The organism is Streptomyces sp. 351MFTsu5.1, from assembly GCF_000383655.1.
Classification (GTDB): domain Bacteria; phylum Actinomycetota; class Actinomycetes; order Streptomycetales; family Streptomycetaceae; genus Streptomyces; species Streptomyces griseorubiginosus.
In genome coordinates this window covers 690,865-746,331 of the sequence record NZ_KB911775.1, presented here as the reverse complement: position 1 = coordinate 746,331, position 55,467 = coordinate 690,865, and the positions used below count along the sequence as shown (strand labels likewise).

Here is a 55,467-nt window from a genome sequence, read left to right as displayed (position 1 = left end):
GCGCACTCCTGTGGCGATCGCGTCGACGGGGAGGTGGTCACCGGCCCGAACGGTCTCGAGCAGTGCGACGCGCGCGGCCGTCACCCGCAGGCCGGCACCGCGCAGCTCGTCGGCGGTGTTCGGAAGCTGGGGGGCGGTCATGGGGACCAACCTACCCTCATAAACCTGAATGGTTCAAGAAATGGAACCGTTCCAGATCTGTGTCGTGTCGGATCCGGGCTCCGCGGCGCCCCGCAGACGCTCACAAGGCTTCCCCGTCGGCTGTGCGGGCGGTGTAACTCCTGGTGAACGGCTCGGGAGACATCTGCGTAATGGCCGTTTCGTACGGTCGACGGAGATCGAGTCGTCGAGCTCAGGAGGCGTGCCCGTGGTGCGGACGGTCTGCTCGTACTGCGGTGTGGGCTGTGGCCTGGTCCTCGACATCGGCATGGGCCCGGACGGCCGCCGTACGGTCCTGAAGGCCTCCGGCGACAAGGAGCATCCCGCCAACTTCGGCAAGCTCTGCACCAAGGGCGCGACCACCGCCGACCTGCTCGCCGCGCCCGGTCGGCTGACCACGGCCCTGGTACGGCCCGAGCGGGGCGAGGAGCCGGTGCCCGCGGCCGTCGGCACGGCGATCACCGAGACGGCCCGGCGACTGCGGGAGATCGTCGACGAGCACGGCCCCGACGCGGTCGCCCTCTATGTGTCCGGGCAGCTGAGCCTGGAGGCGCAGTACCTGGCCAACAAACTGGCCAAGGGCTTCCTGCGCACCAACCAGATCGAGTCGAACTCCCGGCTGTGCATGGCCAGCGCCGGCACCGGCTACAAGCTCTCCCTCGGCGCGGACGGCCCGCCCGGCTCGTACCAGGACTTCGAGAACGCCGACCTCTTCTTCGTCATCGGCTCCAACACGGCCGACTGCCACCCCATCCTCTTCCTGCGCATGATGGAGCGGGTCAAGGCCTCGGGCGCCAAGGTGATCGTCGTCGACCCGCGACGCACCGCCACCGCGGCCAAGGCCGACCTGTTCCTCCAGATCAGGCCGGGCACCGACCTCGCCCTCCTCAACGGCCTGCTGCACCTCCTGCACGCGAACGGCGACACCGACCCCGGCTTCATCGCCGCCCACACCGAGGGCTGGGAGGCGATGCCGGAGTTCCTCGCCGACTACCCGCCCGCCGCGGTGGCCGAGACGACCGGCCTCGCCGAGGAGGACATCCGGGAGGCCGCGCGGCTCATCGGGGCGGCCGGCGAGTGGATGAGCCTGTGGACCATGGGCCTCAACCAGTCCACGCACGGCACCTGGAACACCAACGCCCTGGTCAACCTCCACCTCGCGACCGGCGCGATCTGCCGCCCCGGCAGCGGCCCCTTCTCCCTCACCGGACAGCCCAACGCCATGGGCGGCCGCGAGATGGGCTACATGGGCCCCGGACTGCCCGGCCAGCGCTCCGTCCTCGTCGACGAGGAGCGGGCCTTCGTCGAGGACCTCTGGGAGCTGCCCCCGGACACCCTGCGCGCCGACGGCGTCGGCAAGGGCACCGTCGAGATGTTCCGGAAGATGGCCGACGGCGAGATCAAGGCCTGCTGGATCATCTGCACCAACCCGGTCGCCTCCGTCGCCGGCCGCCGCACCGTCATCGAGGGCCTGGAGGCCGCCGAGTTCGTCGTCACCCAGGACGTCTTCGCCGACACCGAGACCAACGCGTACGCCGACGTCGTGCTGCCCGGCGCGATGTGGACCGAGGGCGACGGCGTCTTCGTCAACAGCGAGCGCAACCTCACCCTGACCCCGGCCGTCGTGGACCCGCCCGGCGAGGCCATGGCGGACTGGCGGATCATCGCCGCCGTCGCCCGCGGGATGGGCTACGAAAAGGGCTTCTCCTACGACAGCGCCGAGCAGGTCTTCGAGGAGATCAAGCGGGCCTGGAACCCGAAGACCGGCTGGGATCTGCGCGGGGTCTCCTACGACCGGCTGCGCGAGACCCCGGTGCAGTGGCCCTCGGCGAGCGAGGACGGGCCCGACCGGAACCCGATCCGGTACGTGGGGGAGGACGGCACCCTCCGCTTCCCCACAGCGAGCGGGCGGGGTGTCTTCTTCGCCCGGCCGCACCTCCCGCCGGCCGAGATGCCGGACGACGACTACCCCTTCGTCCTGAACACCGGGCGGCTCCAGCACCAGTGGCACACGCTGACCAAGACGGCCAGGGTGGCGAAGCTGAACAAGCTCAACCCCGGGCCCTTCGTGGAACTGCATCCCGAGGACGCCGCGGCGCTGGGCGTGGCCGACGGCGACTCCGTCGAGGTGGCCTCCCGGCGCGGGCGGGCCGTGCTGCCCGCCGTCGTGACGGACCGGGTACGGCCCGGGTGCTGCTTCGCGCCCTTCCACTGGAACGACCTCTTCGGGGAGTACCTCAGCGTCAACGCGGTGACCAGCGACGCGGTCGATCCGCTGTCGTTCCAGCCGGAGTTCAAGGTGTGCGCGGTGTCGCTGACGAAGGTGGCGGTGCCGGTTGCTCTGCGGTCTCCGAGGGCCGGGGGCGCTTCTGCCGAGGTGACCGCGGTGGCTGGGGTGGCGGCGGTGGCTGCGGTGGCTGGGGATGCTTCCGTCGAGTCTGCGGCCGCATCCGTCTTCGGTCTCGCCCCCGCCCCGCCGCCCGTTCTCAGCGCGCAGGAACGCCTGTACCTGGTCGGATTCCTCGCCGGGATCCCGGCGGGATCGCCCGGGGTGCCGGTGCTGCCCCCCGACGCGCCCTTCAGCCCCGAGCACGCCTTGTGGGTCAACGGCACACTCGCCGGGATGTACTCCCGGGCGGCCGCCACACAGACAGCCACCACACAGCCCTCGACCGCACCCTCGTCCACCACGGACCTGCGCCGTGAGGTCGTCATCCTGTGGGCCTCGCAGACGGGGAACGCCGAGGAGTTCGCGGCCGCCACCGCCGAACGCCTCAGCACCGTCGGGCACAGCACCTCCCTGGTCGGCATGGACCAGGCCGACCTCGGCCGACTGCCGCCCTCCGCCGACCTGTTGCTGATCACCAGCACCTTCGGCGACGGCGACGCCCCCGACAACGGCAGCGGCTTCTGGGAGACCCTTGCCGACCCCGGCACCCCCCGCCTGGAGGGGCGCCGGTACGCGGTCCTGGCCTTCGGCGACTCGTCGTACGACGACTTCTGCGGCCACGGCCGCCGGCTCGACCAGCGCCTCGACGAACTGGGCGCACTGCGGCTCGCGCCCCGCACGGACTGCGAACCGGACTTCGAGGACGCGGCCCACGGCTGGCTGGACGAGGTCCTGACGGCACTTGCGGGACAGGACGGCGCTCCTCCGGAGGCAAGCGGTCTTCTCGCCGTGCCCGCCGCCGTGCCCTCCGCCCCGCCCGCCCCGGCCCCCGTCGCCCCGCGACCCCGCAAGCCCGCCCCCGTCCTCGCCCGTCTCACCGGCAACCGCCTCCTGAGCCTGCCCGGCGCCGGCAAGGAGGTCCGGCGGTTCACCTTCGACACCCGGGACAGCGAGACCCCGTTCCTGTACGACGCCGGCGACGCCCTCGGCATCCGGCCGCTCAACTCGGCGGACCTGGTCGAGGAGTGGCTCACGGTGACCGGCCTCGACGCGACGGCCGCCGTGGAGGTGAACGGCGTGGGCGAGGTCCCGCTCGGCGAGGCCCTCCTGCGGCACCTGGACATCACCAGGATCACCCCCGCCCTGCTCCGCTTCGTCGCCGAACGCACCCGTGACCCGCGGGAGTTGAAGAAGCTCCTGCGCCCCGACAACAACGACGAACTGGCCAAGTGGAACTGGGGGAGGCAGGCCGTCGACGTGATCACCGAGTACGGCGTGCAGGCCGCCCCGCAGGACTGGGCGCGCATCCTCGGACGCCTCCAGCCGCGGCTGTACTCCATCTCGTCCAGCCCCCTCACCGATCCGCACCTCGTCTCGCTCACCGTCTCCGTCGTGCGCTACGAGAACCTGCGCGGCAAGCCCCGCCAGGGCGTCTGCTCACCCTTCCTTGCCGACGCCGCCGCGGGCACCCCGGTGCCGGTGCACGTCCAGCGCGCCCCGCACTTCCGCCCGCCCGCCGATCCCGCCACGCCGATGGTCATGATCGGCCCCGGCACCGGCGTCGCCCCCTTCGTCGGCTTCCTGGAACAGCGCCGCGCCCTCGGCGGACGGGGCCCCACCTGGCTGTTCTTCGGCGAACAGCACCGGGCGACCGACTTCTACTACGAGGACGAGCTGGCCGCGTTCCTCGCCGACGGCACCCTCACCCGCCTGGACACCGCCTTCTCCCGTGACCAGCGCGCCAAGGTCTACGTCCAGGACCGGATGCGCGAGCACGGCCCGCTGCTGTGGTCCTGGCTCCAGGACGGCGCCCACTTCTACGTGTGCGGCGACGCCTCCCGCATGGCCAAGGACGTCGACCGGGCGCTGCGGGACATCGCGGCCCTGCACGGCGGCCTGGACGAGGCGGGCGCGGCGGCCTACGTGAAACAGCTCGCCGCCGACAAGCGGTATGTGCGGGACGTCTACTGACCGGACCGCCGGACGGGCCGTGGCACACACGTGGGAGTATCGGTCGCCATGAGGGCATCCCCTGCGGTCCGCAGCCTGCGCGCGGCGGTGTTCGCCGCGCTGTGCGTGCTGCTAGCCGCCGGGGGACACACCCTGGCCACCGGCATGACACCGCCGGTGTGGGCCCAGGCGATCGGGTTCCTGCCGGTGTTCGGGGCCGGCTGGCTGCTCGGCGGCCGGGAACGCCCGCTCGGAGCCATCGGCGCGGCAACCCTCACCTCCCAGGCCGGACTGCACCTGGCCTTCGGCGCGGCCGGCTCCCACGCCACGGCGACCCGGCAGGGCATGACCCCCCTGGCCATGCGGGGCATGCGGATGATCCACACCACCACCCCGCCGCCGCACGCCGTCACCCCGCACGCCACCGCCGCCCACCTCTGCGCCGCCGTCCTGCTGACCTGGTGGCTGCGGCGCGGCGAGGCCGCCCTGTGGTCGCTGCTGCGCCGCTCCGTCGCGCTGGTGCCGGGTCTCGCCGCCTGGTGGCAGGGCTACGGCGAGCCGGCCGCCCCGGACCCCGCGTGCCCGGCCCCCGACCACGGCACCCGCACGCCCCGCCGCCTCCTGCTCCGCCACACGGTCCACCGGCGCGGACCGCCCACGACGATCCCGTACGCGATCTGACACCTCTCTTCTCTCTTCCTCTGGTACGGAGATCCCTCACCCATGTCCCGAGCACACACCGCCCTGCGCCGCGCCGGCCTCGGCACCGCCCTCGCCGCCGCCGCGCTCCTGACCGCCGCCGGAGTCGCCTCCGCGCACGTCACCGTCCACCCCGACAGCTACGCCAAGGGCGCCACGGACGGCGTCATCGCCTTCCGCGTCCCCGACGAGAGCGACACCGCGAGCACCACGAAGGTCCAGCTGTTCCTGCCCACCGACCACCCGCTGCTCGGCGTGCTGGTCTCCCCGCACGACGGCTGGACCGCCACGGTCACGAACACCAAGCTCAAGACGCCGGTCAAGACCGACGACGGCACGATCACCGACGCGGTCTCCGAGATCACCTGGACCGGCGGCAAGGTCGTGCCGGGCCACTACGAGGACTTCGACGTCGCCTTCGGCCAGCTCCCCGACGACACCGCCGAGCTGACCTTCAAGACCCTCCAGACGTACTCCGACGGCAAAGTCGTCCGCTGGATCGAGGAGGCCGCCAAGGGCGACGAGGAACCGGAGAACCCGGCGCCCGTCCTCAAGCTCACGTCGGCCACCGCCTCCGGCACGGCGACCAGGAGCCCGGCCGCCACCCCGGCCACCACGAAGGCCTCGGCGAGCGACTCCACGGCACGCGGTCTCGGTGCCGCCGGACTCGTCGTGGGCGTGCTCGGCCTCGCGGCCGGGGCGTTCGCCGTCGTACGGAGCCGCGCCGTCAAGTGAGCAGTCACCTGTGGATTTCCGTACCCACAGGTGGTTCCCGGTGCCCGGATGGGAGGATGAGGCGCCATGACAGCAGGGTGGTGCTCCCGCACGCTACGGGCCGCGGTGTTCGCGGCCGTCTGCGTGCTGCTCGCCGCCCTGGGCCACGTCCTCATGTCCGGCGCCCACGTGCCCGGCTGGACGCTGGCCGCGGGCCTGGTCGTGACCGGGTGCGCGGGCTGGTCTCTGGCCGGCCGTGAACGCGGACTGCCCCTGATCGTCGCCGTCGCCGTCCTGGCCCAGACGGCCCTCCACACGGCCTTCTCCCTCGCGCAGCCCACTTCGGCGGCGCCGGACATGGGCGCGATGCACATGGAGTCCATGCACACGAGCGGCATGGACTCCATGGACACGGCTCAGTTGGGGGCCTCTTCCGGCGTCGGTGCCCTCGCGTACTGGCTGCCGTTCGGCATGTACGCCGCACACCTGCTCGCCGCGCTGGTCACCGGCCTCTGGCTGGCGTACGGCGAACGGGCCGTGTTCCGCATCCTGCGGGCCGTGGCCGGGCGGCTTGTCGCCCCGCTGCGGCTGCTGCTCGCCCTGCCCGCGACCCCGCACCGGCCGCGCGTGCGGATGCGCCGGGCCCGGTCTGAGCGGGCGCCGCGGCTTGTCCTTCTCGTCCACGCGATCACGCATCGCGGTCCGCCTCCGGGGACGGCTGTCGCCTGACGACAGCTGGTGACCCGGGGCCGCCCTGTGCGCCCTGGGCCTCGGTCGTCGGCCCCTGCCGGGCGCCGTACGGCCGCCTCCCTCACCGGAGAGCCGCGCACCCCTGTGCGCCCGAGCGCTCCGGATCACGGCTGACCCGAGAAGGACACCTGGTGATCACTTCCACGCTGCCTGCGCGTGCGCCTGCCTCCGCGCCTGCCTCTGCCTCTGCTTTTGTGCCTGCTCCCGCCCCCGACGACCTCCGCGCCCGGCGCGAGTCCGCCGACGCCTCCGCCACGGCCTGGGCGCTCGCCGCCCGCGCGGGCGACGCCGACGCCGTCGACCACTTCGTGCGCGCCCTGCACCGGGACGTGCTGCGCTATGTCTCCCACCTGTGCGGCGACCCCCAGGCCGTGGACGACCTGGCCCAGGACACGTTCCTGCGGGCGCTCGGCAGTCTGCACCGGTTCGAGGGGCGGTCCTCGGCGCGGGCCTGGGTGCTGTCCATCGCCCGCCGCGCGGTGGTCGACGGCTTCCGGCACGCGGCGGTGCGGCCCCGCCGGTACGACGGTGCCGACTGGCAGGCGGCGGCGGAGCGTGCGCAGCCTCGCGGTGTGCCGGGCTTCGAGGACGGGATAGCGCTGGTCGATCTGCTGGGGGCCTTGTCCGACGAGCGGCGGGAGGCGTTCGTGCTCACGCAGATGCTGGGGTTGTCGTACGAGGAGGCCGCTGCGGTGAGCGGGTGCCCGGTGGGGACGGTGCGGTCTCGCGTGGCGCGGGCCAGGGGGGTGCTGATGGAGCTGGTGGTCTGAGGCCCGTGGGCGGCTGCGGGTATACCGTGGCTGGTCGCGCCCACGCGGCGGTAGCCGCAAATTCAGCACAGCCCCGCGCCCCCGACCAACTCCGCTCACCGTTGCTTGCGCAGCAACCTGGCTGCCGTGCCCGCCGCCGCCAGGCCTGCCAAGCCTGCTCCGGCCAAAGTCAGTGCCCTCGTCCTCCCGCTCGGCGGTGCCGGCCTCGCCCCCGGGGCCACGCCGTACGCGCTGCCCGGGGCTCCCGGGATCGCGCTCGCCAGGAGTTCCGCCAGGTGGACCGCCTCGTGGCCGCCGCTGTCGAACTGGTGGATCTGGGTGCGGCAGCTGAAGCCGTCCGCCAGGACCACCGTCTCCGGGGGCTCCTCCCGCAGGCGCGGGAGGAGTACCCGCTCCGCACAGGCCTCGCTGACCTCCAGGTGGCCCGGCTCGAAGCCGAAGTTGCCGGCGAGGCCGCAGCAGCCGGAGTCCAGCTGCTCGGCGTCGACGCCGGCGCGCCGCAGGAGTTCCCGGTCGGCCTGCCAGTCCAGGACCGCGTGCTGGTGGCAGTGGACCTGGGCGAGGGCCTTCGCGGAGCGGTCCGGGACGTGCGGGGGCTCGTAGCCGGGGGAGTGCTCGGTGAGCAGTTCGGCGAGCGTCACCGTCCGGTCGCGCAGCCGCCGTACGTCCTGGTCGCCGGGGAACATCTCGGGAGCGTCCGAGCGGAACACCGCCGTGCAGCTGGGCTCCAGGCCCACCACCAGGCCGCCCGCCCGCACGTGCTCGGCGAGCGTGCGCACGGTCCGGCCCAACACCTTCTCCGCGGTCGCCAGTTGGCCGGTCGAGATCCAGGTCAGGCCGCAGCACAGCGGCTCCTCGGGGAGGATCACCCGCCAGCCCGCGTGCTCCATGAGGGTCACGGCCGCCCGGCCGATGTGCGGGTGGAAGTGGTTGGTGAAGGTGTCCGGCCACAGCAGGACGCTGCCGCGCGCCCCGTCGCCGCAGGGCTCGTGCCGGGCGAACCACTGCTGGAGGGTCTCCCCGGCGAACAGCGGTACCTCGCGGTTCTCCACCCCGGCGAGTGCCACGGCGGCCCTCGACAGCGGCGGGGTGTGCGTCAACGCGTTGACGAGCGGCCCGAGTCGGGCGCGTCCGACCAGGTGCGCGACGGCGGGCAGCCAGCCCATCGACAGGTGCGCGCGGGGCCTGCGCCACCACCGGCCCTCGTAGTGGTGGGAGAGGAACTCCGCCTTGTAGGTGGCCATGTCGACGTCCGCCGGGCAGTCCTTCTTGCAGCCCTTGCAGGCGAGACACAGGTCGAGGGCGTCCCGGACGGCCTCGGAGCGCCAGCCGTCCCGGACCGGGCTGTCACCGTGTCCGTCGAGCATCTCGAACAGCAGCCGGGCCCGTCCGCGCGTGGAGTGCTCCTCCTCGTGGGTGACCTGGTAGGACGGGCACATCACCGCGCCGCCGTCGGTGGTGTGCTGGCGGCATTTCCCCACCCCGACACAGCGGTTGGCCGCCTGGGCGAAGGACCCGCCGTCGTGCGGGAAGCGGAAGTGCAGCTCGCGGGGGTCGTACGGGGCCCACTCGCCGCCCAGCCGCAGGTTCTCGTCGAGCCGGTACGGCGCCACCACCTTGCCGGGGTTCATCCGGTCCAGCGGGTCGAAGACGGCCTTCAACTCACCGAAGGCGGTGACGAGTCGGTCCCCGAACATGCGGGGCAGCAGCTCGCCCCGGCTCTGTCCGTCGCCGTGCTCCCCGGACAGGGAGCCGCCGAACTCGACGACCAGGTCGGCGGCCCGCTCCATGAAGCGCCGGTAGGTGGCGACTCCCTCGGCGGAGTACAGGTCGAAGGGGATCCGGGTGTGCACGCAGCCGTGCCCGAAGTGGCCGTAGAGACTGGGCCCGGTGTCACTGAGGTAGCCGAACTCGTCGTACAGGCCCCGCAGTCGGCGCAGGTAGTCGCCGAGCCGTGCGGGCGGGACCGCGGAGTCCTCCCAGCCCTCGAAGGTGTCCGGGCGGCCCGGGATGTGCGCGGTGGCGCCGAGTCCGGCCTCGCGGACCTGCCACAACTCCTGCTCGTGGGCCGGGTCGTCGAGGAAGGCGACGTCCGGGTCGTGCTCGGAGTGGTGCAGGCCGTCGAGCATGCGGTGGGCGTTCCGGTCGGCCTCCTCGTGACTCTCCCCGCCGAACTGTGCCAGCAAGTAGGCGTTTCCGTGGGGGAGTTCGGCGCGTGCCTTGGGGTTGAGGCGCTTGATCCGCTCGTCCTCGATCAGCCGGGCGTCCAGGCCCTCCAGCGCGATCGGCTCGTACGGCAGGATGGCCGGGACGGCGTCGGCGGCCGACTCGATGTCGGGGAACCCGAGGACCACCAGGGTGCGTTCCCTGACGACCGGTACCAGTTCCAGCTCCGCGCGCAGCACCGTGACGAGGGTGGACTCGCTGCCCACCAGCAACCCGGCGACGTCGAAGCCGTGTTCCGGGAGCAGGGAGTCGAGGTTGTAGCCGGAGACCCGGCGCGGGATGTCCGGGAAGCGGGCGCGGACCTCGTCGCCGTAGGTGTCGCGCAGGGCCCGCAACCGCCGGTACACGGTGGCCCGCAGATCTCCCTGCCGTTCGATCTCGGCGTACTCCTCGTCGCTGGTCTCCCCGCACCAGAACCGGGTGCCGTCGTACAACTGCACTTCCAGGCGGGCGATGTTGTCGACGACCTTGCCGTACGCCTGCGCGGTGGCCCCGCAGGAGTTGTTGCCGATCATGCCGCCGACGGTGCAGTTGGCGTGGGTGGCCGGCTCGGGGCCGAACCGCAGCCCGGTCGGGGCGAGTTGCCGGTTGAGTTCGTCGAGGACGATGCCCGGCTGGACGACACAGGTGCGGGCGTCCTCGTCCACGGACTCCAGGCGGTCGCAGTACTTCGACCAGTCGATCACCACGGCGGTGTTGGTGCACTGGCCGGCCAGGCTGGTCCCGCCGCCCCGGGACAGTACCGGCGCGTCGTGCTCGCGGGCCACCGCCATCGCCTCCGCCGCCGCCTCCGGGGTACGGGGCACGACCACGCCGATCGGGGTCTGGCGGAAGTTCGAGGCGTCGGTCGAATAGGCGGCCCGGCTCCCGGCGTCGAAGCGGACCTCGCCGTCGACCCGCTCGCGCAGCGCGCTCTCCAGGGCGGTGGTGTCCGGAGGGGGCGCGTCGGGTCGCCGTACGACAGGAACGGGCAGGTCGGAGGTCGCCATGAACCCCTCCTTCGGTCGGGCGCGGGCACCGGCCGGGTACCCACGACCGCACCGGTGACTACTCCGGCTTCGCCTCCCCGGCGAGATCCGGCATCAGGGCGCACAGCGCCCCGCGCTGGTCGGGGCCCATGAACCGGTCCAGGGCCGCCCTGACCGTCTCGGCGAGGGTGCCGGACGCCTCCCCGAGGAGGATCCGGGCCTTCTCGGTGAGAGCCACCTTGACGCCCCGCTTGTCGCCGCAGACCGACTTGCGGGTGACGAGACCGACGTGCTGGAGGCAGGCGATCTGGTAGGTGAGGCGGGTCTTGGGGCGGCCCAGCAGCTCGGCGATCCGGGTCATGCGCTGACCCTCCCGGGGGCCCGTGGCCAGCAGGCACAGGACCAGGAACTCGTCGTGCGAGACGTCCAGCCGCTCCTTGACCACGCCCCGCAGTTCCTGCTCCACGGCTCCGGTCGCGGCCAGCATCAGCATCCAGGCGTGCAGCTCGGCGGGCAGGAGTCCGTCACCTGCGGCGGAGGGGCAGTCGGATTGGTCGGCCATGGATTCGAGTCTACCCGTTGTCCAAATTTGAATAATCGGCTAGCGTGCTGTCATCCAAATTTGGACTACCTGAGTGAGGAACGGACCATGACCGTCGCCGTCGAAACCGGAACCTGGCAGCTCGACCGGACCGCCACCACGGTCGCCCTGAAGCACAGGACGATGTGGGGTCTGGTCACGGTCAAGGGCGCTTTCGCCACCGTGGACGGTCAGGGCGAGGTACGGGCCGACGGGTCCGCCGTCGGCACCGTGACCCTCGACGCGGCCTCCCTCGACACCAAGAACGCCAAGCGCGACACGCACCTGCGCGGCACCGACTTCTTCGACGTCGACAACCACCCCGAGATCACCTTCGCGGTGCGCAGCGCCGAACTGCGCGACGGCGACCAGGTCCACGTGGTGGGCCAGCTGACCGTGCGCGGCATCAGCCGCCCCCAGTCGTTCACCGCCACGATCAGCGAGGCGAGCGCCGACGCGGTCACCCTGCGCGCCGAGTTCTCCGTCGACCGCGACCAGTTCGGCCTGGGCTGGAACCAGATGGGCATGATCCGCGGCCTGACCGCGGTCGACGCCACGCTCCGCTTCAAGCGGTCGGCAGCGTGAGGTAGGCGCTCGACAGCGTCTGCGGCGCCGAGGTGAAGACGCGCAGCCGGACCTGCTGGTGCCTGTGCGGCAGCGCGTACGTCCCGTCCGGCGGCCGCAGTTCGTAGACGGCCGTGGCGTGCGCGGGCAGCGTGGCCGGCCCCCGCAGCACCGTGAAGTACGGGTACATGCCCTGGCCCCGGGTCAGGGTGAAGTGGGGCGTGAGCGCCTCGCCCTCCGTGTTGGTCACCCGCAGCGTCAGCCGGGAGAGCGCCCGGGTGTCGTGCCGGACCCCGGCGAGCTCCAGGCGCAGGGGCGGCGAGCCGGTGACCGCCAGCGCCGCGCTCGCCAGCGCCGGGGTCAGCAGCAGCACGGCCGCGGCGATCCGCACGGGACGCCGGTTCGCCCCGCCGAGCCGCCGTGCGAACGGCTGCCAGGCCCCCGCGAACTCCGTCGCGGGCGCGGTCACCGCCGCCGCAAGCCACAGCGGGGTCATCATCAGGTAGTAGCCGTCCTGCGAACGCGTCGCCAGCCAGAACGCCAGCCACGGCAGCACGGTCGCCGCCGGACCGAGCCGGCGCACGAACAGCACCGACAGCGCCAGCAGACCGGCGAGCAGCAGCACGCTGGCGTACCCGTACCAGTCCAGCCGGTCGCTGCCGTTCGTGAGATACAGCGAGACGCCCACCAGGCCCTGGCCGTGCAGCACCGCTCCCTGGATCAGCGGCAGCGCGATCCCCTTCAGCCATGCGACCGGCTGGGTCACCACGAAGTACGCGTCGATCAGCAGCCATACGGCGCCGGCGACCCCGGCCAGCCGCAGCACCACCAGGCCCGCCGCCCGCGCCCCGAGCTCCCCGCGCCGCACGGCGTAGATCCCGGCCAGCAGGAACGGCGCGAGGAACCACGGCAACTGCTGCGCCGCGCACGCCGCCCCCAGACAGGCCGCCTGCGCCACCCCGGCGGGGCCCAGCCGCCCGCCCCGCCCGATCCGGGGCCAGCGCACCACCACCGGGATCATCAGAGCCAGCGCCAGGATCGCGGGATAGCCGAGCCGGCCGTACATCTCGATCATCGAGAACCCCAGGCACGCCATGGTCGCCGCCGAGCGCCAGGGCGTCGGCAGCAGCCACCACAGCACGACCGTGCCGACGAGCAGCGCGCCCGTGCTCATCGCGATGGCCGGCAGACTGCCGTGCCCGAGCCAGAGCAGGGGAGCGGTGAGCAGCGGAGCGAGCGGGGGATAGCCGTACGTGTAGTCGTAGCCGCCCGTGACGGTCGGGGTGAGCGCGATGCCCTTGCCGCCGAAGAGCCAGGGCCACGGACGGCCGTAGATCCCGTGCCCGGCCGCCAGGTCGCGCGCGGCCTGGGTGGTGAGGACGGACTCGTCGGAGCCCCGGTGGAACAGCGCGAACGTGCACAGGGCGAGCGTCAGGCCCGTCACCAGGACGCACAGGTCCACGCGGGCCAGGGACCGCCGGCCGCGCACCACCAGGGCCAGCGCGCCGCACACGAGGATCGAGGCGTAGCAGAGCGAGATGACCGCGGCCAGGGCGATCCGGTGGGTGGCCGCCTGGGTCCACACCTCGCGGGTGCCGATGAGGAGGCTGACGTCCGCGAGCAGGGTCAGGACGCGATGCCATTGCGCGGGGGGCTCAGGCTCGGCGGGCACCGCTGGCCGGGTGGCCCGGTCGGGTGCCGGCATCTGAGTATCTGCCAGGAACACGGCATCGGACGCTAATCGGGGCCGGTGAGGGGGGTGGGGCAGGAGGCCAAGAGTCCGGTGTGAGGCGGGTAAGACCCCTTTCGTCACGAAGAGTGAGGGCCTGCGGGGCCGCCGGGGCGGTCGCGGACCGTGTCGTTGTTGGGCCGGACGGGTGACTTGGCGTAAGAATTGGCTGGTGCAGGCAATGAAGGCGAGTCGGAGCGGGGGCAGCCGGTGAACAGGTACGACGTCACCGATGAACAGTGGGAGGGGCTCGCCCAGGTCGTTCCGCTGCGAGGGCGGGACGCCTGGCCGTCCGCGATCGACCACCGGGCCGTGCCGGAGGCCCCGACCGAGGCCCGCCGCCGTTTCGTCGTCCTGCGGATCAACGTCTTCGCGGACGCCCGCGAGGTCGCCGAGACGCTCATGGCCGGCATCCCGGTCCTCCTCGACCTCACCGGCGCGGAGACCGAGGTCGCCAAACGGGTCCTCGACTTCAGCACCGGTGTCGTCTTCGGCCTGGCCAGCGGAATGCACCGGGTGGACCGCAACGTGTTCCTGCTGACACCGGCCGGGACCGAGGTGACGGGGTTGATGGAGCAGGCAGGGGTGCCGGGGGTCTGACGGCCGGGTGGCTCCCGGTGGGGCTCACCGGTGCCCGCGGTGTGAAGCCGGCGGGGCCGTTCGCTCGATCGTAGGAAGGCCGTCGGGGAGGAACGGTTCCCCCCGTGGGCGGAGTCCTACGGTCCGGATATGCGTGTGTCCCCCACCTCCTCCGTCGTCCCGGCCCAGGCGGCCTCCCCGCTCGCGGAGTCGTCGCGCAGCGGTGAGCACCGCCCCGACCGGCCGTGTCTCACCGAACTCCGGCTCTCCGCGTACGCCGTGCACCGCCGCGCCGTCCTGCCGATCGGGCCGCTGACCCTGTTCGCCGGCCCCAGCGGAAGCGGCAAGACCCATGCGCTCCGGGCCTACGAGTCACTCGCGCGGCTCGGCGGCGGCGCGAGCCTCGTCGAGGCCTTCCCCGACCCCGGCGCCTGCGTCCCCGACCGGGCCCGCCCCGACACCCAGCACCGCCGCGGCTTCCGGATCGGCTGCACCGCGGACGGCCCCGAGGGACCCGTCCGCCTCGACGTCGCCGTCCAGGCCGAGCCCCAACTGCGCATCGTGGGCGAACGGTTGACCTCCGGCAGCCTCGTCCTCCTGGAGACCGCCCTGCGCGACCCGGCCCGCCGTGCCGTCCAGGCCGCCTGGCACACCGCCGGGACCGCCCCGGTCACCCGCGCCCCGCTCCCGGACGACCGGCTCGGCACCGCCCTGCTGCCGTTGCGGGTGGCCGGCAAGACGGACGGACAGCGACACGTCCTCGCGGCCGCCGAGCAGATGGTCGTCGCCCTGCGCTCCGTCTTCGGCTGCGACCCCCGCCCCGGACGCATGCGCCTGCCCGTCCCGACCGGCTCCGGACGGCTGCTCGGCGGCTGCGACAACCTCGCCGACGTCCTGTGGCGAACCCGCGCGGAATGCTCCCGGCGGCACGCCCAACTCGTCGCCGCGGTGCGCGCCGGATGCGCGGGACCCGTCGCCGACGTCCTCGCCGAGCCCCTGCTCACCGGGGCGGTGCGGGCGCTGCTCGACCGCGGGGACGGCGGCCGTACGGAGCTCGGGCGGCTGGGCGACGGCGAGTTGAGGTACCTCGCCCTCGCCCTCGTCCTGCTCACCGGGCCCGGTGTGCTGGAGGTCGACCCGGCCGGCGAGGTGCCGGCGGCCCTGCAGACGCTCACCGTGCTCGCCGACAACCTCGACCGCGGACTGGACGTACGGCAGCGGGCCGAACTGCTGCGGCTGGCCCTGCGGATGTGCGAGCGCGGACACATCCGGCTCGTCGGCGCGGTGAGCGACGCCTCGTGGGCCGTCGGGACGGACGGCGTCACAGTGGTACACCTGGAGCCGTGACCGAACCCCTCGACGTGGCGAAGCTCCAGCGCAGACTGGCCGAGTTCGCGGCCGCCCGCGACTGGCAGCCCTACCACACGCCCAAGAACCTCGTCGCCGCGCTCAGCGTGGAGGCCTCCGAACTGGTCGAGATCTTCCAGTGGTTGACGCCCGAGCAGTCGGCGCGGGTCATGGACGACCCCGACACCGCGCACCGCGTCACGGACGAGATCGCCGACGTGCTCGCGTATCTGCTCCAGCTGTGCGAGGTGCTCGGCGTCGACCCGCTGACCGCGCTCTCCGCGAAGATCGACCGGAACGAACGGCGCTTTCCCGCGCCCTGAGGGGCGGCCTGAGGAGCGACCTGAGGAGCGGCCCGCTCCTCTTTCACTCTCCGTGATGGAAAGTTGTACCGAAATCGATTCGTTGTCCGCAGATTTCCGCCTACCTCTGGCTTTTCGTTCCGAGCGACCTCACTCTGGGTAGTGAACAAGGGAGTTCGGGCGGACGTGCCGGGGGTACGTCGCGACAGACGGGGGCAGCCGATGGACGCGGTGCGGCTCATCGTGACGAGCAGGCGCGCCCTGGCCGGTGGCGGTGAGCCGCCCCAGGTCATGGCCGAGGTGTGGCAGGCGCAGGCCCTGGCCCAGGCCATAGGGAGTCGGCTCGCGGTCGCCGGACCGCCCGAACTCCGCGGTGAGGCACTCGGGTTGACCGAACTCGCGGGGCGCGGCTGCGGGGTCCTGGACCGCCCCGACATCGCCCTCGCGGAGCTGCGGGCCGCCCAGCTCACCGACCTCGGCGACGCCCGCCAGGCCCTGCACTACCTCGGGGGCCTCCTCGGCGAGGTCGGCATCGCCCTGGTCGGCCTCGCATGCGCGGCGGACGACGAGACGACGTACTGGCAGTGCATGGAGGCGATCGACGCGGCGGACGAGTCCCGGGACCGGGTGCTCCAGATGCTGCGAAGACTGGCGGACCGGGGGGAGGGGTTGCCTGAACGGGAGGCGGGGTGAGTCTTCGGCTGCGGGCCGGTGGGGGCTGGTCGCGCAGTTCCCCGCGCCCCTAAAAGCTCGTGGGTACAGCTTGGCGGGGTGGCCTGTACCCACTCAGGGGCGCGGAGCGCGACCAGCCATGACACACCCGCAGCCGAGAGACATAGGACCTCGGCCAGCCTCCTCCTCACCCGCATCTCCCACGACCCGACCGGCCAGGCCGAAGGGGTTACCCGGCAGGAGGATGCCTGCCGAAAGCTCGCCGCCGACCTGGGTTGGTCCGTGGTAGCGGTCAAGGTCGACGACGACCGCACCGCCGTAGGCAAGAGCGGCCAACGTGCCCGGCGTCCTGCCTACGCGGAACTGCTCGACATGCTCGCCGCCGGTGAGGCCGACGCGGTGCTCGTCTGGCACACGGACCGTCTGTACCGGCAGGCCCGGGACCTTGAACCGCTCATCGAGATCGTGGAGCGCACGCACGTCTTGATCCGCCCGGTCAAGCAGGGCGAGCTGGACTTGGCCACGGCGTCCGGCCGGATGGTCGCCCGTATCCTCGCCAGCGTGAGCACCCACGAGGTCGAGCACTCCATCGAGCGCTTGAAGCCCAAGAAGGAGGCCAACCGCCGGGCAGGTGTCCACCACGGTGGCCCCCGCACCTTCGGATTCAAGGCCGTTGAACCAACGGTCAAGGGGCAGGCGCCGCAGGTGCCGAAGGTCGACCCGCGTGAGGCGAAACTGATCCGCGAGGCGGCCGACGCGGTGTTGGCGCGTGCAGCCGACCCGGAGACCGGCCGTACCCTGACGGGCATCTGCCGCGACTGGAACGCTCGGGGAATCACCAGCCCGCGGGGTAAGCCGTGGGTCATCCAGACGCTTCGCTCCGTCCTGCTCTCGCCCCGGATCGCCGGTCGCGTCGCGCACAAGGGCGAGGACGTGGGCCCGGCGCAGTGGGATGCGATCATCGATCACGACACGTGGCTCGCCCTGCGTACGGTGCTGACCGACCCGGCCCGCAGCGCGCACCTCGCCAGTGCCGACGCTCGGGCGCCCAAGTACCTCGGCGCCGGGCTGTACCGGTGCGGCCGTCCCGGTTGTGGCGCAGTGGTCCGCCCCGGCGGGGCCAGGGCCGGACAGCGGCAGCAGTACCGGTGCACCGCCAGTGCGCACCTGATCCGAACCGCCGCCCCGGTGGATGACTTCGTGGAACGCGTGATCATCGCGCGGCTGTGTCACCCCGGGCTCGCCCGGGAGGTCTTCATGACACCTGAGCCATCCCTGACCGACGGCCCGGACATGGAGGCCCTGATCGCCCGTCACGCGACCCTGAACGCCCGGCTGAACGCCCTGGCTGCCGTGTTCGCGGACAGTGAGGAGGCCGACCCTGTGGAGTACCGCGAGGCGGCCCGGCGCATCAGGGAGAAGATCGCAGCCGTCGAGACACAGATTGCGGACGCGGTGTCGGCTGCTGCGGCAGCCATCGAGCCAGGCCCGCTGGACGGCGTTGACCTGCCGGAACTAGTCCGGCGGCACGAGGCTGACCCGGATGACGCTCTTGAGTGGTGGCGTGCCACGTATCCGCTGGAGCGGCGGCGGAAGATCCTCGCCGGGCTAGCAGTGGTCACCCTGCGGCCTGGGCGGCGAGGTCGTCCGCTTGGGGTTTTGCCAGGGGGTGTCGACCCGAACAGCGTGGGCATCGACTGGACACACTGATCCACCCATACACCCCATACACGACGACGCCCGGCCGGGCAGCATCACCGGCCGGGCGTCGTGCTGTTGGGGCTACGCCTCGGGGGCCGAGCGGTGACAGGTGCACCCGCACCGGCGCGCGAGCAGCAGGCCGCCACCGTGGGGCAGGAGCAGGAGCAGGAGCAGGAGCAGGAGCAGGAGCAGGAGCAGGAGCAGGAGCAGGGGCACGGCAGGCAGACCGCCACGCCCGACGACCTCCACACGTGGGTCGAGGGCACGGCCGGCCGGACGCCTACGACGAACTACTCGCCCGGCTGCGGGGGTTCGAGTCGCACATCCGGTCGTGGCGGCGGCAGCTCGTCTCGGGGCACAAGCCCGTCCAGGACACCCACCTGAGCGCACCCACCGACGCCTCGGTGTTCCGGGGCTGGGAGTCCTCCATGGTCTTCGGCATCCTCCAGACTCCCGACTACGCCCGGTCGATCTTCACCCGGTACGCCGAACTCCATCAGTCGCTCCGGGACACCGAGGACGTCGTCCGCTCCCGCATGAAGCGCCAGGAAGCCCTGTGCGACCCCACCAAGCGCTTCCACCTGATCCTGTGGGAGGGCGCGCTGCGCGCCCTGGTGTGTCTGCCGTCGGTCCTGGCCGCGCAGCTCGACCAGCTGTCCGGCGCCGTCGGCCTCGACACGGCCTTCTGGACCTACGACGACAGCCGCGTGATCGTCGAGACCTGGCACAGCGAGCTGTGGGTCGAGGACGACGCCAGTGTGAACACGTACCTCCGGACGTGGAACACCCTTCGGGAGTCCGCCGTCTACGGCTCCGGCGCTCAGCTGGTCATCGCTGCCGCACGCCAGGACCTCAACATCTGAGCACCCCTGAGGCGTCAGGCGTGCGAGGCCAGAGAATATACCCAGGCCAGAACGGTCGTCAGGTATCTGGTCAACGTGTTCAGCACCTGACGGCCATCCCGATCAGACCCTGACGATGATCGCCGTCAGCGGTCTGACGGCTCGGCCCGTGGCCGTCCTGCTCCCTTGCAGCCGGAGCGCCGGAGGCGGCTCGCTGTCCCTGCTCTGTCCCGGCGGACTGTGATCACGACACTTTAAGGTTCTTTCGCTCCAGCCTGTTCAGGCGCCCAAGAGCCGCCTCGACCTCGTTGCGCCCCTCCTCCGATATGCGGCGCTGCTCGTCCCACAGCCGTTCCCTCTCGGCTTCCCACTCGGCCCGCTGCGACGTGCCGGGCTGCATGTAGGGGCTCCCCGGCATCAGGTAGGCCGAGAACTGCGCCCAGTGCTCGCCCACCCGTTCGAGGTGCTTGATCAGTTCCTTGTCCGAACGGCGCCCGATGAGGTCATTGAGACGTTGATGGGCGCTTGCGGTCCCGTCCGTGTTTTGTAGCTGCGTCTGCGTCACAGGCTCGTCCAGGGTCATGGCGAACCACGTCCGAAAGTCCGCCAGCAGCGTGCGCAGGGCGTCGCTGTCGGGCCCGAGGGCGCGCACATGGCGGCCCCGCCACCATTTGTGGACCAAGGTCCCGACGGAGATGACGAAGGCGAGCCATCCAGGTGTGAACTTGATCCAGTCAGCAGCAGTCATGTCGAGGATTCTGCGGCGGGGAACCCGTCCGCGGAGCTGATTTAGTCGATTCGGTTGATCGGCCGGCAAGTGGTCAGCCCAGCTCAGGAGGGCCAGTACTGCCCGTCGTCGTCCCGGCGGACCAGCGACCGGTGCACCACGTCGGTCAGGCTGTCGGTGATGAGCATGCGGTCCGCAATGGCCAGCAGCTCGGGGCGCGTCAGGCCCCGGTGCGCGGCGAAGTCACGCAGGATCAGCCGCTGCCCGGGGTTGATCCGTGGCTGATGGGTGTTCAACTGAGTTCCGCTGCAACAAAGTTGACCACTATCTGCTCCCGCACGTCCTCGGGCAGCTCGAGAGTCCGGGCGCTGCGGCGGTTCCACCGGCGGATCAGCTCGACCGCAGCAAGGGCGTGCCGGGCGCGGCGCCCGTCCTCCGCGAACTGCTCCGGGTCAGGTCCATGACCGAGGGCCGGGCCGGAGGCTGATACAGGTCTTCAGCTCGACCACGCGAACTACGGTGGCCGACCAGCCGTGTGAGTACCTGGTTCCGCTCGGGCGGGGCAGCTCGCTGAAGTGGTACAGGCAGGGGCACAGGGCGCGGCCCTGGCCGGTGCACTTGCACGAGTCCGGCGGGCCCGCCCTCGGTCGTAGGTGCCGAACACGGCGGCGTGGGCCTGGCAGTAGACGGTGGAGCTGCACCCGCACGACATGTCACCCGAGGCGGCGGTCCTGGCCTGCCGACGGGCCCGGACGCCCGCCTGACGGGCGACGGCGGGTCTGCAGCCGCCACCCCCGCTGGGCAGTGCTCCGGACGCGGGAGGCGGTAGCCTCCGCATCCCTGCGGGCCGCCTGGAACTCTGCCTGAGCGGCGCTCCGTTAGCCGTGACATCGTGACCCGGTTCGCTTCGGCTTCGGTCCGCCAGCGCTGCTGGTCGGCCGCACACGGCTGACTGAGAAGGATCTTGTGCGCGGCCTCGTCGCGCGGCGGGCGGGTCTCGTGCACACGGGCGGACCGGTGGGCCCAGCACGTCGGGCACCCGCCCTCCTTGCGAATCTTGTCCCGGCTGGCCGCCGCCTCCAGCACGTCCTGCCGAAGATGGCGAACGTGTCGGAGGACAGCGCCCGGAGCGTGCCCGGCTGCCGGCCGGGGGGCAGGTACGTGCTCCCCGGTGGGCGTGGAGGAGGGAGTCGGCCTGCCGGGCCAGCGCGCACAGATCGCTGTGCCAACGAACAGCTCGCGCTCTTCTCCGAGTCGTGGCGCAAGCTGTTCGGCCTGGACGCTCCGGAGCAGCTCAACATCGCCCTCGAACGCCGGGTGGACGAGGGTCGGCCGACATCGCCGAGGTGCTGCTGAAGGTGATCCCCGAGGTACTGGAGGCCATCGACCTGGACGGCGCCTTCAGGGCCCGGCTGACCAGCTTCGCCCTGGAGCCGGCCGGGTGGCACCTGCGCTCCCTGGACGGGGAGGAACCCCGGCGCACCGCGCCCCGAGGTGCCCCGGCCGCAACTCGCCCTGGCGCCGGGCCCGTCGGCCCCCGAGCCGTCCACGCCCCCGAGCTGGCGCACTCGGGACAGCGCGGACCATGCCCTGGATCAACTGGCGTATTTCAAAGACGAGTTCGGGCCCCTGGAGGACGACGATGAAGGCTGATCGGCGCCGAGAGATAAAGCGGCGACTGCGGGAGATCAAGCGCGACCCGGCGTCGGCCGCGCCGGGCGAGGCCCAGCACCTGACGGCCGAGTACCGGCGGCTCCAGTCGGCCGAACGCGCCCCGGCGGCCGACCAGCCCGAACGCCCTCTGTCCGACACCCTTCTGCCCGAGGGCCTGACCGGGGCCGACCGGGCCGCAGTGGGGACCTGGCCGCCCGAGCTGCGCTCCCGGCTGCACGATCGCGCCCTGACCCGGCAGATCCTGCCCTGGCGAGCTGAACCCGATGGAGCCCCGGCACCGCCGGGGCTCCATGCTCACTACCAGTTGCCGTGACCGAGGGCCTTCTTGAACTCCTCAGGGTCCTCCACCCCGAGACTGAGCCCAAGTGTCTGGAGCACCTGAAGGGCCAGACCACGGTGCGGCTGTCGGGGCTCCTGACCAGGGCGGAGTTCCTGCGAGGCCCCCATGCTGACCACCTAACTCGGGAGCGAGTTGACGCCGCAACTCCTTGCTTCATTGGGCGGTTACGCTCCGCTATGGGCCGCCGGACCTCTCGGCACCCGCCCCGACCTAGCCGTCTGTGGATCGATGGCGCCTTGCACGGTCGCCATCGAGTCATAGCCTCGATCATGATCACCGAGTTGGCTGGATTAGCGACCGTAAATTGACATCGCCCCAGGTCAGACGTCCTGTGATTCCTCGGGTGGAAAACCCGCTTCCATCTTCAGGTCGGACAGATCCGCGTTCAGTGCCGCCATCAACTCCTCCATCTGCTGCAACAACCCCTTCGGCTGCCCAGCCCCCGCAGTCAGCGGCACGGTTCCTTCGGACATGACGGCCTCCTCGGCCCAAAAACCCACGCGGGTAACGGATGGCGCACCGGCGACGACAAGCCGGTTCCGCCCGAGCCAACGATCACCGAAGGGCCCGGTCACTGGCACGGTCACCCCTCACACGCCCCGTGGACGGATTTTCACCCGACCGGGGACGACGGCACGGCGGAGGTCACAGGGACCGGTGAGGCCGCAGCGCACCTCTGCGTGCAGGATGGAGACATGGATCTGCGCATCTTCACCGAGCCCCAGCAGGGCGCGAGCTACGACACCCTCCTCACCGTCGCGAAGGCCACCGAGGATCTGGGCTTCGACGCCTTTTTCCGTTCGGACCACTACCTCAGGATGGGCGACGGGGACGGCCTCCCCGGCCCCACCGACGCCTGGATCACCCTCGCCGGCCTCGCCCGCGAGACCAAGCGCATCCGCCTCGGCACCCTGATGACCGCCGCCACCTTCCGGCTGCCCGGCGTACTCGCCATCCAGGTCGCCCAGGTCGACCAGATGTCCGGCGGCCGTGTCGAACTGGGCCTGGGCGCGGGCTGGTTCGAGGAAGAGCACCGGGCGTACGGCATCCCGTTCCCGAAGGAGAAGTTCGCCCGCCTGGAGGAGCAGCTGGAGATCGTCACCGGACTGTGGGCCACCGCGCCCGGCGACACCTTCGACTTCCACGGCGAGCACTACGACCTCGCGAAGTCGCCCGCGCTGCCCAAGCCCGCCCAGGACAGGATCCCCGTGCTGATCGGCGGCCACGGCGCCAAGCGGACCCCACGACTCGCCGCCCGCTACGCCGACGAGTTCAACCTGCCGTTCGGCTCGGTCGAGGACAGCGAGAAGCAGTTCGGCCGGGTCCGCGCCGCCGCCCAGGAGGCCGGCCGCGCGGCCGACGCGATCACCTTCTCCAACGCCCTCGTCGTGTGCGTCGGCAAGGACGACCAGGAGGTCGCCCGCCGTGCCGCGGCGATCGGCCGCGAGGTCGACGAGCTCAAGGAGAACGGCCTGGCCGGCACCCCCGCCGAGGTCGTCGACAAGATCGGCCGCTACGCCGCCGTCGGCTCCCGCCGCGTCTACCTCCAGGTCCTCGATCTCGACGACCTGGACCACCTGGAGCTGATCTCCGCCCAGGTCCAGTCGCAGCTGTCGTAAGCGGGGCATCGGTCACACCCCCTGTGCCGCTGTCGTAATTTGAAGGCGCTGGTCACAGCCCTTGTGCGAAGCTGAGGACGTCGTCCTGCCGAGCCCCCGGGATCACCTTTCCTGGGGGCTCTCGCGCGCACGGCACCCCGTACCGTCCACCGGCCGGAAAGGCCCTCACCATGTTCCTGACCATCACCACCACCGGCACTCCCGAGCGCCCCGCCACCGACCTCGGCTACCTGCTGCACAAGCATCCCGAGAAGGCGCAGGCGTTCTCCACCTCCTACGGCAGGGCGCACGTCCTCTACCCCGAGGCGGACGATCAGCGCTGCACGGCCGCGCTGCTCCTGGAGGTCGACACGGTGGCGCTGGTCAGGCGCGGCAAGGGCAAGGGACGCGGCGGCGCCCCCGACGCGGCCCTCGCGCAGTACGTCAACGACCGCCCCTACGCGGCCTCCTCGCTGCTCGCGGTGGCCCTGAGCGCGGTGTTCTCCAGCGCGATGCGCGGGGTGTGCGCCGCAAGGCCGGAACTGCCCGCGCAGGCAAGGCCGTTGCGCATCGAGGTACCCGCGCTCCCGGCGCGCGGCGGATCCGGGCTCGTACGGCGGCTGTTCGAGCCGCTCGGCTGGACCGTGACCGTCGAACCGGTCGCGCTGGACGCCGAGTTCCCGGAGTGGGGCGACTCGCGCTACGTCCGCCTCGAACTGGAGTCCAGTGAGCTCACCGTCGCCGAGGCGCTGCGCCACCTGTACGTCCTGCTCCCGGTCCTCGACGACGCCAAGCACTACTGGGTGGCCCCCGACGAGGTCGACAAGCTGCTCCGGGCCGGTGAGGGCTGGCTGCCCGCGCACCCGGAGCAGAAGCTGATCACCAGCCGCTACCTGTCCCGCCGCTGGTCGCTGACGCGTGAGGCGATGGAGCGGCTGGAGCTGGTCCGGCTCGCCGAGACCGACGACAGCGAGGTCGAGGACATCGACAACGCCGTCGAGGCGGACACCGAGACCGAGGAGAAGCCGACCCCGCTCGCCGTGCAGCGCCGCGAGGCCATCCTGGACGCGCTGCGCGCCGCAGGTGCGGCCCGGGTGCTCGATCTCGGCTGCGGACAGGGCCAGTTGGTGCAGGCGCTGCTCAAGGACCCGAGGTTCACCGAGATCGTCGGCGTCGACGTGTCCGTGCGGGCGCTCACCATCGCCTCCCGGCGGCTCAAGCTGGACCGCATGGGCGAGCGGATGGCCTCCCGCGTCCAGCTCCTCCAGGGCTCGCTCGCCTACACCGACAAGCGGCTCAAGGGGTACGACGCCGCTGTGCTCAGCGAGGTCGTCGAGCATCTCGACCTGCCGAGGCTGCCCGCCCTGGAGTACGCAGTGTTCGGCGCGGCCCGCCCCCGGACCGTCCTGGTGACGACCCCGAACGTCGAGTACAACGTCCGCTGGGAGTCGCTCCCGGCCGGCCATGTCCGCCACAGCGACCACCGCTTCGAGTGGACCCGCGAGGAGTTCCGCGCCTGGGCGACCTCGGTGGCCGAACGGCACGGCTACGAGGTGGAGTTCCGGCCTGTGGGCCCGGACGACCCGGAGGTCGGACCGCCCACGCAGATGGCCGTCTTCGAACTGAGCGCAGCCACCACGAGCACCACTGTCAGGAACGAGAGCAGGAACGAGAAGGAGGCGAAGGCGGCATGACCGAGAACCAGCGCACGGGGCGCACCCTGCCCGTCACCGACCTCTCCCTGGTGGTCCTCGTCGGCGCCTCCGGCTCCGGCAAGTCCACCTTCGCCCGCCGGCACTTCAAGCCGACCGAGGTGATCTCCTCCGACTTCTGCCGGGGCCTGGTCTCCGACGACGAGAACGACCAGGGCGCCACCAAGGACGCCTTCGACGTCCTGCACTACATCGCCGGCAAGCGCCTGGCCGCCGGCCGCCGCACGGTCGTCGACGCGACCAGCGTGCAGTCGGACTCCCGACGCCAGCTGATCGACCTGGCCAAGCGGTACGACGTGCTGCCCATCGCCATCGTCCTGGACGTCCCCGAGGAGGTGTGCGCCGAGCGCAACGCGGGCCGCACCGACCGGGTCGACATGCCGGTCCGGGTCATCAAGCGGCACATCCGTGAACTGCGGCGCTCCATCCGCCACTTGGAGCGCGAGGGCTTCCGCAAGGTGCACGTCCTGCGCGGGGTGGCCGACATCGAGAACGCCACCGTCGTCACCGAGAAGCGCTTCAACGACCTGACCCACCTCACCGGCCCCTTCGACATCGTCGGCGACATCCACGGCTGCGCCGCCGAACTGGAGACCCTGCTGGGCAAGTTGGGCTACACCGACGGCGTCCACCCCGAGGGCCGTACCGCGGTCTTCGTCGGCGACCTCGTCGACCGCGGCCCGGACAGCCCCGGTGTGCTGCGCCGCGTGATGTCGATGGTCAAGTCGGGCAACGCGCTGTGCGTGCCGGGCAACCATGAGAACAAGTACGGCCGTTACCTCAAGGGCCGCAAGGTCCAGCACACCCACGGCCTCGCGGAGACCATCGAGCAGATGGAGACCGTCTCCGACGAGTTCCGGGCCGAGGTACGGGAGTTCATCGACGGACTGGTCAGCCACTACGTCCTCGACGGCGGCCGGCTGGTGGTCTGCCACGCCGGTCTGCCGGAGAAGTACCACGGCCGCACCTCCGGCCGGGTGCGCTCGCACGCGCTGTACGGCGAGACCACCGGTGAGACCGACGAGTTCGGGCTGCCGGTGCGCTACCCGTGGGCGGAGGACTACCGCGGCCGGGCGGCCGTGGTCTACGGCCACACCCCGGTCCCGGAGGCGACCTGGCTCAACAACACCATCTGCCTGGACACCGGTGCCGTCTTCGGCGGCAAGCTCACCGCGCTGCGCTGGCCGGAGCGCGAGCTGGTCGACGTACCGGCGGAGCAGGTCTGGTACGAGCCGGTCAAGCCGCTGAAGTCGGAGGCTCCGGGCGGTCAGGACGGCCGGCCGCTCGACCTGGCGGACGTGTACGGCCGCAGGGCCGTCGAGACCCGGCACCAGGGCCGGGTCGCCGTCCGGGAGGAGAACGCGGCGGCCGCCCTGGAGGTCATGAGCCGCTTCGCGGTGGACCCGCGGCTGCTGCCGTACCTCCCGCCGACCATGGCCCCGACGGCGACCAGTCGTGAGGAGGGCTACCTGGAGCACCCGGCGGAGGCGTTCGCGCAGTACGCCGAGGACGGGGTCGGGCGGGTCGTGTGCGAGGAGAAGCACATGGGCTCGCGGGCGGTGGCCCTGGTCTGCCGGGACGCGGACGCGGCCCGCAGGCGCTTCGGCGTGGACGGTCCGACCGGCTCCCTCTACACCCGGACCGGACGGCCCTTCTTCGACGACGGGTCGGTGACGGAGGAGATCCTGGACCGGCTGCGGACGGCGATCGGCGAGGCCGACCTGTGGTCCGGACTCGACACGGACTGGCTGCTGCTGGACGCCGAGCTGATGCCGTGGTCGCTGAAGGCCGCGGGGCTGCTGCGCTCGCAGTACGCGGCCGTCGGTGCCGCGTCCGGTGCGGTGTTCCCGGGGGCGCTGGCCGCGCTGAAGGGGGCGGCGGACCGGGGCGTGGACGTGTCCGACCTGCTCGCCCGCCAGCGTGAACGCGCAGACGCGGCAGGGGCGTTCACCGACGCCTACCGCCGCTACTGCTGGACCACCGACGGCCTGGACGGCGTCCGCCTGGCACCGTTCCAGATCCTCGCGGTCCAGGGCCGCAGCCTCGCCGGGCTCCCGCACGACGAGCAACTGGCCCTGCTGGACCGGTTGGTGGAGCACGACAGCACCGGTCTGCTCCAGACCACCCGACGCCTCTACGTCGACACCGGTGACCTGGAGTCGGTGCGGGCGGGCGTCGACTGGTGGCTGGAGATGACCGGCCGGGGCGGCGAGGGCATGGTCGTCAAGCCGCTCGGCGCGGTGGTCCGCAGCACGGAGGGCCGGCTGGTCCAGCCCGGCATCAAGTGCCGGGGCCGGGAGTACCTGCGGATCATCTACGGCCCCGAGTACACCCGCCCGGAGAACCTGGACCGGCTGCGCAAGAGGTTCCTGAACCACAAGCGCTCTCTCGCGATCCGCGAGTACGCCCTGGGCCTGGAGGCCCTGGACCGGCTGGCGGAGGGCGAGCCGCTGTGGCGGGTGCACGAGGCGGTGTTCGGGGTGCTGGCGCTGGAGTCGGAGCCGGTCGACCCGCGACTGTGAGCCACGGACCGGACAGGCCGGGGGTGCGGGGTGACCTGAGGGTCGCCCCGCACCCCCCTCACCCCACCAACCGCAGCCGCTCGGCGCAGACCCCCACCTCCACCGTCTGCCCCCACGTCAGCTCCAGCGCGTCCCCCTCCATCCCGTCCCCGAAGGCGATCAGGCGTTCGGACTCTACGGTGAGGCGGAGGCGGGCGCGGGCGGGGAGCTCGCCCGCGGTCAGCGAGGTGCCGGTGGCCGGGGACGGCCAGGCCTCGCGCACGAACCACACCAGGCGGTCCTCCGTCGGCGCCGGCAGTCGCAGACGGGCGCCCCGCTCCTGCCACACCGACCGGAGCCAACCCGTGGCCCCCGTCCCCGTCCCCACCAGCACCCCGGAGGAAGCCTGGGCCTCGACGACACCCCCGTCGCCCTCCAGACCCAGGCGGTATCGGGCGGTCTGATGACCGCCGGCGCCCAGATAGATCTCGTTCAGCGCGACGAGCCGCTGGGTGTCGTCGGCGACGGCCTCGACCATCGTCAGCTCGTCGACGCTCCGGCCGGCCACCGCCAGCAGTCCGGCCGTGTCCCCGGGGCGGTGCCGTACCAGGACCCCGGGGTTGCGGCCGGGCTCGGTGTCGATGCCGAGCACCGGTTGCCCGGAGAGGTACTTGGCCACGTTCGCCACCAGCCCGTCCTGCCCGACCACCACCACGACGTCCTCGGGCGCGAAGAGAAAGCGGTCCAGGTCGGCACGCTCGACCCGTGCCTGACGCCACGTCAGTGGAATCGCGGACGTCACGTCGGCGAGCGCCTGCCGGACCCGCTCGTGGCGCTCGGCGACCTCGCGGATGTCCCGGCCCCGGGAGGCCAGGAAGAACGCCGCCTGCCCGTGGGTGCCGTGGTGTGCCACCAACTCCTCGTACTCCGTGGTGCGATGGACCAGGACGGCCCGCGGGGCGAGACTCACTCCGGCTCCCGTGCGCCCAGCCTCGCGAGCAGCCCGGTCAGCACGTCCGGCGAGATCGTGACGCTGTCGATGTGCGGCAGGTTCTCCGCGAGCCGGGTCCCGGTGAGGGCGTGCAGGGTGGCGACGTCGACGTCCCCGTGCACCTGCAACCAGGCGGCCTGCGCCTGTGCCTTGGCGTCACCGACCGTGCGCACCCCTTCGGCCTCCGCGCGGGCGAGCCGTACCGAACGCGCCGCCTCCGCCTCCGCCCGTACCGCGTCCGCGGCCGCGTGCTCCTCCGCCTCGCGGCGTGCGTTGGTGCCCCGCTGCTCCACCAACTGCTCTTCCCTGCGCGCCAGTTCGATCTGGCTGGCGAGTTCGTTCTCGGCGATGGCGCGCTCCCGCTCGACGGCCACGGCACGCCGTTCGTACGTCGCCCGGTCCGCCTCCTGCTGGATCTGCTCTCGGGCAGGGGTGCGCAGCGCCCGCTCCACCTCCGGCTCGGGCCGTACCGCCATCACGCGGACGGCGACCACCTCGATGCCGGTGGCCGGCAGCCGGGGTTCGGCGTCCAGGCCCGCCCGGATCCGCTCGCGCACCGCGGAGACGCCGTCGACGAGCGCGGCGGACAGGGAGGTCCTCGTCAGGACGTCCAGCGCGTGCTGCTGGGCCGTCTCGGTGAGCAGGGTGCCCAGCTGCTCCAGGGGCGCGCCCCGCCACACCCCCGTGTCGGGGTCGATCGAGAAGTCCAGACGGGCGGCGGCGAGGGCCGGGTCGCCGATCCGGTAGGTCACCGTCGCCTGCACGGCCACGTCCTGGAAGTCGGACGTACGGGCGTGGAAGGTCATGGCCAACTCGCGGTCGTCGACCGGCACTTCGGAGAGCGCGGCGGTCAGTGCGCGGAACCAGAAGCTGAGTCCGGGGCCGTCGTGCAGCAGCTTGCCGCCGCGGTGGTGCCGGATGTGCGCCGTGGGTGCGCCGCGCAGGTGGCGCCAGCCGAAGCGCCGGGTGATGTCGGCCATCAGATCTCTCCCTCTTTTCGTCTGTACGACGATAAGCGGGGCGACCGTTTATCGTCAAGAGGACGACAAGAGGAAATCCGTGCGAACGGAGGGGTCAACGGGCTCTCCGTTGGTCAGGATGGAGGCATGGGATTCCATGTCGACTCCGAAGCCGGGCGGCTCAGCCGCGTCATCCTGCACCGGCCGGATCTCGAGCTCAAAAGGCTCACCCCCAGCAACAAGGACCAGCTGCTCTTCGACGACGTGCTGTGGGTGCGCCGGGCGCGCGCCGAGCACGACGGGTTCGCCGACGTGCTGCGCGACCGCGGGGTCGCCGTCCACCTCTTCGGCGACCTGCTCACCGAGGCCCTGGAGGCCCCGGCGGCCCGCTCCCTCGTCCTCGACCGCGTCTTCGACGAGAAGGAGTACGGGCCGCTGGCCACCGACCACCTCCGCGCCGCCTTCGAGACCCTGCCCGCCACCGAGCTGGCGGAGGCGCTGGTCGGCGGCATGACCAAGCGGGAGTTCCTGGAGACCCATGCGGAGCCGACCTCCGTGCGCTTCCACGTCATGGACCTGGACGACTTCCTCCTCGCCCCGCTGCCCAACCACCTGTTCACCCGCGACACCTCGGCCTGGATCTACGACGGCGTCTCCGTCAACGCCATGAAGTGGCCCGCCCGACAGCGCGAGACGGTCCACTTCGAGGCGATCTACCGCCACCACCCGCTCTTCCGCGACGAGACGTTCCATCTCTGGTCCGAGGGGCAGGCCGACTACCCGTCCACCATCGAGGGCGGGGACGTCCTGGTCATCGGCAACGGCGCCGTCCTCATCGGGATGAGCGAGCGGACCACGCCCCAGGCCGTCGAGATGCTCGCGCACAAGCTCTTCGCGGAGGGCTCCGCGCAGACCATCGTGGCCCTGGACATGCCGAAGCGGCGGGCCTTCATGCATCTCGACACCGTCATGACGATGGTCGACGGCGACACCTTCACCCAGTACGCGGGGCTCGGCATGCTGCGCTCGTACACCATCGAGCCGGGCGCCGGCGACAAGGAGCTCAAGGTCACCGACCACCCGCCGGAGCACATGCACCGCGCGATCGCCGCCGCGCTCGGCCTGGACGCGATCAGGGTCCTGACCGCCACCCAGGACGTGCACGCCGCCGAGCGTGAGCAGTGGGACGACGGCTGCAACGTCCTCGCCGTCGAGCCGGGCGTCGTCATCGCCTATGAGCGCAACGCCACCACCAACACCCACCTGCGCAAACAGGGCATCGAGGTGATCGAGATCCCGGGCAGCGAGCTGGGCCGGGGGAGGGGCGGACCGCGCTGCATGAGCTGTCCGGTGGAGAGGGCGGCTGTGTAGGGGGCCGGCAGTAAGGAGGCTGCAAGGAAGGGTCACTGTATAGAAATGCTGAATATCGTATAGACTTCCAGAGTCCTGTTCTCGTCCCTCCGGAGCGTCCCCATGGCGACCGTCCCCACCGCCCTCGCCGGGCGCCACTTCCTCAAGGAGCTCGACTTCACGGCCGAGGAGTTCCTCGGCCTGGTCGCGCTGGCCGCCGAGCTGAAGGCCGCCAAGAAGGCCGGGACCGAGACGCGCCGACTGGCCGGGAAGAACATCGCGCTCATCTTCGAGAAGACCTCCACGCGCACGCGGTGCGCGTTCGAGGTCGCCGCCGCGGACCAGGGTGCGTCCACGACGTACCTGGACCCGTCCGGCTCGCAGATCGGGCACAAGGAGTCCGTGCGGGACACCGCGCGCGTGCTCGGTCGTATGTACGACGGTATCGAGTACCGCGGGGACAGCCAGCGGAAGGTCGAGGAGCTCGCCGCGTACGCCGGGGTCCCGGTGTACAACGGCCTCACCGACGACTGGCACCCCACCCAGATGCTGGCCGACGTGCTGACCATGACCGAGCACACCGCCAAGCCGGTGCGGGAGATCGCCTTCGCCTACCTCGGTGACGCGCGGTTCAACATGGGGAACTCCTACCTGGTCACCGGCGCGCTGCTCGGCATGGACGTACGGATCGTCGCTCCCAAGACCTACTGGCCCGCGCAGGACGTCGTCGACCGGGCCCGCGCGCTCGCCGTGGACAGCGGGGCGCGGATCACCCTCACCGAGTCGCTGGAGGAGGGCGTCCTCGGGGCGGACTTCGTGGCCACCGACGTCTGGGTGTCCATGGGCGAGCCCAAGGAGGTCTGGGACGAGCGGATCTCCGCGCTCGCGCCCTACGCGGTGACCATGGACGTGCTGCGGGCCACGGGGACCGCGGACGTGAAGTTCCTGCACTGCCTCCCGGCCTTCCACGACCTCGGCACGAAGGTGGGCCAGGAGATCTTCGAGACCCACGGCCTGGAGTCCCTGGAGGTCACGGACGAGGTCTTCGAGTCGGCGCACTCGGTGGTCTTCGACGAGGCGGAGAACCGGCTGCACACGATCAAGGCGGTCCTGGTCGCGACGCTGGCCTGAGATGCCGGCCTAGAGCGTCACGCCGGGTTCCACTGGTGCGGCACCACCGCCAGCCGGAACCACACCGCCTTGCCGGTCTCGGTCGGGCGGTGGCCGCAGGACGAGCTGAGCGCCCTGATCAGCAGCAGGCCACGGCCGTGTTCCTGCCAGGGGTCCGGGTCCCTGACATCGGGCTGGGTCAGATGGCCCGGCGGGGCCGGGTCCGGGTCGTGCACCTCCACCTGGCAGCCCGTGGGGAGCAGCTCGACCACGAGCTCTATGGGCGTGTCGCCCGCCGTGTGCTCCACGGCGTTCGCCACCAGCTCCGCCGTCAGCAGCTCCGCGGTGTCGCAGTCCGCCCCGTGCTCCAGCTCGGTCAGCGCGGTGCGGACCAGGGCGCGCGCCACGGGCACGGCCGCGGCGGAATGCGGCAGCGCGATGCGCCAGGAGGCGGAAGCGGAGGGGCGATCTTGCAAGGCGGGTCCGTTCATGAGCAGGCTGTCCTGCTTTCAACCGTATGAATGGTACGGCGCCGTCGGCAGGGTCGTCCGGCGGGCGCCGTACGGGACCTTCGGCCCCGTTGGCAGGCGGCTTACCCGTAGCAACGGCTTGCCTCGCGCGGACGATCCCACTGTTACCGGTCTATGCACGAGCGGTGACATCTCTATATTGCTCTCGTGACGGCAGTCACGAATGAGTGATAACTTCGACACGTGTCCGCGCCACCGTCCGAGGAGGCCGCACGTCATGAGTCCCTTCACCGGCTCCGCCGCCCGCACCCCCGACTGGCGGCACCTTCGCGTCGACCTTGAGGACGGGGTCGCCACCGTCACCCTCGCCCGCCCCGCGAAACTCAACGCGCTCACCTTCGGCGCCTACGCCGACCTGCGCGATTTCCTCGCCGAACTGTCCCGCGAGCGTTCCGTCCGGGCGCTGGTCCTGGCCGGTGAGGGCCGCGGCTTCTGCTCCGGCGGCGACGTCGACGAGATCATCGGCGCCACCCTGGCCATGGACACCGCCCAGCTCCTCGACTTCAACCGGATGACCGGCCAGGTCGTACGGGCCGTACGGGAATGCCCGTTCCCGGTGATCGCCGCGGTGCACGGGGTGGCGGCGGGCGCGGGGGCCGTACTGGCGCTGGCCGCCGACTTCCGGGTGGCCGACCCGACCGCCCGCTTCGCCTTCCTGTTCACCCGGGTCGGCCTGTCCGGCGGCGACATGGGCGCGGCCTATCTGCTGCCCAGGGTGGTCGGGCTGGGCCACGCGACCCGGCTCCTCATGCTCGGCGAACCGGTCCGCGCTCCCGAGGCCGAGCGCATCGGCCTGATCAGCGAACTGACCGAGGAGGGCCGGGCCGACGAGGCCGCGCAGGCGCTGGCCCGCCGCCTCGCCGGGGGTCCGGCACTGGCGTACGCCCAGACGAAGGCCCTCCTCACGGCCGAGCTGGACATGCCCCTGGCGGCTTCGGTGGAACTGGACGCCTCGACCCAGGCCCTCCTGATGAACGGCCAGGACTACGCAGAGTTCCATACAGCCTTCAAGGAGAAGCGCCCTCCCAAATGGAACGGACGGTGAGCTCCACACCCCCAGGGGCGCGGGGAACGGCGCGACCAGCCACAGGACACCCGCAGCCGCCAGACAAGCGAGGCCACCCCCTACGAGTAGCGATCATCGGCGGCGGCCCCGGAGGGCTGTACGCGGCGGCCCTGCTGAAGCGCCTGGACCCCCGCCGCGAGGTCACCGTCTGGGAACGCAACGCCCCCGACGACACCTTCGGCTTCGGCGTGGTCCTCTCCGACGAGACCCTCGGCGGCATCGAACACGCGGACCCACAGGTCTACGAGTCCCTCCAGCACCACTTCACCCGCTGGGACGACATAGACATCGTCCACAGAGGGACCCGCCACACCTCCGGCGGCCACGGCTTCGCCGCTCTCGGCAGGAAACGCCTCCTGGAGATCCTCCACGACCGCTGCCGGACCCTCGGCGTCGACCTCCGCTTCCGTACCCCCGCCCCGCCCGGCCTCGCGGAGACGCATGACCTCGTCATCGCCGCCGACGGAGTCAACAGCGCCACACGAGAGGCCCACACCCATGTGTTCCGCCCCCATGTGACCCCGCACCACTGCCGCTATATCTGGCTCGCCGCCGACTTCCCCTTCGACGCCTTCCGTTTCGAGATCGCCGAGACCGAGCACGGCGTGGTGCAACTGCACGGCTACCCCTACGCGCCCGACGCCTCCACCGTGATCATCGAGATGCGCGAGGAGGTCTGGAGGGCCGCCGGCTTCGACGAGGCCACACCGCAGGAGTCCACGGAGACCTGCGCCAAGATCTTCGAGGAAGCCCTCCGCGGCCGTCCCCTGCGCTCCAACAAGTCCACCTGGACCACCTTCCGCACGGTGGTCAACGAGCACTGGTCCCACGGCAACGTCGTCCTCCTCGGCGACGCGGCCCACACCGCCCACTTCTCCATCGGCTCCGGCACCAAACTCGCCGTCGAGGACGCCCTCGCCCTGGCCGCCTGCCTGGAGGAACAGCCGTCGGTGCAAAGGGCGTTGGCGGCCTACGAGGCCGAGCGCAAACCCGTCGTCGCCTCCACCCAGCGGGCCGCCCTCGCCAGCCTGGAGTGGTTCGAGAACCTCGCCCTGTACATCGACCAGCCGCCGCGCCAGTTCGCCTTCAACCTGCTCACCCGCAGCCGCCGCGTCACCCACGACAACCTGCGGCTGCGCGACGCCCGCTTCACCGCCGCCGTGGAGCGCGAGTTCGGCTGCGAGCCCGGTACACCCCCGATGTTCACCCCGTTCCGGCTGCGCGGACTGACCCTGCGCAACCGGGTCGTCGTGTCCCCGATGGACATGTACTCCGCCACCGACGGTCTCCCCGGCGACTTCCACCTGGTCCACCTCGGCGCCCGCGCGCTCGGCGGCGCCGCACTGGTGATGACCGAGATGGTGTGCGTCTCGCCCGAGGGCCGGATCACCCCCGGCTGCACCGGCCTCTACGACGGCGCTCAGACCGAGGCCTGGAAACGGATCACCGACTTCGTGCACGCGCGGTCGCCCGGCACCGCGATCGGCGTGCAGCTCGGCCACAGCGGCCGCAAGGGCTCGACCAAACTGATGTGGGAGGGCATCGACGAACCGCTGCCGGACGGCAACTGGCCCGTCGTGGCCCCGTCCCCGATCCCGTACAAGGCCGCCAACCAGACCCCGCGCGAACTCACCCGCAGCCAAATCGCCGAGATCCGCGAGCAGTTCACCGCGGCCGCCCGCCGCGCCGACCGCGCCGGCTTCGACCTGCTCGAACTGCACTGCGCGCACGGCTACTTGCTCTCCAGCTTCCTGTCCCCGCTGACCAACCGCCGCACCGACGGTTACGGCGGCCCGCTCGCCGGGCGCCTCCGCTTCCCGCTGGAGGTCTTCGACGCCGTCCGGGAGGTGTGGCCGCGGGAACGGCCCATGACCGTGCGTATCTCCGCCACGGACTGGGCCGAGGGCGGCAACACGGCCGAGGACGCCGTGGAGATCGCCCGCGCCTTCGCCGCGCACGGCGCCGACGCGATCGACGTGTCCACCGGGCAGGTCGTGGCCGAGGAGCGACCGGAGTACGGGCGTTCCTACCAGACGCCGTACGCCGACCGGATCCGGCACGAGATCGGTGTGCCGGTGATCGCGGTCGGCGCGATCTCCTCGTGGGACGACGTCAACTCGCTGATCCTCGCCGGACGTACGGACTTGTGCGCTCTGGCCCGACCGCACCTCTACGACCCGCACTGGACGCTGCACGCGGCCGCCGAACAGGGCTACGACGGCCCGGGTGCCGTCTGGCCCGACCCGTACCGCGCGGGCAGCCGGCGCCCGCAGACCGGACGCACGGACGCCCCCAAGCCCCGGCTCACCTTGGGGACTTGAGAGACACCCCCGGGACCCGTGGTGCGGCAGGGATCACAGGCCCACGAAGGCCGCCCCCGCGTCCCGCAGCCGCTCGTGCAGCCCGCGGAAGACCGCCGCCGCCCGCTCGCCCGGCCAGTCCGCCGGGAGCAGCGGGGCGGGCAGGCCCGGGTCGGCGTAGGGGAGGTGGCGCCAGGAGTCGAGGGCCAGGAGGTAGTCGCGGTAGGCCTCCTCGGGCGGGGTGTCGGCCCGCTCCTCCCAGGCGTGCAGCACCCGCGCGTGGCGGTCCAGGAACGCCTCGTGCTCCTTGGCGATCTCGGCCAGGTCCCACCAGCGGGCGACGGCCTCGACGGTTGCCGCGAAACCGAGGTGCTCGCCGCGGAAGAAGTCGACGTACGGGTCCAGGCGCAGGCGCTGGAGGGTGTGCCGGGCCTCCTCGTACAGCCGGGCCGGGGCGATCCACACTCCGGGGGCCGCCGTGCCGAAGCCGAGTCCGGCCAGGCGGGAGCGCAGCACGTGCCGCTTCTGCCGCTCCGACTCCGGCACCGAGAACACGGCGAGGACCCAGCCCTCGTCCTCGGGGGGCCGTACGGCGTAGATGCGCCGGTCGCCGTCGTCGAGCAGCTGGCGGGCGTCCGGGGAGAGCTCGTAGCCGGCCGCGCCCTGTGCGGTACGGGCCGGAAGCAGCAGCCCGCGCCGCTTGAGCCGGGACACCGAGGACCGTACGGAAGGTGCGTCCACGCCGACCGCGGCGAGCAGCCGGATCAGTTCGGCGACGGGCACAGGGCCTGGGACGAAGCGGCCGTAGGCGCCGTAGAGCGTGACGATGAGAGACCGTGGTGCATGCTGGTCGGACACGTTGATCATCTTAGGTCGTGTGGATCACTGCTGGTCACCATCGGTGCGCAGCCGGAACCGCTGGAGTTTCCCGGTCGCCGTGCGCGGCAGCGCGTCCATGAAGACGATCTCGCGCGGACATTTGTAGGGCGCCAGTTCGGCCTTGACGAACGTGCGCAGCGCGTCGGCGTCCCGCTCCGCGCCCTCCTTGAGGACGACGTATGCCACGACCACCTGACCGCGGGCCTCGTCGGGCCGCCCCACCACGGCCGCCTCCACCACGTCCACATGCCGCAGGAGCGCGTCCTCGACCTCCGGTCCCGCGATGTTGTACCCGGCCGAGATGATCATGTCGTCCGCGCGGGCCACATAGCGGAAGTACCCATCGTTCTCCCGGATGTATGTGTCCCCGGTGATGTTCCAGCCGTCCCGCACGTACTCGCGCTGCCGTGGATCGGCGAGGTAGCGACAGCCCACGGGACCGCGCACGGCGAGCAGCCCGGGCTCCCCGTCCGGCCGCTCCCGGCCCGTCTCGTCGACCACGCGCGCCTGCCAGCCGGGCACGGGCACCCCGGTCGTCCCGGGCCGGATGTGCTCGTCGGCCGCGGAGATGAAGATGTGCAGCAGTTCGGTGGCGCCGATGCCGTTGACGATCTCCAGCCCGGTCCGTTCCCGCCAGGCCCGCCAGGTGGCCGCCGGCAGGTTCTCGCCCGCGGAGACACAGCGACGCAGGGACGAGACGTCGTACGCGTCCAGCTCGTCCAGCATCGCGCGGTAGGCGGTCGGGGCGGTGAAGAGCACGGAGACCCGGTGCTCGGCGACGGCCGGCAACAGCTGCTTGGGGCCCGCCTGTTCCAGCAGGAGGGAGCTGGCGCCGGCGCGCATCGGGAAGATCACCAGGCCGCCGAGCCCGAAGGTGAAACCGAGCGGAGGACTGCCGGCGAAGACATCGTCCACATGGGGGCGCAGCACATGCTTGGAGAAGGTGTCGGCTATCGCGAGCACATCCCGGTGGAAGTGCATACAGCCCTTGGGTCGTCCGGTGGTCCCCGAGGTGAAGGCGATCAGCGCCACGTCGTCGGCCGCGGTCTCCACGGGGCTGAACGGTGTCCCGGGCGCCTCGCGGTTCAGGAGGTCGTCGGGGGCGTCGCCGCCGTACGTCGTGATCCTGAGGCCCGGTATCTCGGCCTTGGCGAGGTCGTCAACGGCGCGTATGTCGCACAGGGCGTGCCCTATGCGGGCGATCTCGCACATCGTGGCCAGCTCGTGCGGCCGCTGCTGGGCCAGCACGGTCACGGCGATCGCACCCGCCTTCAGGACCGCCAGCCAGCAGGCCGCGAGCCAGGGCGTGGTCGGGCCGCGCAGCAGGACGCGGTTGCCGGGGACGACCCCGAGGTCCCCGGTGAGCAGGTGTGCGAGCCGGTCCACACGGGCGCGCAGTGTGCCGTACGTCCAGGTGGGGCCGGAGGGGGTGTGGAAGACGGGGCGGTCGTCGGGCTGGCCCGTCAGCAGTTCGGCGGCGCAGTTCAGCCGAACGGGGTAACGCAGCTCCGGCAGGTCGAAGCGGAGCTCCGGCCACTGGTCGGGGGGCGGCAGATGGTCGCGCGCGAAGGTGTCGACGTGGGCCGAGACGTTCATGGCGGGTCGCCCCCTGCCTTGTGGGCTGCGTGGCCGAGTGGGCCGCGGTGGGCTCTGCTGTGTGGGCGTCGGTGATGGCGCGCACAAGGAGCGTATCGTGTTGGTGACGACAGTCAACGGCGCGCGATACTGTCGTAGGGCCCTGTCGAGAGAGGGGACCGGCAATGCCCGCATTCTCGCTCGAACCGTCACAGACCGCCCGCTGCGCGGAGCTGCGCGCCCTCGCCGAGGAGCGGCTGCGCCCGCTCGCGGAGAAGGGCGAGCCCGGCCGGGTGAACCGGCCGCTGGTCGCGGAACTGGGCCGGCTGGGCCTGCTGGAGCGCCTGTTCACCTCCGGCGCCCTCGATCTGTGCCTCATGCGCGAGTCCCTCGCGTACGCCTGCACCGAGGCGGAGACGGCTCTCGCCCTTCAGGGCTTGGGCGCCCACCCCGTCCACGCCCACGGCACCCCGGCCCAGCGCGAACGCTGGTTGCCGGCGGTGAGCGAGGGCAGCGCGGTGGCGGCGTTCGCCTTGAGCGAGCCGGGCGCGGGGTCGGACGCGGCGGCGTTGGGGTTGCGGGCTGAGGGGCAGCCGGCCTGGCAGGGTGCGCCGGGGTCTGGGTCCAGGCCGGGGCCGGGGGCAGGGCGGGAGCCGGACTCGGCGGTCGGGGCGCCGGCTCGGCCGGTCGCCGTTCCCGACGGGGGCTCCCGGTGGCGGCTCACCGGTGAGAAGTGCTGGATATCCAACGCCCCCGAGGCCGACTTCTACACCGTCTTCGCCCGGACCACGCCCGGTGCCGGTGCCCGGGGCGTGACCGCCTTCCTGGTGCCCGCCGACCGGCAGGGGCTCACCGGTACGGCCCTCGACATGCTCTCCCCGCACCCCATCGGCGCCCTCGCCTTCGACGCCGTACCGGTGAGCGCCGACGACGTGCTGGGCGAGGTCGACCGGGGTTTCCGGGTCGCGATGGGCACGCTCAACCTCTTCCGGCCCAGCGTCGGCGCCTTCGCGGTCGGCATGGCACAGGCGGCACTGGACGCGACCCTCGCACACACCGCCCGACGGGACGCTTTCGGCGGCAAGTTGAGGGACCTGCAGAGCGTCGCCCACACGGTCGCCGAGATGGCCCTGCGTACGGACGCGGCCCGTCTGATGGTGTACGCGGCGGCGACGGCGTACGACGAAGGCGCCCCGGACGTGCCGAAGCGGGCGGCGATGGCGAAGCTGCTGGCGACCGAGACCGCGCAGTACGTCGTGGACACCGCGGTCCAACTGCACGGCGCCCGCGCCCTCCAGCGCGGTCATCTGCTGGAGCACCTGTACCGGGAGGTACGCGCCCCGCGCATCTACGAGGGGGCGAGCGAGGTCCAACGGGGCATCATCGCGAAGGAGTTGTACGCGTCGTACCCGAACCTGGAGGCCGTGTGAGCGCCGAGCGCATCAACCCGCCCGAGCTGTCCCCGCCCACCGGCTTCTCGCACGCGGTCGTGGCCACCGGGTCGAGGGTGGTCTTCCTCGCGGGGCAGACGGCCCTGAACGCCGACGGCAAGGTGGTGGGGGAGACCCTGCCCGAGCAGTTCGAGCGGGCGCTCGCGAATCTGCTGACCGCGCTGAGGGCGGCGGGCGGAACCCCGGCGGACCTCGCCCGTGTCACCGTGTACGCCACCGACATCGCCGACTACCGGGCGCACGTCCGTGAACTGGGCCGCATCTGGCGTGAGTCGGCGGGCCGGGACTACCCGGCCATGGCGGTCGTGGAGGTCGTACGGCTCTGGGACGACCAGGCGGCCGTGGAGCTCGACGGGTTCGCGGTACTGCCGTAGCGTCGCGGGGCCGTCCGGAGATCCGCGCGGCTGGGGCCGTCCGGAGATCCGCGCGGCTCGGGGAACCGGATCAGGCGGCGACGGTCAGGAGGTCGACCTGTACCCGGTGCGGGGCGACGACGCGGCCGTCGGGCAGCAGCTCGCCGGTGTCGTCGAAGACGATCGCCCCGTTGCACAGCAGGTTCCAGCCCTGCTCGGGGTGGGCGGCGACGACGTGCGGGACGGTGCTGTCGGACGCAGGGCACGAGGACCGGTGAGAGCACATGGCGTACCTCCGCATTGGTGGGACCGCCCCTATGGGGTCCGTATCCGTATGTGTAGACCATGCTCCCGCCGCGAACTCACCGGAACGGCCCGACGTGAAGCGTGACAACATGCGGACAACTCTCGGACCGTTCCACGACGCTCGATGCGGACTCGCCACCGAAGGAGTGACGATCACGATGGTCGGGGTGTGTTCCCGGTAGCAGTGGAGGACCGTTCCACTCGACCGGGAGGTATCCCCATGTCCGTCCGTCCCGCCCTCGCCGCCGCCGGTGCCGCGCTGTTCCTGCTCGCGGCCCCCGCCCTGCCCGCGCACGCCGACCCGTACGAGACCGTCACCGTCGACCCCGTGGGCCGTATCGCCGCGGACGGCACCGTCACGCTCTCCGGCACCTACCGCTGCACCGGCGGCACGGGCCCCGTGTTCGTCAGCTCCTCCGTGGGGCAGCGCTCCCCGTCGGTCCGGCAGGGCATCGGCGGCACCCGCGCGGTGTGCGACGGTGTCGAGCACGTCTGGGAGAACACGGGCAAGCCCACGCCGGGTTCCCTCGAACCGGGCGAGGCCCACGTGGAGGCCACCGTCATGGAGCTGAGCCCCCAGGGCGGCCTGCCGATGCCGCGCTTCCACGCGACCGGGCAGCAGGACATCACCCTGACGAAGAGCTGAGCGCGGCCGGGCTCGGCGATGGGGGGGCGGCCCGGCCTCGACAGTCTGAGCCGGCCGGCCGCACTCACCGCACGAGTGCGATCTCCGGAGGCCACAGCACACCGTCGGCCAACAGCAGTGCGGGGCCCAGGTGTTGAGGACACACGACCAGCGGGGGCCGGGCATGGCAGGAGATCTCGAAACGGGCCCGGGCCCCGCATTCCTCCCCGTCCCGCGGCCCGGAGTGCCGACTGGCGCACCGCAGCACGGGCGTGGCGTCCGCGGCGGTCACGAGGCACCCGCCGGTATGTCCGAGGCACGTCCGGGGTCAGCCGTGGTCATGGTCTCCTCCTCCGGACAGACGGCCGGACAGACGGCCGGACAGACGGCCGTTCTCGGGCCGGCCCGTACCGGTCCTGCCCACCCGGCCCGCCTTCACGTTAGGAACGCGCGGCCGGGACTGCCTCACCGGGGCGGCCGTCCGGGTGATTATGGTCGTCCCATGGCGGACCCCACGGCGGATGACGAACCCACACGCGCGGCCAGGCTGCTGGACGCCCAGGCGAAGGCCGAGCGGCTCTTCGCGGAGATCGAGGCGCGCGGGCTGATCGCGCCGGGTGCGGGGGAGCGGGAGGTCAGCGACCGGGTCCGGGACCTGGCGAACGAGCTGTTCGGCACCACCCGGCACTGGCACAAGCGGGTCGTGCGATCGGGACCGAACACGCTCGAGCCGTACCGGGAGAACCCGCCGGACCGGGTGATCGGCGCGGACGACATCGTCTTCGCCGACTTCGGCCCCATCTTCGAGGAGTACGAGGCCGACTTCGGCCGCACCTTCGTGCTCGGCGACGACCCGGACAAGCACCGCCTCCGCGCCGACCTCCCGCGGATCTTCGCCGCGGGCCGGAGCTTCTTCGAGGCCGACCCGGACATCACCGGCGCGCGGCTGTACGCCGAGGTGCAGCGGCTGGCCGCCAAGTCCGGCTGGGAGCTGGGCGGTTGGCACGCCGGGCACCTGGTCGGTGAGTTCCCGCACGAGTGGATCGACGGCGCCGACGTGGAGTCGTACATCGCCCCCGCCAACGACACCCCGTTGCGCCGCACGGACAAGGCGGGACGCCGTTGCCACTGGATCCTGGAGATCCATCTCATCGACGCCGAGCGGGAGTTCGGCGGCTTCCACGAGGAACTGCTCACGCTCTGAGCTCGCTGCGACCCCGCTGCGACCCCGCTCCGGCCCAGCTCAGGCGCGGTCGATGTGCACGTTCGTGGACTTCACGCGGGCGGTCGCCTCCACGCCGACCTCCAGGCCGAGTTCCTCCACGGCCTCCCGCGTCAGCAGGGACACCAACCGGTGCGGGCCGGCCTGGATCTCGACCTGCGCCGCGACGTCGCCGAGCTTCACCGCGGTGACGATGCCGGGGAAGGCGTTGCGGACGGAGGTGTGGGAGATCTCCTCGTCGCCGCCGTCGCCCTTGGCGAGCTCCACGGAGAAGGCGGCCAGGTCCTTCCCGTCGATGAGACGGCGCCCGCCCTCGTCCCGGTGCGTGGGAACCCGCCCGGCGTCCGCCCACCGCCGCGCGGTGTCGGGACTCACGCCGAGCAGCCGTGCGGCCTGGCCGATCGTGTAGGACTGCATAGCCGCCAAGATAGGCGATTCACGGCGACGAGCCGCGCGTGAGCCGGATCCCGGGGGCACCGGGAAGGTTTTGCCGGAACCGCAACACCGCTGGCCCGACCGGGACCTCAGGGCTGACGGTGGACCCATGACTCGCGACAACGCAGGAACGACGACCGCCGACGGATACGCCGGAGACCCCGCGGTGCGGGCGGAGTGGGACGACCGCTACGCCGACCGGGCACAGCTGTGGAGCGGCCGGCCCAACGGCGCCCTCGTGGCCGAGGTCGCCGGGCTCACGCCGGGGCGGGTGCTCGACGTCGGCTGCGGCGAGGGCGCCGATGCCGTCTGGCTCGCGCGCGGCGGCTGGGACGTGACCGCGCTGGAGGTCTCGGGCGTGGCGCTGGACCGGGCGGCGGAGCACGCGCGCGACGCCGGCGTCACCGTGCGCTGGGTGCACGCCGAACTGACGGAGGCGGCACTCCCGCCCGGCTCCTTCGACCTGGTCTCCGCGCAGTACCCGGCCCTGCCACGCACCCCCGACGCCGCGAACGAGCGGGCGCTGCTCGCGGCGGTCGCCCCTGGTGGCGTGCTGCTGCTCGTCCATCACGCGGGGATGGACACCCGGCACCCCCACGACAGCGAGTTCGACCCGGCCGCGTACGTCTGGCCGGCCATGGTCGCCGCCCTGCTCGACGACGACTGGGAGCTGGAGGTGGACGAGCAGCGCCCCCGGCCGGCCCCTGAGGGCGGAGCCGGCGCACACCACACCGACGACGTGGTACTGCGGGCCCGCCGACTGCGCTGACGACCCCCTGACATTCGAGAGGAATGTCCGAAACTGGGCCCTTGCCGCCTCCAACCGTTGCGCCACCCCCTTTGTCTGACATGGCACAGATCTGCGGTAGATCCGCAGTGCACACAAACACAAGTGCACACAAACACAAAGGGGATGCTCACCGATGAAAGCTTGGGCAACCGTGCTGGCAGCACTGACGCTGGTTCTGACGGGGGCGGGCACCACGTCGGCCGTCGCTGCCGCGCCACAGGCCGAGACCTGCCAGACGGGATGGGGAAGCCTCACGAAGGCCGCCCCCGGGTCGTTGGCGACGGCCGGTTCCCTGACGGATGTCAGGACCGGCGAGCACGCCTGCTACGACCGGATGGTGTTCGACATCCCGGGCATGACGACGGCCGACCCGGCCGGGTACTGGGTCCAGTACGTCCCCGGCTTCAACCACCCCCCGTCCCAGACCGGCATCCCGGTCGCGGGAGGGGCGATCATCGAGATCGAGTTCACCGCGCCGGTCGACGACTCGCGCTATCACGTCAGGCTCGCCGATCCGCTGCCGGGCCTCGACTTCCGCGGCTACCGGACCTTCCGGGACGCGAAGTTCGGAGGCCGCTACGACGGAGGAAACCACATCGGACTCGGCGTCCGCGCCAAGCTGCCGTTCCGGGTGACGGTGCTGCCCGACCGCCTGGTGGTGGACGTGGCACACACCTGGTAGCCGGGCGCCCGTCAACCTCCGCTCAAGTGCGGTCGGATGTCCCGGAAGAGACCAGCCAGCGCCGTGACCTGCGGTGTCTGGCCGCCGCAGGTCGTTGACCTGCATGAATGTCCTTTCGGTTGTTTCACGCTCGTGCTGTCTGATGCGGCCGGAAGTCCCAGGAAAGTCCCAGAGGATTCCCACGGGCAGGAGCCACTCTTTTGCCGGTGAGGAGCATCCTGCAGCATGGGTGCCGGGGGATCGGCGGTCGGCTTATGCATTGCGTGATCGAGGGTCGTTAAGGATCAATCGGGGCGGCGGGGAAGCGCTCGTGGAGGTCACCGAGGATGGCCGCTACTTCCTCGACACGGTGATCGTCGTGAGGAGCCGACGTCGGCTGAAGGAGGCAACCATGAGACATCCGCCGGGCCTGCTGGGCGCGAGCGTAGTTCCGTGTCCTATGCCGATCGGCCCGTCGCTCGCGCGCGACGAGCCAAGGCGACCGAGTTGGTTGAGCGGCTGCTTGCCGAGGGGCGTGTCCGTGTCGCCGTTGAGGACGAGGTCGATGAGTGGCGGAAGGCCGTTGATTATGCGAAGCGGCACGGAGTGGAACCTCCCGGCAGACGTATCCAGAAGGTTGGCCTTGGGGCAGGTGGGTGGGAGCTGTACCTCGAAGAGGGACCACATCCCAACTCGCGGAGCCGGAAGCCGCCGGGCGGCGCCTCGGTGGTTCCGGTTCCCACGCGGCTGACTTCTCTTCATCCGGTCGTGGCCGAGCTCAGAGACGCGGGGGAACGGCTCGTGATGCCTCCTGCGCTTCGGCGCCGGGCACTTCTGCTCCTGCAGGCGCTGGCAGCCGAGGCGGTGCGGCGAGAGTACGGCGTACAGGAAGGCCGGACGTACTACTCGCCGAGAGAGGGCGGTGTGAGCTTGGTCGTCGACGGCTTCGCCGGCAGCGTCACCGTCAAGCAGGAGTTCCCGCAGTCCACCAACCCAGAGCGTGCCGCACGCCTCGTCGTAGAGCTTGATCACGGCCGCACCAGTCGTCCCGGCCGCTGGCGCGATCGGAAGAGCGGGACGTTGGAAGATTCCCTGCGAGTGCGCCGCGGGAGCGGATGCGCAGTGCACTCGGCGTGCAGGCCGCGGCGCAGGCTCTCGGGCTGGCACTGGGCCCGACGGTGGGCGGGGCGCTGGTGTCGACCCTGGGCTGGCGCTGGGTCTTCGGGGTGAACGTACCGGTCGGGCTGATCGCGCTGGTCGGCGGGCACTATCTGCTGCCGCGCACCCGGGCCCGCACGAAGGCGGCACGGTTCGACTGGGCCGGGCTCGCCCTGCTGGTGGTGGCGACAGCGAGTGCGCTGCTGGGCGTGTCGGCGGCCTCTGGGCTGGCGGTGTCCGGGTGGGGCGTGGTCCTGCTCTTCGTCGTGTCGGTCGTGGCGGGATGGGGGTTCGTGCGGCGGCAGCGGCGGACGGCCGCGCCGCTGCTGGACCTGGACCTGCTGCGGGTGCGTGCTGTCGCGTCCGGGCTGGTCGGCGCCCTGAGCGGCTATCTGGTGTTGTTCGGCCCGCTGGTGCTGGTCCCTGTGGTTCTGACTGCCCGGGGATCCTCCGAGCTGACCGCGGGTGCGGTGCTGACCGCGTTGCCCGCCGGATTCGCGCTGGCCGCGACTGGCGGAGACCGTCTGCTGCCACGCGCCCTGAGCGACCGCGGGCGGTGCCTGTCGGGAACCGCCGTGCTCACCCTTGCCACCGTCGCCCTGCTCTTCGTTCCGCTGACCGTCGCCTGGCTCGTACCGGTGCTGGCACTCACCGGCCTGGGGCTGGGAACCTTCACGCCGGCCAACAACACCATGATCATGGGGGCGATTCCCGCCCGCTCCTCCGGGACGGGGGGCGGTCTGGTCAACATGACCCGCGGGTCTGGGCACCGCACTGGGTGTCGCCCTGGTCGCTCTCGCCCTGCACCTTGTTGCCGGGGGCGGAATCCAGGCGGGTGCCCGGTGGGCTGCCGCCGTGCTGGTTGCCGCCTCTGCCGGCGCGGTTGCCTCGGCCTGGCTGGGCCCCCGCGGGGGCAGAAGTGCGGTGCAGGAGACGTGATGAGCTGCCGAGGACTGTTCTGGTGATCCCGAGCGCCGGCGCGTGGGTGCGCGATGCCTGGATGGCGGGCCTGGACGTGACGGCCACGGGTGTTTCGTTGGCGGGCGCGGTGGTGTTGCAGGTGCGCTGGCTGGCTGGGCTGGCCGGGGTGTGGGCGGTACTGGCGCTGCGTCAGGGCTGGCTGGCGGTCAGGGCGTTCCGCCATGGCGCGGGGTAGGCGGGGCGGCCGGTGAGCAGCCGCTGGATCAGGAAGCCGGCCGCGAGGGTGACGACGCCGGCGGCCGCGTCGGCCACGAAGTGGTTGGCGGTGGCCAGGATGACGGTGAAGGTCGCGACCGGGTAGCAGGCGCCCAGCACGCGTACCCAGGTTCTACGGGCCAGGAAGGCCAGGGTCAGGCCGGACCAGGTGGACCACACGATGTGCACCGAGGGCATGGCGGCGTACTGGTTGGACAGCGACGCCACGTCGCCGGAGGCCCAGGAGCCCCAGGTGTGGTGGACGACCACCGTGTCGATGAACCCCTGCCCGGCCAGGAAGCGGGGCGGGGCGGTGGCGCAGAACGCGAAGCCGATCAGCGCGAGGAGGGTGGCGGTGTACAGGGCGGTGCGCACCGAGCGGTAGCGGTCGGGGCGGCGGATGTACAGCCACACGAGCACGCCGATGGTGACGATGAAGTGCAGCGTGGCGTAGTAGTAGTTCATCCCCACGATCAGCCAGCCGATCCGGTCGGCCGCGTGGTTGACGGTGAGTTCGATGTCCACGTGCAGGAGCCGTTCGGCGTGCCAGATGGCATGCGCGCGGTGCAGGGCGGCGGCGCGGTGGGCGGGGACGGCGTTGCGGGTGAGAGTGTAGGCCCAGTAGAGCAGGCTGGTGCAGACCAGCTCTGCCCACAGCCGGGGCCGGTGCAGGGGGCGCAACCTGACGGGCAGCAGCGGGCCGAGGCGGCGGATCCGGGACGTGGGGGCGGCTGTGCCTTGGGAGGCTTCGGTGTCGGGAGCCGCCGTCACGTCCCCTCCCGGTCGGACGCGCCGGCCGGAACCGATGCCCCTGCTTCCTCTTTGTTTTCGTTCTCCCCGCCGGGATACGGGGCGCCGTCGCCGCTGCGGGGGCGGCGGCCGGCGATCAGGTAGACGAGCGCGACGGTGAACAGGATCAGGGAGACGTAGTCGTTCAGGCGCAGGCCCAGGAAGTGGTTGGCGTGGTCGATGCGCAGGGCCTCGATCCACGCCCGGCCGGTGGTGTAGGCCAGCACGTAGCAGGCGAACAGCCGTCCGCGGCGCAGGCGTTGGTGGTGGCGGGCGTCCAGCCAGAGCAGCAGCGCCATGACGCCGAGGTCCCACAGGCACTCGTACAGGAAGGTCGGGTGGTACAGGGCGACGGTGGGGCTGTCCGCGGGACGGTGGGCCGGGTCGATGTACAGCGCCCAGGGCAGGTGGGTGGGGCGGCCGTACAGTTCCTGGTTGAAGTAGTTGCCCCAGCGGCCGATCGCCTGGGCCAGCACCAGGCCCGGTGCGACGGCGTCGGCGAAGTCGGACAGCTTGATGCCCCGGCGGCGGCAGCCGAGCCAGGCGCCGACCGCGCCGAGGGCCACCGCGCCGGGGATGCCCAGGCCGCCGTCCCAGATGAACAGGGCGTGTAGGGGCTGCTTGCCGGCGGCGAAGTACAGCTCGGGGTCGGTGATCACGTGGTACAGGCGGCCGCCGAGGATGCCGAAGGGCACCGCCCAGATGGCGATGTCGGCGATGTCCTCCCGCCGCCCGCCCCGGGCCTCCCAGCGGCGGCCGGTCAGCCATACGGCGGTGAAGACGCCGGCCAGGATGCACAGCGCGTATGCGCGGATCGGCAGTGGCCCGAGGTGCCACACTCCCTGGGAGGGACTGGGGAGGTATGCCAGCTTCAAGGGCTCGACCGTTCCTTGCATGTGCGGAACCCGGCCGTGGGCCGGGGTGGATGCACCCGACAATATATCGGACACCGAACCTTTTGGCGGAGTGCTCGGCAGGGCTGACCGGGCGTGCGGCCCGCAGACGGCCGGACCCTATCCATGTGCGGCCCGGCTACCCTGGCCGCATGTCTGCGCAGCCCCGCTCCGAGGCCCCCCTGCCGAGCCCCACCGGCGAGGCGCCGGACGCCCGTCTGCTCACGGAGGCCGTCACCCGGCTGCGCCGCGCGCTGCGCTCCTCGATCCGGACCGACTACCCGTGGGAGACGCTTCCCATGGCGCAGGTCGAGCTGCTGCAGGTTCTCGGTGAGCACTCCCCGGCCCGGGTCAGCGACCTCGCCGCCCGTCGGCGTCTGGCCCCCAGCACGGTCAGTGGACTGATCGGCCAGATGATCACCGCGGGGCTGGTCGCACGTGATGTCGACGCGACCGACCGCCGGGCCTCCGTCGTCACCCTCACCGACGCCGGCCGCGAGAAGCTGGCAGCCTGGACCACCGCCCATGAACGCCGCATCGACACGGCCCTCGCCGCTCTCGACGGCGGCTCCCGGGCCGCCATCACGAATGCGCTGCCGGCCCTGTTCCAGCTGGCCGAACAGCTCGGCGCTTCGGCCGAAGGCGGCGCGGAAGCGTGATGGCCAGGGGCCAGGTCCGTGGGTGCCCCTGCTGGTCAGCGGCCTTGCCCGGCTCGCGGTCACCTGCGTTGCAGGAAGGCGAGAGCGTCCTGGGTGGGTGCGCCACCAGTGACACACGTTCCAGTGGTGGCCCGTGACACCGGCGTCGTCGAACGTCACGACAGCGATGACCGGACCGCTCCACGTCGGTGGCTGGTCGCCGGGCGGGAACCAGGGTGGTCAGGTCTTTGCGGACCGGCAGGCTGCGGCCACTGCTGACGACCGCGTGACACATCCGGCCCACCTGGGCCACCTGACAACGTACGGAGCCACGCTGGACGAACGGGCGGGGCGAGCCCGTTGCCGTTGTCACCCGCTCACCGGGACCCGCCTTGTCGGTCCTTGGCCCACCACAGGAAAGCGGCGGCGTGCTGCTGGTTGGCGAAGCCCTCGCCGACGAGTGCGTGCAGGAGGTCGTTGCTGCACAGGATGAGTCGGCCGAGGGTCCAGTTCACGGACTCGGGTGCCGGCAGCTCCAGCCCGTAGACCAGCCGCGCGATCTCGCGCTTGCCGCCTGCCTCCGTCGTGTACTTGAGGATCGACAGGAAGCGATCGGGCTGCACCACGCAGAGAACCCTTGTGAGCAGGGCTTCCTTGAACCCGGTCATGGCGAACGGCTTCGAGCCCGTCAGCAGGTGCTGGAGCCGGTCCGCGAGCGGTATGTCGTCGGGCCCGTACAGCAGGTATTCGATGGTCCGGCGGGTCGACTCGCCGGCCGCCGTGTCACCCATGGCGTTCCAGGCGGAGTTGAAGGTGGCCTGGTTACCGGGATGGGCTCCGATGTCGGAGTTGGCGAAATCCTTGAGGGCCCTGGGGTCGCAGGTCCGCAGTCCCTCCGGAGAGAAGATCTGCTGGTACTTCGCCCAGTAGGCCGCGACCTCGGGTTCGAAGTCGGGTTTGGTGGCGAGGTACTGCGCCTTCCGGACCGCGGCAGGCGCGCACGCTCGCCCGGTCCTGGGCGGAACCTCTGCGCGCGGCAGTGGAGACTGCGCGGGTTAGATACCCCGGTAGTGCGCGGTGAACGAGCTCGACGCACGGCTTCATGAGAACGGAAACGGATCGATCACGACGCTCGCCGATGCGTGTGCATGCGGCTCACTGGGCATGGGTGGGGGCGCATGCCATTGAATGCGGCGCACGGCTGTGCACCGATGCGCCGCACCGCACTCAGGACCCTTTCCATTCGCCGTACGGTCGGCGTCGGGCCGGTCGCCTGTTCAGCCTTCCGTCTCGCCTGCGACGAGGGCGGCGAGCGCGGCGTCGAGGCGACGGGTGGCCTCCTCGGCGACGGGGCGCAGGGCGTCGAGTTCGGTGAGGGCGACCATCGTGCCCGGGTCGAGAGCCTGTACGGCGGTGCGGTCGCCGTCGCGGCGGACGACGACGTTGCAGGGCAGCAGCAGCCCGATGCTGCGGTCGGTCTCCAGGGCGCGGTGGGCGAGGGGTGGGTTGCAGGCCCCGAGGATGACGTAGTCCTCCATGTCTTCTGCGGAGCGGCCGAGCTTGGCCTTGAGGGTGGCGGTGACATCGATCTCGGTGAGGATGCCGAAGCCCTGGGCGGCGAGGGCGTCGCGGGTGCGGGCGACGGCGGTGGCGAAGTCGGCATCGAGGCGGACGGTGCGGTCGTAGCGCATGGGTGTGGGCCCTTCCTGGTGGCACGGATCGGGCGGGACGGATGTCCGGTCGTGTGCGAGGTACTCGTAAGGCGTTTCCTGGGCTTTCCCTGCCCTTGGAAATACCCCCGGGGGTACTTGTGCTACCTTCGCAAGCATACCCCCTGGGGTAATTCTTCACTGGAAGGGAGTGCCTCGTGTTCTTCGTCGACACGATCGAGGTGTCGGGTCTCGGCAACCGCAGCTATCTCGCGGGCGGCGAGCGGACGGCGGTGGCGGTGGATCCGCCGCGAGACGTCGACCAGGTGATCGCGGCGGCCGTCCGGCGCGGGGTGCGGATTTCGCACGTCGTCGAGACGCACGTCCACAACGACTACGTCACCGGGGGCCTCGAGCTCGCCCGGCTCACGGGTGCCGCCTACCTGGTTCCCGCGGGGGCGCGGGTGTCGTTCGAGCGGACGCCCGTGCGCGACGGTGACGTCACGGCCCTCGACGACGGCCTGACCCTGCGGGCGCTGGCGACGCCCGGTCACACCCCGCACCACACTTCGTACGTGCTGGAGGAGAACGGCACGGCAGTGGCGGTCTTCACCGGCGGCTCCCTGCTCATCGGCACTGTCGGCCGCCCCGACCTGGTCGAGCCTCGGCTGACCGAGCGGTTGGCCCGCGCCCAGCACGCCTCCGCACGCCGCCTGGCCGCCGACCTGCCCGACGAGACCGTCGTGCTGCCCACCCATGGCTTCGGCAGCTTCTGCTCGTCCGCCCAGGCCGAAGGCAGCGACACGACCATCGGCAAGGAGAAGGTGGCCAACGAGGCCCTCACCCGGGACGTGGACACCTTCGTCGCCGACCTGCTGGCCGGCCTGGACGACATCCCCGCCTACTACACGCACATGGGCCCGGCCAACGCCGCCGGACCCGCGCCCGTCGACCTCACCCCGCCCGCCGTGGCCGACGCCGAGGAGATCGCCGCCCGGCTGGCCGCGGGGGAGTGGGTGGTGGACCTGCGCAACCGCGTCGCGTTCGCCACCGGGCATGTCGCGGGATCCTTCAACTTCGAGGCCGAGGGGCAGCTTGCCACCTATCTCGCCTGGCTGATCCCGTGGGGCAAGCCGGTCACGCTGCTCGCCGAGTCGCCCGGGCAACTCGCTGCCGCGCAGCGCGAATTGGTGCGCGTGGGGATCGACCGCCCGGCCGCCGCGGCCACCGGCGGGCCGGCCGACTGGGTGCGCGAGGGCGAGGCGCCGGCCGCCTTCCGGCGGGCCACGTTCGCCGGTCTCGCCGAGCGGCCCCGGGACGGTGTGGCCGTCCTCGACGTGCGCCGCGCGTCGGAACGGGCCGACGGGTACATCGAGGGCTCGGTCCACATTCCGATCCACACCCTGCACCGCCGCCTGGGCGAGGTTCCCGACGGCGAGGTCTGGGTGCACTGCGCGGGCGGCATGCGCGCCGCGATCGCCGCCTCCCTGCTCGACGCCGTCGGCCGGGACGTGGTTGCCGTGGACGACTCCTTCGACGGGGCCGAGAAGGCGGGACTGGTCGTCCGGACCGCATGACGGCGCAGGGATCGGCCGACCATCCGCACCGGCACACGAAGCGACCATCCGCACCGACACACGAAACAGGAGCGAGAAACCGAGATGAGCATCTTCCGACGGGCCGGGGGTGGCCCGGGGCGCGTGAGCGTGCAGCAGGCGGCCGTGCGCACCGGTCATGCCGGCAGTGGTGGTGACGCCGTACTGCTCGACGTGCGCGAGCCCTACGAGTGGCAGGCCGGGCACGCGCCGCGCGCCGTGCACCTGTCCCTGTCGGCTTTGTCCGCCGGCGCGGGACTGCCCTCGGAAGCGCAGGCGCGGCCCCTGATCGTGATCTGCCGCTCCGGCAACCGCTCACGGCAGGCCGCGGAACTGCTCGTCGCCCGCGGTGCGCAGGCTGTGGACGTGATCGGCGGCATGCGGGACTGGGTCGGCGCGGGGCTGCCGGTGGTCGACGCGCGCGGTGGAAACGGCACGACAGCGTGAGCGCTCTCATACTCGCCCTGGCCGCCGGGGCGGTCATCGGCCTGGCGCTCGGCGCGCTCGGGGGCGGCGGCAGTGTTCTTGCCGTCCCCGCCCTGATCTACCTGCTCGGCTTCAGTCCGGTCGGGGCGACGACCGCGAGTCTGGTCATCGTCACGCTCACCTCGGTCACCGCGCTGGTCGCGCACGCGCGGGACGGGAACGTGCGGTGGCGTACGGGGCTGCTTTTCGCTGCGGCCGGGATCGGTCCGGCGATGCTGGGCGGCGCGCTGTCCGCGCGTATCCCGGAGGCCGTACTGACGGCGGCCTTCGCCCTGGTCGCGGGAGCGGCCGCGCTGCGCATGCTGCGCTCCAGGACGGCCATGGAGGGCACTGTGCCGGCGCGGCCGGGGCGGGCCGCGGCCGCCGGTGCCGGGCTCGGCGCGGTCACCGGTGTCCTCGGCGTAGGCGGCGGCTTCCTCGCCGTACCGGCGCTGGTGAGCGTGCTCGGCATGCGGATGCGCAACGCGGTGGGCACCAGCCTGCTGGTCATCACCGTCAACTCGCTGGCCGCGCTGGCGACCCGGGCCGGAACGGTCGAGGGGCTGGACTGGGCGGTCGTCGGACCGTTCATCGGGGCCGCCATCCTCGGCGCGTGGGACGGCAAACGGCTGTCGGTGAAGGTCTCCGCGCCCACGCTGCAGCGGATCTTCGCCCTGGTGCTGCTGGCCGTGGCCGCGCTCATGCTGATCGACGCGGTCGTGTGAGGCGGCCACCGCGCATGGTCACGCCAGGGACAGGAACAGCTTCTCCAGCCGGGCGCGCATCGCCTCCGGGTCCTCGCCGTTCTTCCGTCCGGATTCCATGTCGGTCACACACTGCTGCAGGCCCGTCGCGATGATCGCGAAACCGGCCCGGTCCAGCGCACGGGAGGCGGCGGCGAGCTGTGTGACGACGTCCTCGCAGTCGCGTCCTTCCTCGATCATCCGGATCACCCCGGAGATCTGACCCTGCGCCCGGCGCAGCCTGTTCAGCACGGACTTCAGTTCCGCACCCGCGAGTTCCAGTTCCACGATCACTCCTCGAAAAATACCCCTAGGGGTACTGTACGTCCCGGTTCGGGACGGCGTCGACCATTAAGGATCACACCTGTCATGACCAGCCTTCCGACCCCCGTCACCCTCGGTGCCGAGCAGGCCCGTACCCGGCTCGACGAACTCACCGTCATCGACGTGCGCACGCCCGCCGAGTACGCCTCCGGCCACCTCCTCGGCGCCCTGAACATCCCCCTCGACCACATCCGGCGGGCCCTGCCGGAGATACGCCACGCCGCCGGGCGCGGGGACGTCCTCGTCGTGTGCGCATCCGGTGCCCGCTCCGAGAACGCCTGCAGACTCCTTGTCGAACAGGGCATCGCCGCGGCGACCCTCGCGGGCGGCATCGGCGCCTGGGCCGCAGACGGCCACGACCTGCACCGGCCCACCGCCCGCGAAGCACGGGCCGGCTGGAGCATGGAACGCCAGGTCCGGTTCACCGCCGGCGCTCTGGTGCTCCTCGGCCTGGTCCTCGGCCTGCTCGTGCACCCCGCCCTCCTGCTGATCTCGGCCGGCGTCGCGGGCGGCCTGGTCTTCTCCGCCCTCACCAACACCTGCGGCATGGCGGCCGCGCTCGGCAAGCTGCCGCACAACCGGCCCCGCGCGGCCGACCTCGACGACACGCTGGCCGCACTTCGCACCCGCTGAACTCCACGGGCCGCGGCCACTGCGGACGCTCCGCGGGCGCCTCGTTGTCAGCCGGCTCCGCCGGAGCCTGTGGCGGCCTTCCGGCGTACGTCCTCCATGTCGACGGCGCGGATCTTGGTGATGAGTTCCTCCAGGGCTTGCGGCGGCAGTGCGCCGGGCTGTGAGTACAGCACGGTCCGGTCGCGGACGGCCATCAGGGTGGGGATGGAGGAGATGCGGAAGGCGCCCGCGAGTTCGGGCTGCGCTTCGGTGTCGACCTTGCCGAAGACGATGTCGGGGTGGCGCGCGGCCGCCTTCTCGTAGACGGGGCCGAACATGCGGCACGGTCCGCACCAGGCGGCCCAGAAGTCGATGAGCACGATCTCCGAACCGGTGACGGTCTCCTCGAAGTTGTCCTTGGTCAGTTCCTTGGTTGGCATGCTTCCGGTCTCCTCTCGTATACCCGGTGGGGTATCCGTTTCAACCGGTGCCGGTCCGGGTTTGTTCCAGGCAGACGGGCGGCAGCGGGAACCAGCGCATGCGCTCGAAGTCGGCCGGCAGCCCGGTGGGGCCGTCGTCAGGACAGGCAAGGCGGGAAGCGAATACCTCGCGGGCGCGGTCCAGTTGACCGGCCAGCGCGTCCTCGCCCAGTCGGCGATGGCGGACGGCCGGGGTGGTGACGCCTTCGCCGGAGGTGAAGCGCACGTCCGTCAGCCGCAGCGGAGGATCGACGGCGCCGGCCTGGTGGTGCCACTGTCCGGTGTGCGGGTCGAATCGGTAGTCGGGCAGGAGTCGGTGGCCGAGGCGGGCGATCAGCTCGACGGCGTCGATGAGGTAGTCGCGGACGGTGCCGCTGATGAAGTAGTTGAAGTTGATGCGGGTCCAGCCGGGTTTGATGCCGTCGCAGCCGTGGACGACCTCGTCCAGCAGGGCGTGGGAGGTGGCCGCGTCGATGCCGAGCAGGCGGTGGCCGTAGGGGCCTGCGCAGGAGCAGCCGCCGCGGGCCTGGATGCCGAACAGGTCGTTGAGCAGGGCCACGACGTAGTTGTGGTGCAGGTAGGCGTGCTCGCCGTGGCGGATGCGGAAGGAGACGATGGACAGGCGGCGGGCGTGGTGGTTGCCGAGGACCTCGATGCCGGGATTGCGCTCCCAGGCCGCGAGGGCGCGCCGCCAGTGGCGCTCCTCGGCGGCCTGGATGGTGTCGGTGCCGACCGCCTGCTTGAGCGCGAAGACCAGCCCGGCACGGACGGACTCGACGATGGCGGGCGTGCCGCCTTCCTCCCGGGCCACCGGGTCGTCGAGATAGCGGTGGCCGTGCGGGTCGACGAA

55 protein-coding genes and 1 pseudogene (2 of these 56 cut by a window edge) are annotated in these 55,467 nt (G+C 71.7%); 33 read left to right on the top strand and 23 right to left on the bottom strand.

The window, feature by feature from the left end; all coding sequences use genetic code 11:
- Positions 1-141 carry the beginning of a Fur family transcriptional regulator gene (locus H295_RS0103335; protein ID WP_020133929.1) on the bottom strand. Its footprint begins 315 nt before the window's first position, so the window shows 141 of its 456 coding nt (coding positions 1-141); the start codon lies at positions 139-141; its stop codon lies beyond the left edge, outside the window.
- Between the two features lie 286 nt (positions 142-427).
- On the opposite strand from H295_RS0103335, the gene H295_RS0103330 reads away from it, so the two are divergent.
- The 5 genes from H295_RS0103330 to H295_RS0103310 all read left to right on the top strand — a co-directional run bounded on the left by H295_RS0103330 (position 428) and on the right by H295_RS0103310 (position 7,431).
- Positions 428-4,519 (top strand): molybdopterin-dependent oxidoreductase, encoded by a 4,092-nt coding sequence (locus H295_RS0103330; protein ID WP_234021562.1) that lies wholly within the window; start codon positions 428-430, stop codon positions 4,517-4,519.
- A 48-nt stretch (positions 4,520-4,567) separates the two neighbouring features.
- Positions 4,568-5,179 carry a hypothetical protein gene (locus tag H295_RS0103325; protein ID WP_028809005.1) on the top strand — a complete coding sequence of 204 codons (612 nt, stop codon included), beginning with the start codon at positions 4,568-4,570 and terminating at the stop codon, positions 5,177-5,179.
- A 42-nt stretch (positions 5,180-5,221) separates the two neighbouring features.
- Positions 5,222-5,932, top strand: coding sequence for a YcnI family protein (locus H295_RS0103320; protein ID WP_020133926.1), 711 nt, complete (start codon positions 5,222-5,224; stop codon positions 5,930-5,932).
- A 66-nt stretch (positions 5,933-5,998) separates the two neighbouring features.
- Complete coding sequence (locus H295_RS0103315; protein ID WP_028809004.1) at positions 5,999-6,640, top strand: hypothetical protein; 642 nt, start codon at positions 5,999-6,001, stop codon at positions 6,638-6,640.
- 215 nt (positions 6,641-6,855) lie between these two features.
- Positions 6,856-7,431, top strand: a complete 576-nt coding sequence (locus tag H295_RS0103310) for a sigma-70 family RNA polymerase sigma factor (RefSeq protein ID WP_043216989.1) — start codon at positions 6,856-6,858, stop codon at positions 7,429-7,431.
- A 95-nt stretch (positions 7,432-7,526) separates the two neighbouring features.
- On the opposite strand, the gene H295_RS42715 is transcribed toward H295_RS0103310, so the two are convergent.
- Positions 7,527-10,646 (bottom strand): FAD-binding and (Fe-S)-binding domain-containing protein, encoded by a 3,120-nt coding sequence (locus H295_RS42715; protein ID WP_020133923.1) that lies wholly within the window; start codon positions 10,644-10,646, stop codon positions 7,527-7,529.
- Positions 10,647-10,704: 58 nt separating this feature from the next.
- The gene (locus H295_RS0103300; RefSeq protein ID WP_020133922.1) at positions 10,705-11,187 is read right to left on the bottom strand and encodes a MarR family winged helix-turn-helix transcriptional regulator; all 483 of its coding nucleotides are present in this window, start codon (positions 11,185-11,187) and stop codon (positions 10,705-10,707) included.
- 87 nt (positions 11,188-11,274) lie between these two features.
- Here H295_RS0103300 and H295_RS0103295 point away from each other — a divergent pair, with 87 nt between their 5' ends.
- On the top strand, positions 11,275-11,790 hold the full coding sequence (locus H295_RS0103295) for a YceI family protein (RefSeq protein ID WP_020133921.1): 516 nt from the start codon (positions 11,275-11,277) through the stop codon (positions 11,788-11,790).
- Here the strand turns inward: H295_RS0103295 and H295_RS0103290 are convergent.
- On the bottom strand, positions 11,771-13,474 hold the full coding sequence (locus tag H295_RS0103290) for a hypothetical protein (protein ID WP_020133920.1): 1,704 nt from the start codon (positions 13,472-13,474) through the stop codon (positions 11,771-11,773). The two genes, H295_RS0103295 and H295_RS0103290, sit on opposite strands and share 20 nt — an antisense overlap.
- A gap of 234 nt (positions 13,475-13,708) precedes the next feature.
- Between H295_RS0103290 and H295_RS0103285 the strand changes: the two genes are divergently transcribed.
- The 5 genes from H295_RS0103285 to H295_RS44660 all read left to right on the top strand — a co-directional run bounded on the left by H295_RS0103285 (position 13,709) and on the right by H295_RS44660 (position 18,108).
- Entirely contained in the window at positions 13,709-14,098 is a 390-nt protein-coding gene (locus tag H295_RS0103285; protein WP_020133919.1) for a cell division protein SepF, read from the top strand.
- Positions 14,099-14,227: 129 nt separating this feature from the next.
- Complete coding sequence (locus tag H295_RS0103280; RefSeq protein WP_020133918.1) at positions 14,228-15,424, top strand: hypothetical protein; 1,197 nt, start codon at positions 14,228-14,230, stop codon at positions 15,422-15,424.
- Complete coding sequence (locus H295_RS0103275; RefSeq protein WP_020133917.1) at positions 15,421-15,747, top strand: nucleotide pyrophosphohydrolase; 327 nt, start codon at positions 15,421-15,423, stop codon at positions 15,745-15,747. The genes H295_RS0103280 and H295_RS0103275 overlap by 4 nt, the downstream gene beginning before the upstream one ends.
- Positions 15,748-15,948: 201 nt before the next feature.
- Positions 15,949-16,419, top strand: a complete 471-nt coding sequence (locus H295_RS0103270; protein WP_020133916.1) for a DUF6099 family protein — start codon at positions 15,949-15,951, stop codon at positions 16,417-16,419.
- A gap of 78 nt (positions 16,420-16,497) precedes the next feature.
- Complete coding sequence (locus tag H295_RS44660) at positions 16,498-18,108, top strand: recombinase family protein (RefSeq protein WP_020133915.1); 1,611 nt, start codon at positions 16,498-16,500, stop codon at positions 18,106-18,108.
- Between the two features lie 72 nt (positions 18,109-18,180).
- Here the strand turns inward: H295_RS44660 and H295_RS47770 are convergent, their stop codons facing one another.
- Positions 18,181-18,348 (bottom strand): hypothetical protein, encoded by a 168-nt coding sequence (locus H295_RS47770; RefSeq protein ID WP_234021554.1) that lies wholly within the window; start codon positions 18,346-18,348, stop codon positions 18,181-18,183.
- Here H295_RS47770 and H295_RS42705 point away from each other — a divergent pair.
- A pseudogene (locus H295_RS42705) lies at positions 18,313-18,962 on the top strand (Scr1 family TA system antitoxin-like transcriptional regulator); the annotation flags it as partial. The gene H295_RS47770 and the pseudogene H295_RS42705 overlap by 36 nt on opposite strands.
- Before the next feature lie 223 nt (positions 18,963-19,185).
- Here the strand turns inward: H295_RS42705 and H295_RS0103250 are convergent.
- Positions 19,186-19,689, bottom strand: coding sequence for a hypothetical protein (locus H295_RS0103250; RefSeq protein ID WP_020133912.1), 504 nt, complete (start codon positions 19,687-19,689; stop codon positions 19,186-19,188).
- 83 nt (positions 19,690-19,772) lie between these two features.
- Positions 19,773-19,964 carry a hypothetical protein gene (locus tag H295_RS0103245; RefSeq protein WP_020133911.1) on the bottom strand — a complete coding sequence of 64 codons (192 nt, stop codon included), beginning with the start codon at positions 19,962-19,964 and terminating at the stop codon, positions 19,773-19,775.
- A 1,346-nt stretch (positions 19,965-21,310) separates the two neighbouring features.
- Between H295_RS0103245 and H295_RS0103235 the strand changes: the two genes are divergently transcribed.
- The gene (locus tag H295_RS0103235; RefSeq protein WP_020133909.1) at positions 21,311-21,655 is read left to right on the top strand and encodes a hypothetical protein; all 345 of its coding nucleotides are present in this window, start codon (positions 21,311-21,313) and stop codon (positions 21,653-21,655) included.
- A 347-nt stretch (positions 21,656-22,002) separates the two neighbouring features.
- Here the strand turns inward: H295_RS0103235 and H295_RS47445 are convergent, their stop codons facing one another.
- Positions 22,003-22,155: a hypothetical protein gene (locus tag H295_RS47445; protein ID WP_020133907.1), complete on the bottom strand. Its 153-nt coding sequence runs from the start codon at positions 22,153-22,155 to the stop codon at positions 22,003-22,005.
- A gap of 222 nt (positions 22,156-22,377) precedes the next feature.
- Here H295_RS47445 and H295_RS0103220 point away from each other — a divergent pair, with 222 nt between their 5' ends.
- The 3 genes from H295_RS0103220 (at position 22,378) to H295_RS0103210 (ending at position 27,514) form a co-directional block, all read left to right on the top strand.
- Positions 22,378-23,301 carry an LLM class F420-dependent oxidoreductase gene (locus H295_RS0103220; RefSeq protein WP_020133906.1) on the top strand — a complete coding sequence of 308 codons (924 nt, stop codon included), beginning with the start codon at positions 22,378-22,380 and terminating at the stop codon, positions 23,299-23,301.
- A 170-nt stretch (positions 23,302-23,471) separates the two neighbouring features.
- Positions 23,472-24,974 carry a 3' terminal RNA ribose 2'-O-methyltransferase Hen1 gene (locus tag H295_RS0103215; RefSeq protein WP_020133905.1) on the top strand — a complete coding sequence of 501 codons (1,503 nt, stop codon included), beginning with the start codon at positions 23,472-23,474 and terminating at the stop codon, positions 24,972-24,974.
- Positions 24,971-27,514: a polynucleotide kinase-phosphatase gene (locus tag H295_RS0103210; protein WP_020133904.1), complete on the top strand. Its 2,544-nt coding sequence runs from the start codon at positions 24,971-24,973 to the stop codon at positions 27,512-27,514. The genes H295_RS0103215 and H295_RS0103210 overlap by 4 nt, the downstream gene beginning before the upstream one ends.
- A 58-nt stretch (positions 27,515-27,572) precedes the next feature.
- On the opposite strand, the gene H295_RS0103205 is transcribed toward H295_RS0103210, so the two are convergent.
- Entirely contained in the window at positions 27,573-28,463 is an 891-nt protein-coding gene (locus tag H295_RS0103205) for an NAD(+)/NADH kinase (RefSeq protein ID WP_020133903.1), read from the bottom strand.
- Positions 28,460-29,464, bottom strand: coding sequence for an SPFH domain-containing protein (locus H295_RS0103200; protein WP_020133902.1), 1,005 nt, complete (start codon positions 29,462-29,464; stop codon positions 28,460-28,462). The genes H295_RS0103205 and H295_RS0103200 overlap by 4 nt, the downstream gene beginning before the upstream one ends.
- Positions 29,465-29,590: 126 nt before the next feature.
- On the opposite strand from H295_RS0103200, the gene H295_RS0103195 reads away from it, so the two are divergent.
- Both H295_RS0103195 and argF read left to right on the top strand, forming a co-directional pair.
- On the top strand, positions 29,591-30,814 hold the full coding sequence (locus H295_RS0103195) for an arginine deiminase (protein WP_020133901.1): 1,224 nt from the start codon (positions 29,591-29,593) through the stop codon (positions 30,812-30,814).
- 102 nt (positions 30,815-30,916) lie between these two features.
- Positions 30,917-31,924 (top strand): ornithine carbamoyltransferase, encoded by a 1,008-nt coding sequence (gene argF, locus H295_RS0103185; RefSeq protein WP_020133900.1) that lies wholly within the window; start codon positions 30,917-30,919, stop codon positions 31,922-31,924.
- A 17-nt stretch (positions 31,925-31,941) separates the two neighbouring features.
- Here the strand turns inward: argF and H295_RS0103180 are convergent, their stop codons facing one another.
- On the bottom strand, positions 31,942-32,394 hold the full coding sequence (locus H295_RS0103180; protein WP_020133899.1) for an ATP-binding protein: 453 nt from the start codon (positions 32,392-32,394) through the stop codon (positions 31,942-31,944).
- Positions 32,395-32,650: 256 nt separating this feature from the next.
- On the opposite strand from H295_RS0103180, the gene H295_RS0103175 reads away from it, so the two are divergent.
- Both H295_RS0103175 and H295_RS0103170 read left to right on the top strand, forming a co-directional pair.
- The gene (locus H295_RS0103175) at positions 32,651-33,478 is read left to right on the top strand and encodes an enoyl-CoA hydratase family protein (RefSeq protein WP_020133898.1); all 828 of its coding nucleotides are present in this window, start codon (positions 32,651-32,653) and stop codon (positions 33,476-33,478) included.
- Positions 33,463-35,820: a bifunctional salicylyl-CoA 5-hydroxylase/oxidoreductase gene (locus tag H295_RS0103170; RefSeq protein ID WP_020133897.1), complete on the top strand. Its 2,358-nt coding sequence runs from the start codon at positions 33,463-33,465 to the stop codon at positions 35,818-35,820. Before H295_RS0103175 ends, H295_RS0103170 begins: the two co-directional genes overlap by 16 nt.
- Before the next feature lie 33 nt (positions 35,821-35,853).
- Here the strand turns inward: H295_RS0103170 and H295_RS0103165 are convergent, their stop codons facing one another.
- Both H295_RS0103165 and H295_RS0103160 read right to left on the bottom strand, forming a co-directional pair.
- Positions 35,854-36,666: a PaaX family transcriptional regulator C-terminal domain-containing protein gene (locus H295_RS0103165; protein ID WP_020133896.1), complete on the bottom strand. Its 813-nt coding sequence runs from the start codon at positions 36,664-36,666 to the stop codon at positions 35,854-35,856.
- Positions 36,667-36,681: 15 nt separating this feature from the next.
- Complete coding sequence (locus tag H295_RS0103160) at positions 36,682-38,274, bottom strand: AMP-binding protein (protein WP_020133895.1); 1,593 nt, start codon at positions 38,272-38,274, stop codon at positions 36,682-36,684.
- A gap of 164 nt (positions 38,275-38,438) precedes the next feature.
- On the opposite strand from H295_RS0103160, the gene H295_RS0103155 reads away from it, so the two are divergent.
- Positions 38,439-39,683 (top strand): acyl-CoA dehydrogenase family protein, encoded by a 1,245-nt coding sequence (locus H295_RS0103155; protein ID WP_020133894.1) that lies wholly within the window; start codon positions 38,439-38,441, stop codon positions 39,681-39,683.
- Complete coding sequence (locus tag H295_RS0103150) at positions 39,680-40,078, top strand: RidA family protein (protein WP_020133893.1); 399 nt, start codon at positions 39,680-39,682, stop codon at positions 40,076-40,078. Before H295_RS0103155 ends, H295_RS0103150 begins: the two co-directional genes overlap by 4 nt.
- 70 nt (positions 40,079-40,148) lie before the next feature.
- Here H295_RS0103150 and H295_RS0103145 read toward each other — a convergent pair whose 3' ends face one another.
- On the bottom strand, positions 40,149-40,343 hold the full coding sequence (locus H295_RS0103145; protein ID WP_020133892.1) for a DUF5999 family protein: 195 nt from the start codon (positions 40,341-40,343) through the stop codon (positions 40,149-40,151).
- Between the two features lie 240 nt (positions 40,344-40,583).
- Here H295_RS0103145 and H295_RS0103140 point away from each other — a divergent pair, with 240 nt between their 5' ends.
- Both H295_RS0103140 and H295_RS0103125 read left to right on the top strand, forming a co-directional pair.
- Positions 40,584-41,009 carry a DUF6299 family protein gene (locus tag H295_RS0103140; protein ID WP_020133891.1) on the top strand — a complete coding sequence of 142 codons (426 nt, stop codon included), beginning with the start codon at positions 40,584-40,586 and terminating at the stop codon, positions 41,007-41,009.
- A 481-nt stretch (positions 41,010-41,490) separates the two neighbouring features.
- Entirely contained in the window at positions 41,491-42,192 is a 702-nt protein-coding gene (locus H295_RS0103125; protein WP_020133890.1) for a M24 family metallopeptidase, read from the top strand.
- Between the two features lie 39 nt (positions 42,193-42,231).
- Here H295_RS0103125 and H295_RS0103120 read toward each other — a convergent pair whose 3' ends face one another.
- Complete coding sequence (locus H295_RS0103120; protein ID WP_020133889.1) at positions 42,232-42,627, bottom strand: TOBE domain-containing protein; 396 nt, start codon at positions 42,625-42,627, stop codon at positions 42,232-42,234.
- A gap of 127 nt (positions 42,628-42,754) precedes the next feature.
- Here H295_RS0103120 and H295_RS0103115 point away from each other — a divergent pair, with 127 nt between their 5' ends.
- Together H295_RS0103115 and H295_RS0103110 are read left to right on the top strand one after the other, a co-directional pair.
- The gene (locus tag H295_RS0103115) at positions 42,755-43,414 is read left to right on the top strand and encodes a class I SAM-dependent methyltransferase (RefSeq protein ID WP_020133888.1); all 660 of its coding nucleotides are present in this window, start codon (positions 42,755-42,757) and stop codon (positions 43,412-43,414) included.
- A 154-nt stretch (positions 43,415-43,568) separates the two neighbouring features.
- Positions 43,569-44,117, top strand: a complete 549-nt coding sequence (locus H295_RS0103110; RefSeq protein WP_028809002.1) for an AMIN-like domain-containing (lipo)protein — start codon at positions 43,569-43,571, stop codon at positions 44,115-44,117.
- Positions 44,118-44,450: 333 nt separating this feature from the next.
- On the opposite strand, the gene H295_RS45180 is transcribed toward H295_RS0103110, so the two are convergent.
- Positions 44,451-45,128 (bottom strand): hypothetical protein, encoded by a 678-nt coding sequence (locus tag H295_RS45180; RefSeq protein WP_020133886.1) that lies wholly within the window; start codon positions 45,126-45,128, stop codon positions 44,451-44,453.
- Between the two features lie 83 nt (positions 45,129-45,211).
- Between H295_RS45180 and H295_RS42690 the strand changes: the two genes are divergently transcribed.
- The gene (locus tag H295_RS42690) at positions 45,212-46,219 is read left to right on the top strand and encodes an MFS transporter (protein ID WP_234021553.1); all 1,008 of its coding nucleotides are present in this window, start codon (positions 45,212-45,214) and stop codon (positions 46,217-46,219) included.
- Positions 46,216-46,410 carry a hypothetical protein gene (locus H295_RS0103095; RefSeq protein ID WP_020133885.1) on the top strand — a complete coding sequence of 65 codons (195 nt, stop codon included), beginning with the start codon at positions 46,216-46,218 and terminating at the stop codon, positions 46,408-46,410. The genes H295_RS42690 and H295_RS0103095 overlap by 4 nt, the downstream gene beginning before the upstream one ends.
- On the opposite strand, the gene H295_RS0103090 is transcribed toward H295_RS0103095, so the two are convergent.
- On the bottom strand, positions 46,365-47,201 hold the full coding sequence (locus H295_RS0103090) for a phosphatase PAP2 family protein (protein ID WP_020133884.1): 837 nt from the start codon (positions 47,199-47,201) through the stop codon (positions 46,365-46,367). The genes H295_RS0103095 and H295_RS0103090 overlap by 46 nt on opposite strands.
- Positions 47,198-48,094 carry a prolipoprotein diacylglyceryl transferase gene (gene lgt, locus H295_RS0103085; protein ID WP_020133883.1) on the bottom strand — a complete coding sequence of 299 codons (897 nt, stop codon included), beginning with the start codon at positions 48,092-48,094 and terminating at the stop codon, positions 47,198-47,200. Before lgt ends, H295_RS0103090 begins: the two co-directional genes overlap by 4 nt.
- A gap of 170 nt (positions 48,095-48,264) precedes the next feature.
- Here lgt and H295_RS0103080 point away from each other — a divergent pair, with 170 nt between their 5' ends.
- Positions 48,265-48,771, top strand: coding sequence for a MarR family winged helix-turn-helix transcriptional regulator (locus H295_RS0103080; RefSeq protein WP_020133882.1), 507 nt, complete (start codon positions 48,265-48,267; stop codon positions 48,769-48,771).
- 356 nt (positions 48,772-49,127) lie between these two features.
- Here the strand turns inward: H295_RS0103080 and H295_RS42685 are convergent, their stop codons facing one another.
- On the bottom strand, positions 49,128-49,541 hold the full coding sequence (locus H295_RS42685) for a hypothetical protein (RefSeq protein ID WP_020133881.1): 414 nt from the start codon (positions 49,539-49,541) through the stop codon (positions 49,128-49,130).
- 486 nt (positions 49,542-50,027) lie between these two features.
- The gene (locus H295_RS0103070; protein ID WP_020133879.1) at positions 50,028-50,441 is read right to left on the bottom strand and encodes a DUF302 domain-containing protein; all 414 of its coding nucleotides are present in this window, start codon (positions 50,439-50,441) and stop codon (positions 50,028-50,030) included.
- Positions 50,442-50,617: 176 nt separating this feature from the next.
- Here H295_RS0103070 and H295_RS0103065 point away from each other — a divergent pair, with 176 nt between their 5' ends.
- The 3 genes from H295_RS0103065 to H295_RS0103055 all read left to right on the top strand — a co-directional run bounded on the left by H295_RS0103065 (position 50,618) and on the right by H295_RS0103055 (position 53,184).
- On the top strand, positions 50,618-51,976 hold the full coding sequence (locus H295_RS0103065) for an MBL fold metallo-hydrolase (protein WP_020133878.1): 1,359 nt from the start codon (positions 50,618-50,620) through the stop codon (positions 51,974-51,976).
- Positions 51,977-52,060: 84 nt separating this feature from the next.
- On the top strand, positions 52,061-52,441 hold the full coding sequence (locus H295_RS0103060; RefSeq protein WP_020133877.1) for a rhodanese-like domain-containing protein: 381 nt from the start codon (positions 52,061-52,063) through the stop codon (positions 52,439-52,441).
- Entirely contained in the window at positions 52,438-53,184 is a 747-nt protein-coding gene (locus tag H295_RS0103055; protein WP_020133876.1) for a sulfite exporter TauE/SafE family protein, read from the top strand. The genes H295_RS0103060 and H295_RS0103055 overlap by 4 nt, the downstream gene beginning before the upstream one ends.
- 18 nt (positions 53,185-53,202) lie before the next feature.
- On the opposite strand, the gene H295_RS0103050 is transcribed toward H295_RS0103055, so the two are convergent.
- Positions 53,203-53,490, bottom strand: a complete 288-nt coding sequence (locus H295_RS0103050) for a metal-sensitive transcriptional regulator (protein WP_020133875.1) — start codon at positions 53,488-53,490, stop codon at positions 53,203-53,205.
- 81 nt (positions 53,491-53,571) lie between these two features.
- Here H295_RS0103050 and H295_RS0103045 point away from each other — a divergent pair, with 81 nt between their 5' ends.
- Positions 53,572-54,159 carry a rhodanese-like domain-containing protein gene (locus H295_RS0103045; protein ID WP_020133874.1) on the top strand — a complete coding sequence of 196 codons (588 nt, stop codon included), beginning with the start codon at positions 53,572-53,574 and terminating at the stop codon, positions 54,157-54,159.
- 47 nt (positions 54,160-54,206) lie between these two features.
- On the opposite strand, the gene trxA is transcribed toward H295_RS0103045, so the two are convergent.
- Both trxA and H295_RS0103035 read right to left on the bottom strand, forming a co-directional pair.
- Positions 54,207-54,578 carry a thioredoxin gene (trxA, locus tag H295_RS0103040; protein ID WP_020133873.1) on the bottom strand — a complete coding sequence of 124 codons (372 nt, stop codon included), beginning with the start codon at positions 54,576-54,578 and terminating at the stop codon, positions 54,207-54,209.
- Positions 54,579-54,618: 40 nt separating this feature from the next.
- A protein-coding gene (locus H295_RS0103035; RefSeq protein WP_020133872.1) for an aminotransferase class V-fold PLP-dependent enzyme crosses the window boundary here: on the bottom strand, positions 54,619-55,467 show its 3' portion. Its footprint extends 846 nt past the window's final position; the window shows 849 of its 1,695 coding nt (coding positions 847-1,695); its start codon lies beyond the right edge, outside the window — the gene reads right to left on this strand; it ends in the stop codon at positions 54,619-54,621.

Bases quoted from the DNA above. Each gene is read 5' to 3' on its own strand.
- H295_RS0103330 (WP_234021562.1), top strand. From the start codon at position 428: ATGGGCCCGGACGGCCGCCGTACGGTCCTGAAGGCCTCCGGCGACAAG.
- H295_RS0103325 (WP_028809005.1), top strand. From the start codon at position 4,568: ATGAGGGCATCCCCTGCGGTCCGCAGCCTGCGCGCGGCGGTGTTCGCC.
- H295_RS0103320 (WP_020133926.1), top strand. From the start codon at position 5,222: ATGTCCCGAGCACACACCGCCCTGCGCCGCGCCGGCCTCGGCACCGCC.
- H295_RS0103315 (WP_028809004.1), top strand. From the start codon at position 5,999: ATGACAGCAGGGTGGTGCTCCCGCACGCTACGGGCCGCGGTGTTCGCG.
- H295_RS42715 (WP_020133923.1), bottom strand. From the start codon at position 10,646: ATGGCGACCTCCGACCTGCCCGTTCCTGTCGTACGGCGACCCGACGCG.
- H295_RS0103300 (WP_020133922.1), bottom strand. From the start codon at position 11,187: ATGGCCGACCAATCCGACTGCCCCTCCGCCGCAGGTGACGGACTCCTG.
- H295_RS0103295 (WP_020133921.1), top strand. From the start codon at position 11,275: ATGACCGTCGCCGTCGAAACCGGAACCTGGCAGCTCGACCGGACCGCC.
- H295_RS0103290 (WP_020133920.1), bottom strand. From the start codon at position 13,474: ATGCCGGCACCCGACCGGGCCACCCGGCCAGCGGTGCCCGCCGAGCCT.
- H295_RS0103280 (WP_020133918.1), top strand. From the start codon at position 14,228: ATGCGTGTGTCCCCCACCTCCTCCGTCGTCCCGGCCCAGGCGGCCTCC.
- H295_RS0103270 (WP_020133916.1), top strand. From the start codon at position 15,949: ATGGACGCGGTGCGGCTCATCGTGACGAGCAGGCGCGCCCTGGCCGGT.
- H295_RS0103250 (WP_020133912.1), bottom strand. From the start codon at position 19,689: ATGACTGCTGCTGACTGGATCAAGTTCACACCTGGATGGCTCGCCTTC.
- H295_RS0103235 (WP_020133909.1), top strand. From the start codon at position 21,311: ATGAAGGCTGATCGGCGCCGAGAGATAAAGCGGCGACTGCGGGAGATC.
- H295_RS47445 (WP_020133907.1), bottom strand. From the start codon at position 22,155: ATGTCCGAAGGAACCGTGCCGCTGACTGCGGGGGCTGGGCAGCCGAAG.
- H295_RS0103220 (WP_020133906.1), top strand. From the start codon at position 22,378: ATGGATCTGCGCATCTTCACCGAGCCCCAGCAGGGCGCGAGCTACGAC.
- H295_RS0103215 (WP_020133905.1), top strand. From the start codon at position 23,472: ATGTTCCTGACCATCACCACCACCGGCACTCCCGAGCGCCCCGCCACC.
- H295_RS0103210 (WP_020133904.1), top strand. From the start codon at position 24,971: ATGACCGAGAACCAGCGCACGGGGCGCACCCTGCCCGTCACCGACCTC.
- H295_RS0103200 (WP_020133902.1), bottom strand. From the start codon at position 29,464: ATGGCCGACATCACCCGGCGCTTCGGCTGGCGCCACCTGCGCGGCGCA.
- H295_RS0103195 (WP_020133901.1), top strand. From the start codon at position 29,591: ATGGGATTCCATGTCGACTCCGAAGCCGGGCGGCTCAGCCGCGTCATC.
- argF (WP_020133900.1), top strand. From the start codon at position 30,917: ATGGCGACCGTCCCCACCGCCCTCGCCGGGCGCCACTTCCTCAAGGAG.
- H295_RS0103180 (WP_020133899.1), bottom strand. From the start codon at position 32,394: ATGAACGGACCCGCCTTGCAAGATCGCCCCTCCGCTTCCGCCTCCTGG.
- H295_RS0103175 (WP_020133898.1), top strand. From the start codon at position 32,651: ATGAGTCCCTTCACCGGCTCCGCCGCCCGCACCCCCGACTGGCGGCAC.
- H295_RS0103170 (WP_020133897.1), top strand. From the start codon at position 33,463: ATGGAACGGACGGTGAGCTCCACACCCCCAGGGGCGCGGGGAACGGCG.
- H295_RS0103165 (WP_020133896.1), bottom strand. From the start codon at position 36,666: ATGATCAACGTGTCCGACCAGCATGCACCACGGTCTCTCATCGTCACG.
- H295_RS0103160 (WP_020133895.1), bottom strand. From the start codon at position 38,274: ATGAACGTCTCGGCCCACGTCGACACCTTCGCGCGCGACCATCTGCCG.
- H295_RS0103155 (WP_020133894.1), top strand. From the start codon at position 38,439: ATGCCCGCATTCTCGCTCGAACCGTCACAGACCGCCCGCTGCGCGGAG.
- H295_RS0103145 (WP_020133892.1), bottom strand. From the start codon at position 40,343: ATGTGCTCTCACCGGTCCTCGTGCCCTGCGTCCGACAGCACCGTCCCG.
- H295_RS0103140 (WP_020133891.1), top strand. From the start codon at position 40,584: ATGTCCGTCCGTCCCGCCCTCGCCGCCGCCGGTGCCGCGCTGTTCCTG.
- H295_RS0103125 (WP_020133890.1), top strand. From the start codon at position 41,491: ATGGCGGACCCCACGGCGGATGACGAACCCACACGCGCGGCCAGGCTG.
- H295_RS0103120 (WP_020133889.1), bottom strand. From the start codon at position 42,627: ATGCAGTCCTACACGATCGGCCAGGCCGCACGGCTGCTCGGCGTGAGT.
- H295_RS0103115 (WP_020133888.1), top strand. From the start codon at position 42,755: ATGACTCGCGACAACGCAGGAACGACGACCGCCGACGGATACGCCGGA.
- H295_RS0103110 (WP_028809002.1), top strand. From the start codon at position 43,569: ATGAAAGCTTGGGCAACCGTGCTGGCAGCACTGACGCTGGTTCTGACG.
- H295_RS42690 (WP_234021553.1), top strand. From the start codon at position 45,212: ATGCGCAGTGCACTCGGCGTGCAGGCCGCGGCGCAGGCTCTCGGGCTG.
- H295_RS0103080 (WP_020133882.1), top strand. From the start codon at position 48,265: ATGTCTGCGCAGCCCCGCTCCGAGGCCCCCCTGCCGAGCCCCACCGGC.
- H295_RS42685 (WP_020133881.1), bottom strand. From the start codon at position 49,541: ATGGGTGACACGGCGGCCGGCGAGTCGACCCGCCGGACCATCGAATAC.
- H295_RS0103070 (WP_020133879.1), bottom strand. From the start codon at position 50,441: ATGCGCTACGACCGCACCGTCCGCCTCGATGCCGACTTCGCCACCGCC.
- H295_RS0103060 (WP_020133877.1), top strand. From the start codon at position 52,061: ATGAGCATCTTCCGACGGGCCGGGGGTGGCCCGGGGCGCGTGAGCGTG.
- H295_RS0103045 (WP_020133874.1), top strand. From the start codon at position 53,572: ATGACCAGCCTTCCGACCCCCGTCACCCTCGGTGCCGAGCAGGCCCGT.
- trxA (WP_020133873.1), bottom strand. From the start codon at position 54,578: ATGCCAACCAAGGAACTGACCAAGGACAACTTCGAGGAGACCGTCACC.